Consider the following 57,671-nt stretch of genomic DNA (forward strand, 5'->3'; position numbering starts at 1 on the left):
GACGTGCACGTGCGATAACACCGCGTTTAACTCTTGCCATTTCTGAAGACTCCTATTAAGCGAATGGTAACATACGTGAAACTAGACCATGGTCATTCTTATGAACCATCATCTTAGGACGTAAGTGTAATTTACGCTTAGAAGTTTTCTTAGTCAGAATGTGACGAAGATGCGCTTGTTTACGCTTGAAACCGCCAGAAGCAGTTTTCTTGAAACGCTTAGCCGCGCCTCTGTGAGTTTTTAGCTTATAAGCCATTGCAATAACTCCAAATGTATTGCTTAAAAATTAGCAAGCAGGCGAGAGATATTAAAACAGCTCTACTTTTAAGGCCTAACTTACTGCCATAATCCGGTGAAGGCCCACTACAAAAGCAGTGCAACCTTACTTAAACCGGTTATTTCAGGTGAACAGTAAACTGTTACTTGCAGACCTGAAATAAAATCGGTGCGTAATATACCCTGTTTATTGCTTTTTAGCAATAGGTGCCATCATCATAACCATCTGGCGACCTTCAACACGATTTGGGAACGACTCAACTTGTGATACATCTTCCAAATCGGCTTTAACACGGTTTAATAATTCGATACCAATTTCTTGGTGAGCCATCTCACGACCACGGAAACGGATAGTAATTTTAGCTTTGTCACCCGCTTCTAAGAACTTGCGCAAGCTGCGAAGTTTAACTTGGTAGTCACCTTCGTCAGTACCAGGACGGAATTTGATTTCTTTAACCTGGATCTGCTTTTGCTTTTTCTTTTGTTCTTTTAGTTCTTTGCTTTTCTCAAAGATGAACTTACCGTAGTCCATAACCTTACAAACAGGTGGCTCAGCATTAGGACTGATTTCTACAAGATCTACACCCGCATCATCAGCGATAGCTTGCGCCTCTTTTAATGACACGATACCAGCTTGCTCACCGTCGATGCCAATTAAACGAACTTCTTTAGCTGTAATATCTTCGTTGATACGATTTTTTTGAGCTGTTTGTTGCCCTTTCTTGCCGCCTCTAATGGTACGATCCTCCAAGAATATAAAATAAAAAGCGTGTAGTTGGCTGTTTGTTTGCCCTACACGCTCATGCTTTATTGTCGATTTTTAATTTCTTCGCTTAATTTTGCAATGAAATCATCAACACTAAATTTGCCTAGGTCTTCACCTGTGCGAGTGCGTACTGCCACTTCTTGTTGTTCAACTTCTTTATCGCCAACAACAAGTAAGTATGGAATACGTTTTAACGTATGTTCACGGATTTTAAAGCCAATCTTCTCATTTCTCAAGTCAGCAGCGGCTCTAATTCCAAGTTTATTTAATTTTTGTACAATTTCTTGCACATAATCTGCTTGTTTATCCGTGATGTTCATGATCACTACTTGCTTTGGAGCAAGCCATGTTGGGAACAAACCAGCATACTCTTCGGTTAAAATACCGATGAAACGCTCGATTGAACCTAAAATAGCACGGTGGATCATAACCGGTGTACGACGCTCGTTGTTTTCAGCAACATAAGTTGCACCTAAACGACCTGGTAATGCAAAGTCTAGCTGTACAGTACCACATTGCCATGCACGGTCTAAACAGTCATACAGTGTGAACTCAATCTTCGGACCGTAGAACGCACCTTCACCTGGTAGGTAATCAAACTCAATGTCGTTTGCTTTTAATGCTTCTGCAAGTGCAAGCTCAGCTTTATCCCACATTTCGTCTTCACCGATACGCTTTTCAGGACGAGTAGAAAGTTTTACAACGATTTTCTCAAAGCCAAACGTTTCGTATGTGTCGTAAACCATTTTGATACATGACGATACTTCATCCATGATTTGCTCTTCAGTACAGAAGATATGCGCATCATCTTGGGTAAAGCCACGAACACGCATTAGGCCGTGTAAGGCACCTGATGGTTCGTTACGGTGACAACAACCAAACTCAGCCATACGTAAAGGTAGATCACGGTATGATTTTAAACCTTGGTTAAAGATTTGTACGTGGCCTGGGCAGTTCATTGGTTTAATTGCGTACTCACGCTTTTCAGACTCAGTTGTGAACATCGCATCTGCGTATTTGTCCCAGTGACCTGATTTTTCCCACAACGCACGGTCCATCATTAATGGGCCTTTGACTTCTTCGTAATCATACTCGCGTAATTTTTCACGAACGAAGTCTTCTAGCTCACGGTAAATGCTCCAACCATCATTGTGCCAAAACACCATGCCTGGTGCTTCTTCTTGCCAATGCCATAAATCAAGCGCTTTACCAATACGACGGTGATCACGTTTCTCAGCTTCTTCTAAACGTTTTAAATACGCTTTAAGTTGCTTTTTATCTGCCCATGCTGTGCCGTAGATACGTTGCAGCATTTTGTTTTCTGAATCACCACGCCAATAAGCACCTGCCACTTTCATAATTTTAAAGTGTTGGCAGAATTTCATGTTTGGTACGTGTGGACCACGACACATGTCGATGTATTCTTCGTGGTGATATAAACCTGGACGATCATCTTTTGCGATGTTTTCGTCTAGAATTTCCATTTTATATGTTTCACCGCGTGCTTCAAAAGTATCACGCGCTTCTTGCCAGCTTACGGTCTTTTTAACAACGTCGTAGTTTGTTTTAGCAAGTTCAAGCATACGCTTTTCGATTGCATCTAAATCGTCTTGGCTTAAAGAGTGATCCATATCGATGTCGTAATAAAAACCGTTATCGATGGTCGGACCGATTGCCATTTTTGCTTCAGGGAAAAGTTGCTTAACCGCATGGCCGATAAGGTGCGCACAAGAGTGACGGATGATCTCTAAACCATCATCATCTTTTGCAGTGATAATTTCTAAACGCGCATCTTCGGTAATTAAGTCACATGCATCAACACGGGTGCCATTTACACGGCCTGCAATAGTTGCTTTGGCAAGACCTGGACCGATATCATTTGCTACATCATATGTGCTTACTGGGTTTTCAAAACTACGCTGACTGCCGTCAGGGAGGGTAATAACTGGCATTATAAATCCTTATACAGTGGTGATGCCTACAATGCACCACATGTAATATTTTTAAATTAATTTTAAGTAACTCTGCAACGCTTTTACGAATAAGCATTGCTAATTAAGCTTGTATTTACTGAGTCTTCGCAAATACAAGCAGCTATTGTCGCCGCTCACGTACTCAAATACAAGTAATAAGAAGACTAAATTGACAATTAGTTAACTCATTTCATACTTAATGAGTTAGTACTTTTAGGGTGATCAAAATGCCACACACGCGTACGTTTAAATTTGCGACGTTTAATTTATTAAATTATACCGCGCCACCCTACTCCTTTTATCAGCTACATGAACGATACAACAATACACAATGGCAGCAAAAACAATTGTTTGTAGCTAATTTCTTAAATGAGGCAAACCCTGATGTGGTGGCGTTTCAAGAAGTGTTTAGTCAGCATGCTCTAGAAGTGCAATGCAAAGAAGCAGGCTACGATTATTTTAAAACCGTAGATAGCCCGTCCCATGATAGCCTTTATCCGCAAGTGTTATTCAATCCTGTGGTTGCCATTGCCAGTAAATACCCGTTTAAATCTGCCGATGCATTGACACCATGCCCTGAATTACTTGAGTATTTAAATAATCAGAATGAGTTCAAATTTAACCGCACGCCGATTAAATGCTTAATTGATTTACCTGATTTTGGTGAAGTATGCTTTTATGTGGTTCATTTTAAATCACAGCGCGTCCAGTCAATGGCGCATATACTTAATATCCATAACCTTGAAGATCCACTTTTGCAGTTGCTACATCAAACGGTGGGTACCATGCAGTCTCAAATCTCGCGCTCATTAGAAGCATCCATTGTTTATTATGATGCCCTTAAAACCCAACGCGAAAAGCAATGTGCAACACTTGTTATGGGGGATTTTAATGATGTACTCACCAGCCCAACTTTATCGTTTATGACTCAAGGGTTTCACCCAACTCGCTGCGAACCTTGCATAGAACATAACGAACCCGTTGTAGGTTTAACCGACAGCTATGAGTTTAGCCGCTCATTTTATGAGAATAAATCAAAGCCCTTTAGTCATTATTATCAATCAAAAGGGAATGTACTTGATTACATTCTCGCCTCTGCACATTTTAATCCTGACTGCCAAGTTTCGAAGGTTAAAGCGCTCGATTATGAAAGTTATGATAGGCATATATCACCAAGCATCCTTAGTGAAGATATTAGCGTAAGTGACCACAGTGCTATCGCTATTAAAATTCATTTTTAAAGCACCTGTTTTTCATAACGTTACTTGCTATAATTGCGCAAATTAAGTTATTTAGAGAAAGACCATGAGAACATGTGGTGTAGAAATTACAGGTAGCGACGTACTACTGTGCATTTTAACCAAAGACAATGACGTATTTGATATCCGTGATGTTAGACAAACACGTTTTACCTTAGGTAACGGTAATGACACAGAAGTAATGCGTAAATTCCAATTTGATTTCAAAAAGTTAATGGAAGATTATCAAATTGACTCTGTGGCAATCAAAGAGCGTCAAGCTAAAGGTAAATTCGCTGGTAGCGCAAAAGGTTTCAAAATGGAAACGGCTATTCAGTTAATTGAGCGCTTAGATGTACAAATTTTATCGGCAACTGAAATCAAAGAGCAGCTTAAACGCAACCCTGTGCCTATCGACTTTGAAGATACAGGCCTGAAAAAGTTCCAAGAAAACGCATTCATAAGTGCTTACGTGTACATCATGCGTAAAACTTATAAGCAAGATGAGCCAAAAGCTTAATTGCTAATTTAGTATCAAAAAGAACGTGCTACGGCACGTTTTTTTATATCCAAAACCCATTCTTTATTCTGCTTTGTTTAAATCACACTCTGTACATTAGTCTTATAAAGCTTTTCTTTGTCGACAATCTGTGTTTAGTTAATCAGGTACGCATGTTTTGAAATTATCTTAAATGATAGTTTCAATTCTTTTGCATCAAGTCCATGACAACACATTAACCGGACACGGAGAACACAATGCAGATAACGAACACACACAGTAATGCGCTTCCACTTTCTCAAAGCTATTATCAAGGCCGCACAGACATTCCTTTAATTAAAAAAACTATTGGCCAATACTTAGATGATATTGTCGACAATCACCCTAATCACCCCGCGATTGTTGTTCATCATCAACAGATCCGTTTAACTTATAAACAATATCAGCAACAGATTAATCAATTAGCAATGGGGTTATTATCGCTTGGCGTAAAACCCGGCGACCGGGTTGGTATTTGGTCTCCTAACAATATTGAATGGTGCTTAACCCAATTTGCTACAGCCAAGATTGGTGCAATTATGGTCTGCATCAACCCAGCATACCGACCAAGCGAATTAAAATACGCACTCAATAGCGTAGAATGCTCAACATTGATTACAGCGAGTGAATTTAAAGCCAGCAATTATATAAACATGCTCAATGAGCTCGCACCAGAACTTAAAGAATCTCAAGCAGGTAAATTAAATTTAACTGCCCTGCCACATCTAAAAAACATTATTCGTATTGGGGATGAGCCTGCTGCTGGCATGTTTAGCTTTAGCGATATCATGCAGCGCGCAACAGATGCCCATAAGCTAGAGCTTGATGCAATAGCTGCTACTTTAAGCTGTGACCAAGATATCAATATTCAATTTACTTCTGGTACTACGGGTAATCCAAAAGGAGCGACCTTATCGCATAAAAACATCCTCAATAACGGATTTTTGATGGCCCAAGCGATGAAGCTGACACATGAGGATAAACTCTGTATACCGGTACCGCTATATCACTGCTTTGGTATGGTGCTTGGCAATTTAGTATGTATAAGTAAAGGCGCCACCGCAGTTTTTCCGGGTGATTCATTCGACCCTAAAACAACCCTAGAAGTTGTTGAAAAGGAACGCTGTACAGGCCTGCATGGTGTTCCAACGATGTTTATCGCCGAGTTAGAGCTTAAAGATTTTGCAAACTATGACTTATCTAGCCTACGAACAGGCGTAATGGCCGGCTCAACCTGCCCTGAGCAAGTTATGCGTAAAGTTCACTCATTAATGCATATGAAAGAGGTTGTTATTGGTTATGGTCAAACTGAATGTAGCCCTATCAATAATGTAACCGAAACCGACTCACCACTCGAGAAACAAGTCACCACAGTGGGCCGTGCATTAGCTCATACTGAAGTTAAAATTATTGACGAGCTAGGTGATGTTCAAAAAGTTGGCTTACCCGGGGAAGTATGTAGCCGTGGCGCTGGAATTATGCGCTGCTATTGGAATGATGAAGAAAAAACGAAAGCAACAATAGATCAAGACGGTTGGTTACACTCAGGAGACTTAGGTGTGATGGACGAAGATGGCTTTGTTGCTATCGTAGGCCGAATAAAAGACATGATCATCCGCGGCGGTGAAAACATCTACCCTAGAGAAATAGAAGAAGTACTTTATACCTACCCCGGTATTCAAGATGCGGCCATTTTTGGTATAAGTGATGAAAAATACGGCGAAGAAGTATGTGCCTGGATCCAACCTAAAGATGATGCGGTACTTGATGAAAATGCCATTCGTGATTTCTTAAAAGATAAACTAGCCTACTTCAAAGTTCCAAAGCACATACGCTTTGTTGAAGAATACCCAATGACAGTAACAGGCAAACTTCAAAAATTTAAAATGCGCGAACAAATGCAAGAACTCCTAAGCGAAAAAGCCTTTTCGTAATCATTTGCTTGCAAAATATAACCTAATTTAAAAAGCTCAGCCCCGCCTGAGCTTTTTAATTTATTAAGAAATTTATTAAGACACCCACATTATGAATAGAAAATAATTTAGACACCCAATTTTAAATTTCTCACTTTTCAAAATTATGACTAAACTTATATTGTTCAACTCATGGAGGAGAAGAGCATGGCAACCCCACGTAGAAACTTAATTAGCGTTTCAAATACACCTTACTACCATTGTATTTCACGTTGTGTTCGTCGCGCTTATTTGTGTGGACAAGACCCACTTACGGGTCGTTCATATGAACACAGACGGGATTGGGTTGAAAACAAACTTCTTCAACTTGGCAGGATATTTTGTATTGATATTTGCGCCTACGCCGTTATGAGTAACCACACGCATTTGGTCCTTCACATCGATATAGCAAAAGCAAAGCGTTTGAATAATAAAGCGATTCTGATTAGGTGGCATAAGGTATTTAAAAGTACATTCTTATGTCAACGATTCTTAAATGGCGAATTACTAACACAAGCCGAACTCGTTGCGGTTAATGCCAGAGTTAATTTATATCGAGAACGACTCAGCAGTATTAGTTGGTTTATGCGTGTGCTTAATGAGAGCATTGCACGAAAAGCGAATCTAGAAGATGGATGCAAAGGGCGGTTTTGGGAAGGTCGCTTTAAATCACAAGCTTTACTTGATGAAGCAGCACTTGCCGCTTGCCTTGCGTATGTTGACCTAAACCCTGTAAGAGCAAAAGTGGCTGATTTACCCGAAGATTCTGACTACACCAGTATTAAATCTAGAATTAATGCAGCACAAAATAATAAACAACCAAAATCACTAATGCGCTTCGCCGATAAACCACGCAAACACATGCCTAAGGGACTGCCATTTGAGCTTGAAACATACCTAAAACTTGTAGATTGTACTGGGCGCTCAATACGAGAAAATAAGCCAGGCAAAATTTCGGAAAATTCGTTACCAATACTTGAAAGATTAAACATCTGTACTGAAAACTGGCTCACACTCACCACTTCCTTTACCCGCTCGTTTAAAAATACAGCGGGTAAAGAGCAAGCTATCACTGCTTATACAAATCACGTGAAACGAAAACGAAGAAGCTCTATAGCTAATAGCCAAGCTTTATTTTGTTGAATTTAGAGCACTTGAACTACTTTTTACTCTATTTTTTATGAATAGAAAATGTCTATCTTCTGAAAATAACTTTATCTAAAACTAAATTACCAACCCTTAAATCTGGATAATGTAAAAGAACTAAACATCATTTATATACAAAATTAGCTCAACCAAAAGCTATGACAATCTACTTTTTAGATACTAAAGTGGGTGTCTTTTTTAAAAAATGGATGTCTCTTTAACTTTAATTCCGAAAAGTTACACAACTCCTTGCTTTAACATTGCATCCGCAACTCGTTCGAAACCTGCTATATTCGCACCAAGCACCAAGTCATGTTCATTCGAGTACTTCTTAGCTGTCGTTGAAATAGTTTCAAAAATAGATTTCATAACTTGTTGAAGTTTTTCATCAACTTGTTCAGGGCGCCACTTTTGCATGCTTGAGTTTTGAGCCATTTCAAATTGACTCGTTGCAACACCACCTGCATTTGCAGCCTTGCTTGGCCCTAAAAAGACATTGTGCTCTTTAAATACTTTTAGCGCATCAGCTGTGGTTGGCATGTTTGCACCTTCACATACAACAGAGCAGCCATTTTCAACCAATGATTCTGCATCTTTTTTAGTAATTTCATTTTGTGTCGCACAAGGTAGAGCAATATCTGCTTCATATCGCCATACTTGGTGTCCATCGCTAGGGTATTGGTTTACGGGTGTAAACTCGGCATTTTTATGCTCATTCAAATAATCCCTAAGCTCAGCGCCACGCTCATTTTTTAAGTGTTTAACAAGAGCTACATCAAGTCCGTCTTTACAATATAAGGTCCCTTTTGAATCACTACAGCTAAGAATAACAGCATCGTATTGGTCAAGCTTTTCCATCAAATACAATGCTACATTTCCAGCACCAGAAACTAAGCATCGCTTACCCCTCAATGAATCACTTTTAGCGTCTAACATAGCATTCAAAAAATACGCAACACCATAGCCAGTAGCTTCAGTTCTCAGTGAAGACCCACCCATAATCTCAGGCTTACCAGTTAGTACCCCTTGAAATTGATTAGTGATCCGTTTGTATTGACCAAATAAATAACCAATTTCTCTCGCCCCAACGCCAATATCTCCTGCAGGTACATCTGTGTTAGCACCTATGTGACGGTAAAGTTCAGTCATATATGACTGACAAAAACGCATAATTTCATTGTCACTTTTTCCTTTGGGATTAAAGTCAGCACCGCCTTTAGCGCCTCCCAATGGCAAGCCGGTAAGTGCATTCTTTAAAATTTGCTCAAAGCCTAAAAACTTAACCACACTTTGATTGACACTCGGATGGAACCTCAAGCCCCCCTTATAAGGGCCTAATGTTGAGCTAAATTCAATTCTAAAACCACGGTTAACTTGCACTAAACCATTGTCATCAAGCCAGGGTACTCTAAAAATGATTTGTCTTTCAGGTTCTACTAATCGCTCAAGAATTGCTTGCTGTTGATAAACGCTATTACCTTCAATTAGCTGACTAATTGATGAAAGTACTTCTTCAACAGCTTGATAAAACTCAGGCTCATTTGAATTAGACTCTTTTACTGATTGCAGTATCTGTTGAACATATTGCATAACAAAATCCTCTTTCAAGCTGTTGAAAATATTAACTCTATTAAAATTAAACTGAATAAATCATAAAATCGATCACTCATGTTTAACGAATAGTGAACACCGCTGATTGCCCTTCTTCATGCTGCCAATAAAAACGTAGTGGCTCATTTTGAGAATCATAAAACCAAACTTCTGCCACCAGCTCTAATGCACTGTTAGCAAGCATCACAGTCGAGGTTAACTTGCTTTGCTTTAAAGGTGCGCGCAATAAGCATTGGTTGTAATCTGCTTTATTATCATCATCTTTTAAGCAGATATTTAAGTAGGCTCTGCTATCACCCATATTCAAATCTACATCTACACTCAGCTCAATTTTGCTACTTAAATCAAATTCAGGAGCAATTGTTAAGTCGACCATTGTCACAGGATCTGTACTCGTCTCTGGAGGTGATGTTTCTGGTGGCGGAGTACTTGTGGTGGGTGTCTGCGTAACCGTTGTACTTTCCGCCTTGGTTGAAGTACTACCTTCTCCACCGCCACCACACGCCGATAACATTAAGCTAATGATTACTAAAGTATAATGTTTCATGATTATTCTCCTCGTAAAATAACATTTGCAAGTTTTGCATTATTAAACCAAAGAGGCTTATCTCGTCCTGCTGATTCAGCAAATGCTCTAAAGTCACCATACGCATGTGTTATATCAACACTCTCTTTTGGGTGCGCCCATGCGCTACCAATCTCCATTGCCCAAGGTAGGCCTGTTTCTGTTTGGAAATAATAACTTTGAGCACTATTACTCGCATCATCAGAGCCATTGATTGAAAATAATTGTGCATTGAATTTTTCGGTTGGTTGTTGATTCTTAATATGAACTTCCCAACCGCGTGGGTTTTGTCCAACTAAAAACTCACCATGGTAGTGATCTTGAGCCGCAAAAATAAATGGATCTAAAGTATATTTAGGGGCTTCTATTGTTGTTACTCCACTTTGAAGTGAAACAGTTAAACTAAACGAAACTTTGCTGTTGGTATCACAGCCTGTTTCAGTTCTAAAGTAACTACAGCTTGATTGCTTATCTGTAAAATCCCATGTATCTGGCATGATAATAAAAATAGCATTCTCAACCCCTTGCTCTAAAATAGAATGTGATTGTGTTTCGCCATCTATAGTTAAATTAATTGAACTTGTATCAATCTGATTTCTTAATATTCGCTTATCAGCACCATCGGCTATCGTTTGGTACAAGCGTACTGCAAAGCCATTATGAAAATCAGCACCAATGCCAACTAATTCCCCTTCAATCTTGTAGCCCATGGCCTGGCCTTCTTTATCAATCAATGTAGTACGATAATTTACAACTAAATCGTTAAAGTCATAGTCACCAGCGAAAGGCCATTGATCTTCATAGGCAAGGGTTACCCAACCATTCTCACTTGGGTATACCAAACTGCCATAAGTGGTTACCGGATAGTCCTCCACTTCGCCGCCTGTTACCCCACCACTTGCGGTAATTGGGTTAGCTTCGCTGCCATCTGTGACACGAAAACGTGCCCATGTTGCTCCCATCACAGCATCACTCGGTACATCAACCAGCACACTGTTATCACCTTGATTTAAGCGATACTTGCTCACTGTGATTTCATCTGGATCAAACTGGAAATTTTGATCCCAATCGAACCAAGCATATAAATACCCATTATCATTAGGTGCGGTCACTATTACCTGGCTGGTAGAGCCTGCAACAAAATCAGTAACAAATCTCACACCATCATCTGAACTATCGACTGGCGATGCCTGTAAATCAGCAGGTGTGTTAATATTTTCGCCATCAACAACGGCTCCTAAATAAACTAAATTTGATTGGTCTTCATTAGGGTCAAACAAATGGCGGGCACCACTATGAGCAAGTGCTGTTTTATATGGCATGGGTGCATCACCAAAGTCGATAGAGTTATCAGTTACTTTTACTTCAGCAATAGCACAGCGTGCACCATCATTTTGATTCGATGTTGGCCCTAAGGTAAACACTGAAGCAGTAGGCGTATAACCCATTACAGGGCTGGTGCTCAAATCTACTTTATGGATTTTACCGCTGCGGTTATTACTAAAATAAAACTGGCCTTGTACATCAAAATAGCCTGCACCATTAGCACCGGTATCACCTGCTATGTCGAGGTTAGCGACAAAAGTGGGTGTCTGGTTATCTAAATTTATTTCATAGAGGTCTCCGTTTGACTCAACCGCATACAAAAGATTGCTGTGTGGATGAAAAGCAAAATCATAAATAGCTAAATTCCAGTTCGCTGAGCCTGCAACTAATTGTGCCTGATACTCGTCGGCCTCTTCAGTTAAATCAATGCCATATAAACCAAATTTAGGGTGGTATAAATAGTAAATCGCCTGATTAGTTTCACTATTTACATGAATATCACCAACATAAAAATTGGTATCTGGCAGGCCATTTATAGTCAAACGTTGTAAAACATAATCGTCACCAATACGCACAACACTTTTTGGTGCTTGTTTACTAAAGCCATACATATATTGGTCTTGATAATTAAAGCCAACCGCATTAACGCTGTCGTTATTCGTTTCTGTTGAAAAATCCATTGACGCTGCAAGCACGGTGGTTTTGGCTGATACCAGGTCAACGCCATACATTTGCGCAGGCGAACCTTGAATTAAAAATGCCTTACTTGGGCACTGTTCAAATGGTGCTGCACTTACGAAGCCAGTTGCAAGTGCGGTTATTAGGTAAGCGGGTAAGTTACTTTTCATAATTACACTCTCCTGTGGATGTGTTATTACTCAAAGCAGTAACCATTCCAAAATACAACTCATTCTAAAACAAGACGTTATGAACAATTGGGCTGAGTATTTGCAAGATGCAAGAGGCATAGTTGCATAATGCAATTCTTTTTAGCTATAAAAGCAAATCATTCCCACTTAAAAGAATGACATGCTAGACTAGTTAGGAATAAAAATAATAATAAACCCCACTATGAAACTTAAAGCCTCTGTAATTCTGTACTTTGCCTTATCAATGAACAGTGCTTTTGCATCAACACTGCAACACAACATTGATGAAGCCAGAACAATCAGTGACTACCAAAAACGATATGACTATTTAAAAGCCATCGATAAAAAGCTTATTGAGTCCGCCAGCCTTGCAGAACAAGTCAGTTTTAACGTTAGATTAATTCACGTTCACATACACCTCGGCCAATTTCAACAAGCGCAAACTATTATTGATGAACTTGAAGCAAGCCCTAAATACAAAAGCGACGCCCCCATTTACAGCGAGTTATATCTTGCAAAAGCCCGCCTCGCCTACAGAGAAGGTGACTTAGTATCTGCAATCAATTTATCGCAACAAAATGTCGCCCTGTTTCAGCGTTTACAACTTATCGATTATGAAATTGATGCCGTGGCGAGCCTTGTCAGTGCTTATCATAATGCAGGCGAGTATCAAGCAGCCTTGAACTTGCTTGAGGTTTATATACACGACAAAAATCGTGAATTAACTTTAAAACAAAAAGAAATGCTCTACCATGGTTATTCGCGTAATCTTGAGCAGTTAGACCGGTTTACGCTTGCTCTAGAATATAAGCTAAAACGCCGTGAAGTTATTCAGCAGATGTCACCGTCCATCTCATTACAAGCAGGCATAAGTTATTCAATTGCCCAAAGTTATTTAGATTTAGAACAATACGAAAAAGCAAAGAGCGAATTTATTATAGCCCTTAGTTTTGATAGGCAAACGGGTTCACTTTCTGATATCGGACATAGTTTAGTTAAACTATCCCAATGCGAATATGGGCTAAAAAACTACAATGCAGCACTTGAATACGCACAAGAGGCTCAACAGGTGTTCGCAAGTTATAACAGCACACGAAATACTGCCTGGGCAAACCATAATATTGCGATAAATTTGCTCGAAGTCGATAAAGCAACTCAGGCATTAACCATTGAAAAACAAGTGATCACTGAACTCAAGCAAGACGATCACTTATATATTGATGTATTACTCACATTAGCAAAGCTATACATTGGCTCTACTGAGCACGAACAAGCTAAACATTTTGCTGAGCAAGCCTACAAGTTAAGCAACCAAAAAAATAAGCTGCAAAAGCAAATCACAGCCCTAGAACATTTGATCACTGTGGCAGTACAACAAGCTGATTACAAACAGGCATTTTCGTACCAACGGACTATTACAGAGCTTGAAAAAGGCTTTGCCCGCAACAACTACAATCAACGTTTAGCGGAGCTGCAAAACTCCATTACGATGCGCGACCGCGATTTGGCCATTCAAGATTTAAAGCTCCAAGACAATGAAAAAAGCCAAGCAATTGCTTCACAGCGCCAAACTATCTTATACAGCATTTTATTATTTAGCCTTCTTTTAGCTGTAATGGGCATTGCTTTATTACGAGTAAGACAAAGAAAACAGCTTATTGAACAGCGCCGAAATTATCTAGATAAACAAATCAGTCAACGTAGTAAGTTATTATCACAAGTTGCTCACGAGTTAAGTGGTCCATTAACCGGGTTGCGCTTACACCTTGAAACGCTCCAAGCAGGCTTAACTCAATTTAATGAGCTTACATACGAAAAACTCAACCAAAAAATCACCGACATGGCAACTTTAGTCACTGATTTAAATAAAATTTCACTTTTAGAGCAAAGTAGCTTTCAGCTCAACGTAACAACAATTAATGCAGCTGAGTATTTCCAAAGCTTACACGCAGATATGCTGATCCAGCTTGATAAATTTGAAGTGAGATTCTCACAAAATGTTGCTGATGAATTAAACTTTGAGTGCGATGCAACACGGCTTTCACAGTTATTTGCAAACTTAATCAGTAATTCACTTAAGTACACAAATCACCCTGGTAAGATTACTTTGACGATTAGCCAAAACCAAACACAGCTTTTAATCTGCTATGAAGATTCAGCCCCTGGTGTCAGCGATGAAAGTTTAGCAAAGATTTTTGACCATCTTTATAGAGTACCAGACTTAAAAACGGTTAAACAGTCAGGCTCAGGCATTGGGCTTGCGATAGTAAAACAAATTGTCGAAGCCCATAACTGGCATATTACAGCTGTTCATAGCGAACTGGGTGGTGTCCGCTATGACTTAACGATTCCTATTTAGTTGATTTGTCTGGCCATTCAAACGCGCCAACATCACCAGGAAAAACAACCGGTGATTCAATACCGTCTTTGTTTACAGCGGCAACACCAAAATAGTAGTTATCGATAACAACATTTTTCAGTGTTGCTTCGGTGACGTTGCCAACATCGCGGCTAAATTGCCATTGTGGCTCACTGGTGTAACGCCAATAAATTTTATAACTGACCACCGTTGGATCATCACTTTTATGCCACGCTAATGTTGTACTTGGCTTTACAGCACCTGAAATACTAACACCCGTTGGCGGCGCTGGAGCCCACGCCATTGAAGCCATCGTCACTGCATTAAGTGACGTTAATTTCGCCGCATAGGCAAAATCAACATGGTCAATAGTATCACCGTAGGTAATGCCATCTTCAGTACGCAAGTCTTGATGCTGTTGATTATAATTTTCGTTGGTTTCCATTATACGCACAGCGGCAAAGCCAACATCGTTAAATGGACGGTGATGCCCTCCTCGACCAAAACGATCGAGTCGATATACCAACATGGTATCCAGATTTTCAATGTAGCGATCTGCGATTGTATCTATGTAACGCGCAAGGTTACGACTTGCAGAGTCAACTTCACCACCGGTAAAACGGCGTTTATGGGCTTGCTCTTTGGTTTCTATAACGCGAGTGCCTTCAGAGAAGATACGTGCAGTTGTGTTATCTGTTACCCCATTAATGCCAGTTGAATTACCAATCATGTCGTTGTTTAAAACACCATGAACACGCCAATTATGCTCTTGTGCATATTTAGCTAAAATTTTACCGCCAAACAAGCCTTGCTCTTCACCAGATAAAGCTGCATAAACAATTGAGCCATTAAATTTATACTTTGATAAAACACGCGCCGATTCCAGAACGCCAGCCACACCAGATGCATTATCGTTAGCCCCTGGCGCATCTGAGGTATAGTCCATTACATCAGACACTCTCGAGTCAATATCACCCGACATCATAACCATTCGGTTCGCATCAACTTGACCGCGCTGAATAGCCACAATATTGACCACTTCAACCGGGTTTGGAATACGCTTTTCACCGGATATAGTGTCTTTTACTTCGATGATTTCTAGGCAGTTACCGCAGGCTTTAGAAATCGCCTCAAACTCAGACTTGATCCAACGTCTTGCAGCACCAATACCACGTTTATTTGATTTCGTCTCAGATAGAGTATGGCGAGTGCCAAAATCAACCAGCGTTTGAATATCTTGCTCTATACGTGCTTTAGAAACGGCATTTGCAATATCATGCAAAGCTTGTTGATCTTTATATTGAGGTGTTGTGGCATGAGCTGCCGAGATCAATAACAGCGATGAGCTAAACAAAGCACCCGTTGTTGTTATTTTTTTACGCTTAAACATAGTTTCACTCCTTCAATGAATCATTAAAGGCTAACTAATATTTCATTTCGCGCAATAGTTATGAGTTAGAAAACAAATTACTAGGTTAAAACTACGGGCCAAGCTTTAATTTAGACGCTGGTAACTTCAAGCTATAACGATAGCGAGCAGTTCGCTCGTCCCTTTCACTATCAAAAAGATAATCACATGCCAATCCTTCAAGCACGCGTTGCAGCTCAGTTTTAATTTTATTGCGGTTTTGATCTAAGGTTTTGCCTTTTAAGCCTTCATCAAGATCACGTATCGCTTTTTGGTGACCACCATACTGCTGCATTAATTTGGCTAGCTGCTGGCCATTTTTATGATCAGGTTTACCCTGTGGCGGATTTAAATAAGCAGGCTCGGCTTCAAACTTTCTTTTTGCATACCAAAAATAATAAAGTAAAGGTGTCTTTGAAAGCCGGATGGGCACACCATGAATAATTACTTGCTGATTTGCTAAGTCAAAGCATAACGCATCATCAGCCTCTGCTGCTTTTAATGCTTGTTCAATGTTTAAACCTTGCTTTAGGGCTATGCTAAACCAACATTGTTGCTGCTCTTTAATCGATGCCAATTGTAATTCTTGCTGTGCCGTTAAACCCTTTATTAAACCCTGTTGCTTTAAACCATCAAACCAGCGTAACTCTTCAATAGCTGTGCTTAACTTATCTTTCCCAGAGTTTACTGCATCAGGTATAGATACTTTTTGCCTGAAAGGTTGAAACTTAAAAATAAGCGTGAACAAATAATCAATAAGTAGACCTAGTGCAGTAAATGCACCTGCCCAAAATGCCACCAGCCAGTAGTTAAAGTTAACCGAGCTATCAATGCTTGCATAGAGAGTGTGATTACCAAATTGCCAGTTAAGTGTGTTACTTCCTGAAAGCTTTGTTTTACTTAGGTTTAACTCAGCTACAGTCAAAGAGGCCACTAAGTCAACCGGTAGCTTTGATACAAAAGTAATGTCATGTAAATCATCTACTAGTGAGTGGCTCATGCGCGAAAGTTCTTGGCTTTCATCTATGGCATTATTGAGTGAAGGGTTAACCACCTGAGGAAGCTGCTCTGCAAGTGTCATCATTAGTTGCTGCTTAGCATTTTGGCCAGATAAATAAATCAGCCCAACAAAAATAAGTAAAAATAATACAAGGGCTTTTAAGTAATTCATCTTAGCCCCTTATCGAGACTATAAGGATGCGTGGTATGAACCTTTAACAACCTGACTGATATTGCTGTAAATAGGTTACAAGCGACGGCGCTAAATCAGCATATTGATCATTAAGGTACCAAGATAAGGTTGATGAAACATGCTGTAAAGGCTGTGTTTTTGAAGCTGGCCAACGCTTTAATTGCCCATGGTGACCGACACTCGGAATAATATCGAGTTTTTCTGCCAAGAAGTCATTAACCAAACTTTCTCTATTTGGGTAAAAAACCAATTGTGCATTATCAAGCCCTTGACCAAACTGTTTTAATTCACTCATAGGGGCTAAATAACCAGACTCACTGCGCTTGTCTTCGAGTAAACCTATTCGTTTATTCTTTAATGAATTTGCTGAAAGCTGCATATTGTCTTGATGTGAAAACCATGAAATCTGATAACTTGGCAAGCTTAATATTGCTGTATAAAAATCATCCCAATTTGGCAGTAGACCACTTAAGGCATAATCACGATTTAGAAAAAGCGCATAATTGTCACTGAGTAATTGTTCTGTACTTAGCATTTCTCTGGGTTGCCAATACACAGTGACAGTTTCAAAACTCTGCTTAGCGAGCAACGTATCGCATAAGGTCTGCGCAAACTCTTCAACCTGCCAATTAGTCGGCATATAAATATGAAAATGCTTTTTACCGCTCGTATTTTTTACTTTGCAGCTGTAACTGTATTGCTCTTTTAAAACCACAGGCTCAATTGTTTGCTGGCTTAAAAACACCATGGCAGGCAGTAAAACCAGTGTGGCAATAAGCAGTCTTAAAATAGTGAAAACAAAATTACGTGGCATTTTTTATTGTTAAAGGTGTCTTTTAAATGACTAATTTATAGCATTTGTATTACAAACTTATGAAAAACGATTGGGTTAGTTTATTTGTCATAAAAACATCAAATTTAACCTTTCATGTCCCCTTATTTGGTTAAGTAAATTAACTAAAAAGACATCTCTAAAATTTACCAACTCATTGTTTAATAAACACTAAAATTTAAAAGATATCCCTGTTTTTTATAACGATGCCAGTTTAACCAAACTGCAATATTTCTATTCCATTCTTTGCCCAACTTTTTAAAACATCCAAAATAACCCGGAGTATTCAAGTGACACCATTTGCTCGAAATCGATTAGCGGCTTGCGTAGTACTTGCCTGTTCATCGTCGTATAGCTATGCAGCACAGACAAACGACTATAACGAAATAGAAGAAGTCGTTGCTGTTGCATCCCCTATAAAAGACAGCCAAAAAGCAGCTATCATGGCAAAGCAATCTGCCTCTAACTTTGTTGATATTGTCGCTGCTGATACCATTGGCCGCTTTCCTGACCAAAACTTAGCAGATTCATTAGGTCGCGTTCCGGGCCTTGCTATCGAACGCGATCAAGGCCAAGCCCGCTATATAAACTTTCGCGGTGCACCATTTCGTTACACCACAATTGCCATAGATGGCATGACCATTCCTGGCGCTGAAAATGGCCGTATTCCGCGTTTTGACAGCTTCCCGTCTGTTATTACTAGTCGTTTATCTGCCAATAAAGCAATTATGCCTGATATGCCAGGCGAATCGATTGCTGGTTTTATTAATATCGAAACTTTTAACCCGTTTGATGTCGAGGGTTTCTCACTAGCCACTGATGTAGGTTTAGGTAATCAAGCATTAGGAGATGGTGATATTAGTAAGTTTTCAGTGCGAACGTCATGGTCAGGCGAAAATGTAGGTATTAGTTTATTCGCATCACAAAACAGCCGTGAACAAATCACGGATAACCGCGAATTCGACTTAGAACAAGTGGATTCAGAGCTTCTAGTTAACGAACTTGATATGCGTAGCTATAAAGTAAAACGTGAAGACGAAGCCTATGGTGGCCGATTTGAATATCGTCCGAGCGATTCAATGAACCGTTTTTTCTTTAGTACGCTGTACAGCAAATTCCAAGATCATGAAGAGCGCAACCAGTATGTGTTTGATTTTGCAGGCGGTGCAGAAGCTACGGGCAGCAATCTAGCTGCCGGTGAAACAGGCACAGGTCTTGCCATGGTAAGCCGCTCTTTAGAGTATGGTTTATATGAAAACTCAACATGGACCAACACACTAGGCGCTGATCTCCAGTTAGGTGATTGGTTTTTAGAAGCGCGTACAAACTTCACAAAAACCGAAAACGATGTGTTTTTACCTCTGCCTTACAGTTTATATGGCGCTGCGGTCGCAAGCTATGATGTATCAGATATTAACGACCCTCTTGTCACACTTGCACCAGGCACTTCACTTAACGATATAGACTATGGCTACGAAATGCTGCTGGTTTACGGCAGTGCGTTATCGATTGATAGCCTGCAATTTAAGCTAGACGCAGAAACCGACTTTGCTTTCGCAGGGCTTAACAACACCTTTAAAATGGGGCTCGGCCATGACCAGCGTGAAGCACAGGGCTATGGCACAAATGGTGGCATGGCATCACTTTATGGTATTGACCCAAGTGACTATGTAACTGAACAAGCGTGGCATACTGATTTCACAAACAGCATTAACGGCACTTACTACGATAATAAACAGCTGAGAGCTGATTTAGAAAGCGCATCAGGTGGTCTTACGGTCACCCCAGATAACGCCAGCAAAATCAATATTGATGAAAACATCACTACAGCCTATGCCATGGTAACCAACCAATTCAAATGGGGTTCTTTAGTCAGTGGTGTACGTATCGAAAGTACTGACTACACCAGCAGTGGTCCAGAAGGAGAACATTCTGATACCTTCACCGAAGTATTACCGAGTGTGAACTTAAATATTGATTTATCTGATCAAGTAAAATTCAGAGCCGCACTTTCAACGGGTATGAGCCGCCCTACTTACAATGAATGGCGCGCATCAGCCTCGATTGATACCACAGAGCAAACCATCTCAGGGGGTAATCCGTTCTTAGAGGCTGAGTCTTCATATGGCGCTGATATGTCATTAGAGTGGTATGCAGGCGATGCAAGCCTTGTTGCAGTAGGCGCTTTCTACCGACACATTGACGATGTAATTTATGCGGATACGACCTATGTAGATGCAGGTAACTACATCAGTGAGTTTGCCGGTGAACAATGGAAATACACAGGGTTTGTCAATGGTGACGAAGGTCACTTCCAAGGTATCGAGCTTAACTTTATTGGCCAAGCCAGTGATTTTATCTCTGAAAGTTGGGATGGTTTTGGTTTCTCTGCCAATCTAACCCTCTTAGACAGTGAATTTACCACGCTTTCAGGAAGCAGCTTTAGTTTACCGGGCACATCAGACATGATTTTTAACAGCTCCGTTTACTATGAAAACGACCTATTCTCTGCGCGATTAAATTATCAGTATCGTGATGATTGGTTATCAACAACAGAAAACGACAGCATGGGTGAATATTGGGCTGCACAAACTCGTTTAGACCTTTCACTGAGTTACACATTAGCAGAGCCTGTGTATGGTTCAGATGTGAGTTTTTACGCCAACATCAACAACCTTACCGATGAAATTGACGTGCGTTACATCGGTACAGAAGCCACTCCTAACCAAATTGAACGCTACGGCCGCCGTTATATGGCGGGTGTTCGCATCAACTTCTAACCTACTTTTGAATTTACCGCTCAGAGTTTAATCGCTCTGAGCCGAGTAATAACTAAGGAATAACCATGAAAACAATCTTTAAAAAAATTGCCATTGCTGCGTTAGTCTCATCAACACTTACAGCGTGTACAGCAACTGCGCCTAAAGTCGCTATTGAATCTGCACAGACTAATTTTAATAATGAAAACTACCAAATTAGCTGGCAGCAAAATATCCCTGCAGCTGTTGATGTGCTGGTATCAACAACACCCGATTTAACGAATGCAATACTCATTGCTGATGATATTACTACCAATGTATTTAATTGGTCACCTAACAATGAACATCAGCGTTACTACTTTTTTGTAAAACCAGAGAATGGTGAAGCAACTATGACCACAACGCGACTAATTCCACTTGAAGGTGGCCGTAACTTCCGTGACTTAGGCGGCTACAAAACCCAAGATGGCCGTACTGTAAAATGGGGCAAAATCTACCGTTCTGGTGTTTTAGCGAATCTAACAAACGACGACTATGCGCTTATCAATAGCTTAAATATCGATACACTTGTTGATTTTCGTGCTAACTCAGAGCGAGATTCAGAAGTCACGGTGTGGGCTGCTGATAAGGTTGAAATCATCGACCGTGACTACGAAATGGACTTTGATATGGGACAAATTGGCAAAGTACTTCGTGACCCTAACCTAAGCCGTGAAAAGCTCGAAAATGTCATGGTACAAATGTATCCGCGAATTGTAGAAGACCAAAAACAAAACTACACACAGATGTTCGACCGCTTAGTAAACAAAGACGGCGGTTTATTGTTTCATTGTACGGCAGGAAAAGACCGTACGGGTATCAGTGCTGCATTGATTTTAACTGTGTTAGGTGTTGATCAGCAGACAATTATGAATGACTATCTTGCATCAAACGACTACCTCAATTTTGAAACTATGCTTGCCAAAGACACAGGCAAAATGGACCCAAAATATGCAGCTATGATGCAGTTTTTTGCCAGCCTACCAAAAGAAGTAGCGATGCCACTAAAAGGGGTTACTCAGCCTTTACTTGAATCTGCAATTGAGAGCATGGAGCAGCAACACGGAAGCGTACTTAATTACATTCAAGCTGAATTAGACGTAAGTGATGAAGACATTCAAATCCTGCGTGCTAAGTACTTATTGTAAATAAGACTGCATTCACTCCAAAGTTACCCTGTGTTTTTAGCGCCGGGTAACTTTATTCCATCATTATAAAACACCATGCGATTACCCCCTTCATACTTTGCTTTGTACATGGCTTTATCGGCACACTGAATGAGATATTCTGCGTCACCATAATGCTCAGGGAATAGTACGGCACCGATACTTGGCGAGTAAATAAGCTCGGCATCGTTATAAATTAAGGGTTGGCAAATCTCGGTTATTAATTCATCAACCATTTCGATGACGTCTCTTTTATGTTTAATGCTATTGAGGATCACTACAAACTCATCGCCCCCTAAGCGCCCTACACTGTCTTCTTTTTTTAAGACATGACGAATACGCATGGCAATGGTTTTTAAGAGTTTGTCGCCAGCGCCATGACCATGAATATCATTAACTTGCTTAAAGCCATCAATATCGATAAACAGTACTGCAATCACCGTTGAAATGGTATTCGCAATCGACAATGATTCCTCGAGCTGGGTGGTTAAGAAACTGCGGTTGGGGAGATCGGTCAGAGGGTCGTGCCCTGCCATATAAATCAGTTTTTGTTCGAGCTTTTTTTGCTCTGTAATGTCATAAGCAATAGCCACTCTAACTTGCTTTTCTTTTGACCAATAAACAGACCACAAAACATGCACTACTCTGCCATCTTTTCTAACCCAGCGGTTTTCAAACCGTGGATGCTGATCATTGACCACAATTTGATTAATGGCATTGATGGTTTTGGCTCTGTCTTCTGGATAAACAAAGTCCAACATGTTTCTATTGATGGCTTCTTCTGGCGCGTATCCGAAAATTGTTTCAAAGGCTGGATTAGTAAAAAGTAACGTGCCTTTGGCATCAACTACGCATACTGCATCGAGTAGAAGCTCAATAATGTCTGACAAGTAATCCGATGTATCTATGTTCATACGCAACTTTTAAGCTAGGTCTACACTGAGTATAGACGAAACCTAACAAGTCACTGAAAGTTTAGACCTTAATTGGATATAACTTTTTACAAAGCCAAGCTGAAAAAGCACTGAATACGGCAATACCCGCAAAGTCAGCAATTAAATCGACAAAGTCTAGTGTTCGAGATTCGACAAAATGCTGGCTTAGCTCTTCTAAAATCACAAATGTACTAACAATCAACACAGCTAAATAAATAGGACGCCCTGCAACGTTCATTGTTTTAAATTTAAAGGCAAGGTTGATGAATAATGTGAGTAGTCCAAATAAGCAAAAATGCCCCAACTTATCACCGTAAGGAATAGCCGCAACGAGTTCGAAAAACACCGACTTTTGCCCAGTATTGGCAAGATAAATAACCCAACCAATAAAACCAAAAAAGCTGATAGCAATTAACACAAGAATACGTTGAAACATCTTTTATGGCGCCATATGTGAGGTTAAAAATAAAAATTGATAGGCAATCACTTTATTCCAATAGTGCCAGTCATGAATACCCGGACGCTCAACATAGTCATGGCGGATACGCATTTTTAACATCGCTTGATGTAGCGCTCGGTTTTGCTCAATAAAAAAGTCATCGATACCAATATCAAGCATAATTGGTAAGATATCAGCGCCTTTTTTCCATGCCGTATTACCTGCAGCTATTTTATGAAGGTTGTTAATAATGGCAATGCTATCCCATTTTTCTTTGTTTTCAGCATAACTGCCGAGTACTTTTGCAAGGTCAAACTCTGCACTAAAGGGCCTAACATCAACCCCAGCAGATATCCCAGAAACTGCTGCAAACTGGTCCGGGTGATTTATTGCAATGTGCAAAGCACCAAAGCCACCCATCGATAAACCAGTGATTGCACGGCCACTTTTAGACCGATTGGTCGAATACTTGGAATCGATATAATTTAGTAAATCGTCTGTGATGTAGGTTTCGTATGCGAATTTTTGTCGATATCAGAATCGAGATACCACGAACCGAAGTTACCATCTGGGTTAACTATGATGACATCATATTGGTCTGCCAGTTTTTCTATGTTTGTCAGCTTAGTCCAATCGCTGTGATTACCACTGTAACCGTGTAATACATAGATAACATTGTACTTTTTTGAGTCTTGATAGCCATCCGGTAATGTCACCGTTACAGGTTTTTCGATGGCAGTTTTTTTACCCTTAAATATGTGGGTATCGGTTTGGTAGGCACAAAGTGGTAAGCTGAAAACGAGGGACAGCGTACAAAGCAACTTTTTCATCATTAATTCCTTTTTCTTATTATATTTTCATTTCTCATACTAGATGTAAATAACTGAATAGTTGATAGATTTTAATCTTAGTTTTTAAATTAAATGAACTGCTAAAAAACCACTCAAATGGTATAGTAAGGCCACTTTGATTTTTAAAAAGCGTCGTGTATGTATCGTTTATTTGAGCGGATGACTAATCCGTTTCCTAAAGAACAACCTTCTCAACCGCCTAATAGCTTATTTGCTTTTTGTCGTCATTATACCCGTGGCATGGAGCTTTCATTGCTGCTGATGTCGTTAAGTGCCGCAGCACTCGCTATTTTAGAAGTATCGCTATTCAGTTACATGGGCCAGCTTGTCGATTGGCTTGGTCAATATACCCCAGATACCTTGTTTGTTGAGCAGCAGGCTGAACTGACAAAAATGGCAATTATGTTGCTGGTGGTGTTACCTATTGTCGTGTTCTTTCACTCAGCGGTATTACATCAAGCACTGCTTGGCAACTACCCTATGTCTATCCGTTGGTTAGCCCACCGTTATTTGCTTCGCCAAAGTGTTAGTTTTTATCAAAACGAATTTGCTGGCCGTATTGCGACAAAAGTGATGCAAACCTCATTAGCTGTTCGTGAATCAGTGATGAAATTGCTCGATGTACTTATGTATATCGTGGTCTACTTTGGCGCTATGGTGTTTTTGGTCGCAGAATCTGACTGGCGTTTAATGTTGCCATTATTGATTTGGCTGGTTTTATACGCCGCTATTCAAATGTATTTTGTACCTAAGCTAAAAAAAGTAGCCAGCTCGCAGGCTGATGCACGCTCAGAAATGACCGGCCGTGTGGTGGATAGTTACACCAATATTTCTACTATCAAATTGTTCTCGTACACGCAGAGAGAAGAACAATATGCAAAAGACAGCATGGATGTGTTTTTACAGCCGGTATACAAGCAGATGCGCTTAGTTACTAGCCTAAACTTCTCTATTAACACGCTAAATTATTTATTGGTATTCAGTATTGCAGCCCTCTCTTTGTATCTATGGTCAATTAGTGCCATAAGTGTTGGCGCAATCGCCATAGCGGTAAGTTTATCACTGAGATTAAACGGCATGGCACAGTGGATCATGTGGGAGATCAGTAGTCTATTTGAAAACATTGGTACTGTTGCTGATGGTATGAAAACGCTATCAACACCGATTGAAGTGGATGATAAAGAAAACGCGAGTACCCTTGCAGTTAATAATGGGTCGATAAGCTTTGATAATGTGCAATTTAACTATGGTAAAGCTGCCAACGAAACCCATCGCGGCCCTGTTATCAATGGTTTAAATCTAGACATCAAACCGGGTGAAAAAATAGGTTTAGTGGGTCGCTCTGGCGCAGGTAAATCTACCTTAGTTAATTTATTACTGCGCTTTTATGATGTTGACTCGGGCACAATTCGCATTGATGGCCAAAACATCGCTGAGGTAAGCCAAGAAAGTTTACGTAAGCACATAGCGATGGTGACGCAAGATACCTCGCTGTTACACCGCTCAGTAAAAGATAATATTCTATATGGCAGGCCCGATGCTACTGAAGATGAAATGCTCGCTGCAGCAAAACAAGCGAAGGCGCTTGAGTTCATCGAAGACCTTGAAGACAGCAAAGGTAATAAAGGCTTTGCCGCACAAGTTGGTGAACGCGGCGTGAAGCTTTCTGGTGGTCAACGTCAACGTATTGCTATTGCACGTGTCCTTCTAAAAGATGCGCCAATTCTTATATTGGATGAAGCAACCAGTGCCCTTGATTCTGAAGTAGAAGCTGCAATTCAAACTAGCTTAGACGATTTAATGACGGGTAAAACAGTGATTGCCATTGCGCACCGCCTATCAACTATTGCGCAAATGGACAGACTTATTGTACTTGATGAAGGTGGCGTGGTTGAACAAGGCTCTCACGAGCAATTAATCGCCCAAGGTGGCATCTATGCTGCCCTATGGTCACATCAAACAGGTGGCTTTATTGGCGTTGAGTAGCTAGGTTTTCACTATTAAAAAAGGCATTGAATGAATTTTCGTTCAATGCCTTTTTTATTGTTAGCAATGCTGTTTAAATCAAACGTAAACCAATCATAACTAGCATCACACTATTTGCCAAAGCAGCGATTAAAAAGAAATAGCTGCGTGGGCTTGGGTTCTTCTCAGTAGCCACACCATAATACAGCAGCATATGAATGATTCTGGCTATCACATACATCCAAATACACAGTGCAAATGCACTACTGTTCAAGTTTAAAAAGAACCCCAGAAATACGGTACCTAAAAATAACGGGCTATTTTCTAATGTATTCATAAATGTGCGATGTGAACGAAAAACAAAGCTGTCATGGCTTAATGAGTTATCGAGTTTACCAGGCACTGCATTGGGTTGTTTGGCTTTAGTGACAGAAGCAATTATCCACTGAATAGTCAGCATAATTAGATAAACATACACAGCTGCGTATGCTGAAAAAGTAAGTTCAGGCATTTTCATTTCCTTTTGTATAACAACATGAATGCCTATCCCTTGCAAAAAACCAACCAAACCACAAATTAAAATAACTTACTGATTTTAAATGATTATCTATTTATTGAAAACTATGTATGCAGTGCCACTGCTACCCACTTTATATAAAATTTACAGAGTGGATTGGTATTAGTTAACACGCGAACTTTACGCGACTCACCTCTTTTACTTTACCCTTGCTTCGACTCTCTATAGTCTTAAGATCTGTTTTATATAACGATAGCTGTTTTATCTATCCGTTAATGTACTAAAAATAATAATAAAAGGTTTTATCATGCGTTTAGGACCCGGACTTCTTGTCACCGCTGCTTTTATCGGCCCAGGTACCATCACCACTGCCAGTGTTGCTGGTGCTAATTTTGGCTTTGCTCTTATTTGGACTTTATTGTTCTCTGTTGTAGCGACTATTTTGTTGCAATCCATGGCTGCTCGTCTTGGTGTGGCTACAGGACTTGATTTAGCGTCTGCACTTAGAACCACCATTCAAACACCAATTTTTAAAGCCCTGGCTGCTATATTAGTAATAAGTGCAATTGGTATTGGCAGTGCAGCCTATGAAGCAGGCAATCTGACTGGTGCCAGTTTAGGACTGCAAGAAATAATGCCGTCAATAAGCCCAATACTCTGGACTCCCCTTATTGCAATTTTAAGTGCAGTGCTTTTGTATACTGGCAAACATAAAGTCATTGAGGGGGCGTTAATTGTTTTAGTGGTGTTGATGAGCTTAGTGTTTATTTCAACGCTAGTGATGGCGGCTCCACCACTTGGAGAAGTGCTAAAAGGGTTTATACCTAGCTTACCTGATAATTCTATCACCACGGTACTTGCCTTAATTGGTACAACTATCGTGCCCTATAACCTATTTTTACATTCAGGCGTGCTTGCTGAAAAACACGATAGCTCAAAAAACATCGACAAAGTCATCATAGAAACAAATCTTGATACCAGTATTTCGATTACTTTAGGCGGCATAATTACGTTAGCCATTTTATCGACAGCATCAGTGGCATTTTATGGAACCGACGCTGGAAAAATATCAGCGGCAAATATGGCTGTGCAACTTGAGCCTCTTTTAGGGGGTATGGCTCATTATTTCTTTGCTATCGGTTTATGTGCGGCTGGACTAACTAGTGCAATAACTGCCCCTCTTGCGGGTGCTTACGCTGTTTGTGGGATGCTGGGCTGGTCAACGCAAATGAGTAATACACGCTTTAAACTCGTTGCTATTGTTATCCTTGTTTTCGGTGCACTGGTCGCATCGCTTGGGCTTGATCCGGTTGCGGTTATTATCTTTGCGCAAGCTGCCAATGGTTTATTACTTCCAATTGTGACCTGTTATCTTGTTTGGTTAGTGAATCAAAAATCAGTGATGAAAGGCTACACTAATTCGCTTTTACTTAACCTTGTGATTGTGCCAGTAATACTGCTTATATTTGGCCTTAGCCTTTATAAACTAAGCAATCTAATTTTTTAGCTTATACTTTATAAGCATTAAAAAGGCCGCAAATTTGCGGCCTTTTTATATGTTGAGCACTTATTTAGTTTATTTAGTATAAGCGCGTGGCATCGCTGAGTCAGTTGTATAACGGTCGCGTAGTTTGTCTTGACGCGCTTCGGTTGAAACTTCTTCACCGTTGATCCACATTTTGCTCACGTGAGCTTTAAAATCAAACGGATCGTCAGACCACATTACAAGGTTTGCACGTTTACCTTTTGCAATGGTGCCCGAGTTTAAGCCAAAAACATCAGCAATATTGCTGGTTACGGCACTTAGTGCACCTTGCTGGCTCATACCGTAAGACACAGCATTACCTGCATCAAAGCGTAATTGGTATACATTGTGGCTTGAATCACCCGCAACACCAATAATGACTTTAACACCGGCTTTTTCAAGCTTACCTGCATTAGCAAGGTTTGCATGAAGTGAGTCAAAGCTGCCTGGTAAGTTTGCCATTGAGCTGATGATCACAGGCACGTTAGCTTTAGCGAGTGTATCAGCAACCACAACGGCATCATCACCGCCATGAATTACTAAATTAAGGCCATAAGTTTCTTTCAACTTAACAAGTTCATAAATGTCTGATGCACGTTGAACACTCGCAATCAGCGGCATATCACCAGCCAGTACAGCTGCTAGCACTTTTTGCTCTGTCGATGGCTCTTTTTTGTCATCTTTTTTAGCTGACTTTTCGCCTTCAAGCTTGTCGATAAGTGTTTTCATCGACATAGCACGTGAGCCTTTGCTCTTTTCGCCTAGGTGAACAACAAGTGCAACTTGCTTTTTATTCACACTTTCAAAACTACCTGATAAGTCAACCACAGAGGCAAGACCCGCAAAGATACTGTCACCACCACTTGGTACAATTACATCCTGAGTAATGCCGCCTTTGCGAGCATAAGGAATTAAGCTACTGCGAGGATTAAATGCAAGGCTTGGATCAAAATCAATCCCCGCTTTGTCGTCTCCACCATCACGTGAGCCATCAACTGCACCCACTTCGACTAAGCCTAACTGGTTCATTGTGCCAATAAAGCCAGCAGTTACGATTTGGCCTTTGGCGTCAATCGTTGTATCAGCATTAATAGAGGCCGGGTTAATAGCAACAATTTTGCCATCTTCAATAACAACGCTTGCGCCTTCAAGTACGCCTTGCTCTGTTGAAGTGTGTAGTGTCGCATTGACAATCGCGAGCGATGCAGCACTTGCTGTCGCAGAAAATAAGCCAGCAGCAACAAGTGACAGCTTTAATGATTTAGTTAATTTTGTCATCAATGTTACTCCTATTTTTGACCTAGCATGAAATCGCTTTGTGCTTGGTATTTATCATCGTTGCGATCATACACTTTGGCACCATCGATAAATACTTGTTCAGCTTTTGCATAAACACTGAATGGGTTTTGGTTCCAAATAACCACATCAGCTTGCTTACCAGCTTCAAGTGACCCTGTTTTATCATCAATACCCAGGGATTTCGCCGCGTTTGAAGTGATCCACTTAATTGCGTGTTGCTCAGAGATGTCGTAACCCACATCATTCGCGCGGTACATTACTTTACCGGCTTCTTGGTTTAGGCGTTGAATAGTTGTATCTGAATCTGAGTGAACAACAGCACATGAATTCTTAACTGCATCAACAATTGCTACGTTCTCTTGAACCATATCGTAGGCTTCCATTTTAAAGCCCCACCAATCTGGCCAAAGTGCCGCACAGTTACCGTTTTCAGCCAGTAAGTCAGCAATTTTGTATGCTTCAACACCGTGATGGAAAGTACCAGAGTGATAACCAAACTCTTTACCGAGATCGATCATCATGGCCATTTCTTCTGCTTTATAACAGTGGTTATGAATTAAAATGTCACCTTCTAACACACCCGCTAGCGTATCTAGCTTAATGTCACGATGAGGTGCTGCAGGGTTTTTACCAGCAGCATAGTCACTTTCGTATTTATCCCACTCGCGCTTGTACTCTGTTGCGTCAATCCACGCTGTGCGATAGCCCGCCATGTTACCCATACGCGTTGATGGTAAAACACCTTTACGACCATAAACACGTTTTGGGTTTTCACCACACGCCATTTTTAAACCATACGGTGCATCAGGGAATTTCATACCTTGCATCGTGTGCGATGGAATGTTTTTAAGCGTAACACCGCGGCCACCGATTAAGTTTGCTGAACCTGGTAGAATCTGTAACGACGTAATGCCGCCTTCACGAGCACGGTTAAAACCAGGGTCTTGTGGCCATACTGAATGCTCAACCCACACTTCTGCAGTCACTGGGCTAGTCATTTCGTTACCATCTTGGTGAGAGGCCACCGAAGGAGTTGGGTATGCACCTAAATGTGAGTGCACATCAATAATACCTGGTGTTACCCATTTACCTTGTGCATCAATAGTTTTGTCTGCTTGAACAGATAGGTCCTTACCTACTTGTTGTACTTTGCCATCAACAAAGAAAACATCTGCATCATCTAAGCGTTCACCTGTGCCTGTTAATACAGTAGCGTTGGTGATTAACGTACTTTGCGATGCAAGTGGCTTATAGGTGCTTGGGTATGGGTTTTTGTTAATTGAGACTTTTGGATCTTGTGGGCCATTGTCTTGGCAGCCCGCTAACGCGACACCAAGCGCCATAACCAACACAGATGGAGCAAATTTTTGCATTATGTTGTTTCTCCTTTTTATTATTCATTTACTTTAACTAAATGTTAATGTGAATGCGAACAAAAGAGGCCAGTCACCAATTTTCAAGATGAATAACCAGCCCGCAGCGCTCTATTTCTTTATGTAGTTGTTATATAGCTGCTCTAACGCACCTTCGGTCGTCAAGCTCGGATCTTTGTTGATAAAATGTTTCACAGTTCGAGTTACAAAATCAGAGTTTTGCTTATGCTGCTTGGCAAAACTTTTAATTAGTGAATCTGCATCGTTAGCTGCGGTTACTTTTTCGTGTCGATGGCGGTATTGACTCAATGCACGGTTAAAATCGCCATTGTAATCTTCTACCACCAGCTTATAGAATTCTGTTCTGTCGACTTGTAAATCATTAATGCAGTAATTAAGCGCGTCTTTAAAGTCATAAAAGACTTTGCCTTGCACATCAAATTCGGCACGCTTCTCACGAATAGTGACACTGGCATCTTCAGTTGCATAGCTATAACCTTGAAATGCTACTCGCTCTGCTGCCTCTGCACCTAGCTTCATGCCGGCTTTAATACTGTGCACAAACTCATCACTCATATCGTGAAGTTCACTCTCATGCCACATGTGATAAATTCTCAGCGCTTTTGCATACTTTGTTGAAAGTTTCTTTTTAAGCTTTGTAACTCGCCCATCAATCGTCAGCACTCGCTCGTTATGCAGTAATGCAAAGCACTCATAACATGCTGGAATTGATATAAATTCAGCCTCTTCGCCTAAATCTATAATGCTTTGCAGCATATGCAGTGGCGGACAAAAATCTCGCTCAGTTGCTTCACAACCACAATAAAAACATTGATTAAAGTGTTTTGATTCAGATGCATAGGCTTGTTGATAATAGCCTGCTAATTTTGTGGTCACTCATGCTCCTTATACTCTGATTAGCCTTTTTAAGAAAAGCTAGAGTTAATACTTAAATGTAACAGCTACGTAAAAATTAAGCCTTTAATACGAGCCAAAACACGTTTTAAAAAAATAAATGAAAAAAAATTCAGCCTATTTGTGTCAAAATTCACACTTTAAAATAGCACTTATCAAGCGGTTAGTTTTACTTGTTCACATCTACATACTTACTTACATCTTGTCGATTTTCATTAACAGCAATTGTTCTTGTTTAGCGTAATACTTTAAATGTGCCCAGCAAACAGGAAGTGTGAAGTATCCATAAAAGTGAGGTCGCACAAACTAAACGTAATACGGACAACAACTGGAGAGAAAGATGAATACGTTAACTACAGCACTAGGTACAGCATTAATTTTAGGTTCTTCATTAGCAGCAACTGATGCAACTGCAGCACAATTTGTCGCAGCAGATAACTCGCCTGGCACGCAAGCTTGTATGGCCATTGCTTCTAACAAACCATTAAACGTATCAAGCACAATGCGCGATCTACGCTTAAGCAAACGAGTAATGACAGAAAAACTACTTTGCAATGATATGACGACTGATAAGTTTGCAAGCACTTATGGTTTTCATAACTCTGCGAAATACTTAAATTTTGAAACAGCAACTAAAACAAGTATTCAAGATATTGCTAAAGTATCTGATGACACGGTGATTGTTATTGCTGGTTCTAAATAATGATGAATTCACTGTAGCAGGTCTTTAAAGGCCTGCTACAAGTTTCTTCTTCGTTAAACGAGCGCAGCTATCAGGCCAAATAGGCCGCCAAATACCCCACCCCAAATCACTAACCAACCTAAATGTTCTTTGATCATGGTTTGAATAATATCTTTTACCATCGTTGGCGTAAGCTCATTCAAACGCTCATCAACTAAACGCTCAACTGTACCGTGTAATGAGCCACCAAGATGAGAGTTGGCAAATAGCTTTTCATCAAGAATGGTTTTAAATTCGTCGCTCTTTGAAATATCAATCACCGCCGCTTTCATTTTTTCAATAAAAGGCTCTCGCATTGGCTCGAGCGCATCACGGCCACCAAACATCGACAGCATGCCACCAAATTGAGAGTTTTCGATAACCTCAATTAAAGAGTCATAAGCCGGACTTAAATTAACTTCACTGATCACAGGCTCTAAATCAATATTTGGCTTAGCGAGCGCCATGACCTGATCTATTTTCTCTTCGGCGAAGAACTCGGTCATTATCAGGTTACGAATAGCCACTTTAAAAGAGGCAAACTTTAGAGTGATAACCCCAGAGCCGTATAAAAATGGTACTTTTTCGAATAGCATGTGAATAGCAAGCCAGTTAGTTACTGCGCCCGATAACGCAAATAAACCAACAGAAAGCACAATTGCTTGTTCAAATAAAAATCCGACTAATACTAAGGCAAGCGCCACTAAATTAGTAATGAGACTTTTATTCATCTGACCCCTCATAAATACTTCGATAAACTTTAACAATATTAACGCTATGGGTTTGTTAATTCATCGTCTTTTTGCCATAGTTTAATTATATGGTTAAAAGGTGAACAAAATTATGTGGAATTCGGTGAATGAACAGATTAGCCAAGCGATGCATTTTGATTTTAAGCATACCTTTAAGCGCCAATTACAATCACCCAATAACGACAAATACTTCCAAATTGGCGATGATTTACACCACTTCTTTGTGAAAGTCGCTCATTTAAGCGATCTGGAGCGCTTGGAGTGTGAAGCCTTTAATCTAGAGCTGTTAACACAAGAAAGCCTATTTATGATCCCTGATTGCATCACCACAGGTTGCAATATTGAGTTTTCATTTATCGTGCTTGAATGGTTAGAACTTGATAAACAGCCCCATACTAATTGGCATGAAATGGGGGAACACCTTGCCCATTTACACCAAAAGCATACCCAAGCCATGTTCGGCTTAGATAACGATAATTTTCTTGGCCCTACTCTACAACCAAATCGCTGGCACAAAAAATGGGATGTCTTTTTTGCTGAAGAACGCATTGGTTGGCAATTGCAGTTATTACAAGAAAAAGGCATTGAGCTTGTCAATCAAGACACCTTCATCACTTTTGTAAAAGACGCACTACATAGCCATGTTGTAGAGCCTTCGTTATTACACGGAGATTTTTGGCGCCGAAATATGGGCTTTTATAATAATGTGCCCAGTGTGTTTGACCCTGCTTGTTATTATGGTGATCGGGAATGCGATATAGCAATGAGTGAGCTTTATGCACCACTGCCCGATAGCTTTTATGATGCCTATAACGATATCTACCCATTGCAGGTAGGTTATGAGCAACGTAGAGCTATCTATCAACTATATCCTATGCTCAATAATGCCAACATATTTGCAGGACACTATCTTACTGAAGCAAAACAACAAATTGATCAGCTACTGAAATAAGCGCGAATTCACTGTAAAAGGAATGTCACAAACCCCTAAACACAGCTATATTTAGCTTATAAAGCGTATTAATAAAGATGCTAGCCGTTTGTTGTAGCGCTACGCTTATACCAATTCGGTTAGTGAGTTATATCAATCTTATTAAATCTAGATTCATTTTTAATGAGTTAGGTTTAATTTAGATTGCAATTTAACGAACTCAGGCATGCCTGATTAAGGTAAAAGCTGATGAAAGACCAATACACACAACGAATTTCATGCCCGCACTGTGGCCACCACATTCACGTAGCACTTGATGCAAGCGAAGGTGACCAAGATTACTATGAAGATTGCGCAGCATGCTGTAACCCTATCCATTTGAATATGCATATCGATTACGCAAACAACAAACTTGAATTACATGTCGATAGTGACGACGAGCAAATTTTTTAATTTGCTCGTTTGCTATATTTATTTAGCTCGTTTTATGTATTTATTTTGCTTGTTGCGAAAGATAATTTTCGACCGTGTTGATAATGGTATAAGTTTGCTGATCAACTTCGATATTTAACTTATCACCTTCGCGGTAGTTATCGAGATTGGTAATAGAGAGTGTTTCTGGGATCAGGTGTAGCCAAAAGCCCTGCTCATCAACTTCACCTACAGTGAGGCTTGCCCCGTTAACGCTCACAAATCCCTTATACAAAACGTATTTTTGCCACTCTTTTGCTAATGCTAATTGCATCTTACAGTTATCTTGAAAATGGTTAATTGAAAGTATCTCGGCCATACAATGAATGTGACCCGACACGATATGCCCACCTAGTTCAGTACCAAAAGTCACTGAACGTTCAAAATTCACCGTATCATTGACAGCCAGCATACCTAAGTTGGTTAACTTTAATGTTTCATCTATCACATCAAAATTTATAACACAGTCACCTTCAGTGGTAGATGCAAACTTCACCACGGTTAAACAACAACCATTAATGGCTATGCTCGCGCCGATATTCAAGTTTTCAGCATATTGCTGCTCTACTTTTAAAGCTAGCCTTAATACACCGCCTTGGTTATTAGTGTCAACGACAACGGCTTGCGTTTGCACAATTCCAGTGAACATCGCTTTCTCTTTTCTTCATTAAATAGATACCTGCGATTTTTATTGATCTATGAATAGATTACAATGGCTGTCTGTTTATTTAGTCGTGTAATTTATGTCTTTTTGTAGTTGGGAAGCCAAAAGGTTAATTTCGTTAGCCATTCCTGTTTTTTTGGCACAGGTAACCCTTATTTTAATGACGGTTGTAGATACCGTGATGGCAGGCCAAGTAAGTGCAACAGACTTGGCAGCACTTTCTATTGCAACGGGTATTTGGAATCCGTTAATGCTTGCATTGCAAGGCATATTATTGGCGTTGACGGGTATCATAGCGCAGTTTGCTGGTTCAAACGATAAACAAGGTATTAGCCATTATTTTCAACAGGGTCTGTATCTGGCGTTAGTACTTGCCATAATCGGTTTAGGACTGGCAAGCCTTGCTGATTCGGTGCTTAGTCAATTAGATACCTCACAGTCTATTACCCACTTAGCTGAGCAATACATTCATTTTGTTAAATGGGGTATTTTTGGTTTTTTACTTTTCAGTGTGTATCGCAATATCACTGAAGGTATGGGAATGACCAAACCTGCTTTTTACATTAGCTTAATTGGCTTAGCGGTCAATATTCCAGCCAACTACGTATTTATACATGGTAAATTAGGTTTTCAAGCTTATGGTGGCGCAGGCTGTGGTATTGCCACCGCACTTGTATTTACGGCAATGGCGTTAACTCAGGTTATTTATTGTCACTTTAATAAAAAGATTAATGCCAAAGCATTATTAGCAAATTTCGAAGCGCCAAAGCCCGCTACTTTATGGACTATCACCAAAGTGGGTATTCCAATTTCATTAGCTACCTTTTTTGAAGTCACGCTATTTGCTTGTATTCCTTTGTTTATAGCGCACTTAGGTGCAGTTGCCGTTGCGGGTCACCAAATTGCGGCCAGTGTGACGACATTATTGTTTATGATGCCGTTGAGCCTCTCAATTGCCATTAGCATTCGAATAGGCAACTTATTTGGCCAACAACATTATCAGCAGTTAAAAAATGCTGTTAAAACGAGTTATATTCTCGCGGCAATTATTGCTTTTCTGCTGGCAAGTGTGACCTTTTTTGCTCGAGATATAATAAGCCAATTGTATTCTGACAACCCTGAAGTATTGGCGCTAGCTTCTTCAATCATGGTACTGGCTTGTATCTACCAGTTACCAGATGCCCTGCAAGTTTCAGCCAATGGTATTTTACGGGGATTAAAATACACGGCACCGATTGGTTATATCACCTTTGTATCGTATTGGTTGATCGGCTTTGCGCTTGGCTTCGTACTTGCTCGTACAGATTTAATTGTTCCAGCAATGGGCCCTCATGGCTTTTGGATAGGCATTATTGTGGGGTTAAGTGCCGCAGCAATTATGTTGATGTTCACGGTTCATAGGCGATTTAAACATGCACCTTTTTTGCAAAACCAATAGCCTTTTAAACTCTATCATCGCAACAGCGTGCGTGGCACTTATTGCCTGCACGCCCTCTTCGGGTGATGTAAATCACACCTACGCGCAACGATTAGAAAACGTGCTTAAAACTGAAAGTTTTAAACTCTCTAAACCAAGTACGATAACTGCTAACCACTTCACTGAAAATACTGAAGATAAAGCAACCATTGGCATGATCGAGCTTGCCCAATTACGTCAATGTAAACTTGCAACCCTTATTGCTGAGCACAATAACCAACTTGGCAAAACAGCAACGCCTGCTAATGTTCTTAGTTATCAAATTAAGTTTATTCAAAGTGCAAATGAGTGCTTAGAAAGCTTTGAAGAACAAGATGATCTATTTGAAAAAATAAAACTCACCGCAGGACAAAAGCAAGCAAACCTTGCTAACTACTTTAAAGCTATGCTGCTCAACGAAACCGAGTTTAAGCAAAGCTGGCAGCTAAGCTCGACACACATTGATGAAAACACCGCAGGTTTTAGCGAAACCGTGAGTGCGATGGAGCAAATTGCTAAGTTAAACAATCAAATTAATACCGGCAAAATAAACGCTATAGAGCCTGAGCAAATCATCAGCCAACTCGAAGTATTAAATCGTTTTAAATACAACAAGCTACTTATTTCTGCGGCTCGTGTGCAAACACATTACAATCAACAATTAACAGCGCTGCTCATGCAGTATTCAAAAGATGATCTCTGCCCTGCCAACAAGAATAAACAAAAAGCGCAAACGCTTAGCAATGTGTTTAAAAAGTTTTATTTAGAGCAACTACAGCCTTATCAATCATTCTTAGTGGGTAGATTAGAAACCCTACAACCTCTTTACCAGCAAATATGGCATGACACCGAAATGGCCCAGTTTGTAGATAGCGACAGTAATGACGCAATTTTACAAAGTCTTAAGCACTCTGCGAAAAGCCATGTTGCTTGGTGGCAAGGTTTTTACAGAACGTGCGAAATTAGTCCGTTATGAATAAAAAACCAGCACTTAGCACAAAAATAGCTAAAGCTGCTTGATTCACACAACCAGTCGCTATATATTAGCCTCCGTTGTTTAGCCACGCTAACAACAGTTTTAAATCAAAATACAACCGTAGCTCAGTTGGTTAGAGCACTACCTTGACATGGTAGGGGTCGGTGGTTCGAATCCACTCGGTTGTACCATGATTTAGGTATAACCAAAGGAAAGAGCACTACCACTCTTAATGGCCCGGTCCAAAGGTCGGTGGTTCGAATCCACTCGGTTGTACCATGATTTAGGTATAACCAAAGGAAAGAGCACTACCACTCTTAACGGCCCGGTCCAAAGGTCGGTGGTTCGAATCCACTCGGTTGTACCAAAACATTTAATCTACTTCAGAATTAAATGCCTGTACGACCGTAGCTCAGTTGGTTAGAGCGCTACCTTGACATGGTAGAGGTCGGTGGTTCGAATCCACTCGGTCGTACCAATTATATCTTTATTGCTTCTTTGTAATTCCACAACTTCTATTAATAAGTACATTAACCTAAAAAGATTTACTCAGTTGGTTAGAGCACTACCGCTCTCAATGACCCACGCCAAAATCAGTGGTTCGAATCCACTCAGTCGTACCAATTATATCTTTTTTGCTTCTTTTTAATTCCACAACTTCTATTAATAAGTACATTAACCTAAAAAGATTTACTCAGTTGGTTAGAGCACTACCGCTCTCTATGACCCACGCCGAAATCGGTGGTTCGAATCCACTCGGTCGTACCAATTCTAATTTTCTTAGTTTTAATTATTTTATATCTCAGTTGGATAGAGCACTACCGCTTTCTATGACCCACGCCGAAATCGGTGGTTCGAATCCACTCGGTCGTACCAATTTATTCAAATTCCTCATAATTTTATTATCCTAAAATCAATATTATACAGTTGAAACTCAGTTAGTTAGCACACTACCGCTCTCTATAACCCGACCCAAATTCAGTGGTTCGAATCCACTCGGTCTACCCTAGCGCCTAGTACCCAGCCCCTTGAAACTTGTAACTTGAAACTAGCCCCTCGAAACTTATATTCGGAAACTAACCCACCTGTTCCCCTAGCGAAAATATCCTCTCTACTAACTGCCACTTACTTTGTTGATTATTGCTTCCCACGTTCTGAAACTGCTCCATTAGGCGCTCCCATTGTTGCACCTTTGGGTTCATTGCATCTTGTTTTGCTTTTTCTGTAAAGCTAAATGAATCATCGGTTTGCAGTATCATGATAAGGGTTGTGCCAACACGATGAATCGCCATGTCTGTAATTCCTGAATCGCGAATAGCACTTATGACTTCAGGCCAAACTTGCTTAGGGCTATGGTATTGCTCGTAGATAGCTATAAGCTCTGGGTCGTTTTTTAGCTCTAATGTAAGGCAGTACTGCATCCGACTCTCCTTTTATTGTTTATGAATAAATACAACACGATACGCAAAAATCGTAATTGCAACAAAACACAGCATAGGTAATAAAAATGACGCTTGTTCAGCACTTAAAAAGGCAATGGGGTTCGCATCAATAATCATCCCTTGTAATGGTGGCATTAATGCCCCGCCAACGATTGCCATTACCAGCCCCGCAGAGGCAATACTGGCATCTGCTTTTAAGCCATTTAGCGCAATGCCATAAATAGTTGGAAACATTAAAGACATACAGGCAGAGGTGGCGACCAAAGAGTAGAGCCCTACTTCACCACCGATAAAAACCACCAAACACATCAAGCTCGCACCGGCTATTGCAAACCACATTAATAACAACCCCGCTTTAAACCAATTAAGTAGGTAGGTGCATAAAAATCGGCTCGCAAGAAAAAAGCACATAGCAATAATATTAAAATGCTGCGCCTCGGCTGCACTTAGCCCTACTTCAGCCATGCCGTAGTGAATAATGAAGGTCCAACACATAATTTGAGCACCCACATAAAACACCTGTGCTACTACCCCTTCACGATAGGGTTTGTTGTTTATGAGCTTTATAAATAAAGGCTTTAATGCTTGATCGCGTTTATCTGATGCCATGAGCTGTGTATTCGGCAACCGATAAAACAAATAAACAAACAATAAACAGATCACAACCAATGCAATTGCCACATACGGAGTGCGAATAGTCACTAAATCAGCGCTTTGCATGAGTTGGTGTTGTAAAGGGTTGGTTACTGCAAACTGCTGTAGTGCATCGGTTAATTTACCATCGACAACCGAAGGTAGCATTTGCGCATACTCGGGATGTGCTGCTTTTTCTTCTGCGCGAAACTTTGCAACATGAAGATTATTTAAAATCAGGTTTGAGGCCACAAACATGCCAAGTAAAGAGCCTAATGGGTTAAATGCTTGCGCTAAATTAAGTCGTTTGGTTGCAGTTTGTGGGCTACCCATTGATAAAATATACGGGTTTGCCGTTGTCTCTAACAGCGCTAAACCACAGGTCAAGATACATAATGCCGCAAGAAAATAGTTAAACTCGCCATACATACTTGCTGGAATAAACAATAAAGCCCCAACAGAATAAAGACCAAGCCCTAAAACGATGCCGTATTTATAACTAAAGCGTCGAATAAACAACGCAGCAGGAATTGCCATCACTCCATAGCCTAAATAAAACGCAAATTGCACCAAGCTGCTTTGTGTGTTTGAGATCAAGAAAATATCTTTAAATGCTTTAACTAAAGGGTTGGTTATATCGTTTGCAAAACCCCAAAGCGGAAATAGTGCCGCCACCAAAATAAATGGTATCAGCATGTCATTTGATACGACGCGGTCCTTGTTACGTTTCGTGTGTGTTCTTTTGTGTGTGTTCATAAACAAGCCTGTTGTTTTAATACAAGGCTCACTGATTACTCGCTATGCCATGTAAAATCGATTCAAACAATGTCAAACCAGTTTATATAGACACACATATTTCATGTAGAAAATCACCATCAACCAGAGTGATTTTTGTACAAATGATTAAACATAAAACATCACTACAGCCAAAATTTCATATACAAAAACCTGTTTAAAATACGCGCTAAACGCGTTGACTCACTTCATACCCAAACATATTTTACAAAGAAATTCATTTTTCAAATCGTTGCAGATTAACAACGTGAGATGGCTATGGCTGAGAATAAATTTGTACAGTTACACCCACACGATAATGTCATTGTTTGCTGCCAATCGGCGCAAAAAGGCGAACAAATTAACATTGCAAATCAGGTAATAACACTCGATTCAAGTGTCACCATCGGACACAAAATTGCCTGCCAAGATATTGCTGCTGGTGAGCAGATTTTAAAGTATGGGGCTTCAATTGGCTCTGCGACTGAAGCAATAAAAACGGGCCAACATGTTCATCTTCACAATATGAAAAGTGACTACATTGCCAGTCACACTCGCCATTCTGTAACGGGAGAATAATATGCGCGGCTATTTAAGAAACGATGGTTCAAAAGGCATTCGAAATACCCTAGTTGTGGTTTATTTGGTTGAGTGCGCACACCATGTGGCACGCTCTATCGTCAATAAGATGGATCATCCCGATGTGCAACTAATCGGTTTTCCGGGCTGCTACCCAAATAACTATGCCCTGGCGATGATGAAAAACATTTGCACCCACCCTAATGTGGGCGGTGTTTTATTAGTATCACTAGGCTGTGAAGGTTTTAATCGTGAGTACTTGAGCGATGCGATTGCTGAGTCTGGTCGCCCAGTCAATACCCTAGTGATCCAACAAAATGGCGGCACCAAAAACACCATTGCCAAAGGCATTACCCAAAGCCAAATCATGCTTGAGCAACTTGCTCAATGCCCAATTGAGTACATGCAACTTGAAGAGCTTGTCATTGGTACTATTTGCGGTGGCTCTGATGGTACCAGTGGCATAAGCGCAAACCCGGCAGTTGGTAAATGTTTTGACCGATTAATTAGCGCGGATGCAACCTGCATTTTTGAAGAAACCGGTGAACTTGTCGGTTGTGAGCAAATCATGGCTCATCGAGCCGAAAGTCCAGAACTCGCCAAGCAACTTATTAATTGTGTTGTCAAAGCAGAAAATTACTACGCCAAAATGGGCTATGGCAGTTTTGCCCCAGGCAATGCGGAAGGCGGCTTAACAACTCAAGAAGAAAAATCAATGGGCGCCTATGCCAAGTCTGGCGCATCGCAAATAAACGGCATTATCAAACCAGGAGAAAAGCCAAATAAAAAAGGCTTGTTCTTAATGGATGTGGTGCCCGATGGCGAACCTATGTTTGGTTTTCCGAATATTTCAGACAACCAAGAAATTGTCGAAATGATAGCCTCAGGAGCTCATATCACCTTATTTACCACAGGCCGCGGCTCTGTCGTTGGTTCTGCCATTTCACCGGTTATTAAAATCTGCGCCAACCCAGAAACCTATGCAAATCTCAGTGATGATATGGATATAAATGCCGGCGCTGTTATTGAAGGCAGTAAAACCGTTAAGCAAGTGGGTGATGAGATTTTTGAGTTGATTGTTCGAGTTGGCAATGGTGAACAAACCAAATCAGAGCAAATGGGACATCAAGAGTTTTTATTAACGTATAAAACCTTCGATAGCATTGGGCCTGCGTGCTTGAAATAAAGCTGAGGAATTCATCATGAGCAATTACTTTAACCACCTTTACCCAGACGTTGCCGACCTTAAGAAAAAAGCCAAGCAACGCATTCCTCGCTTTGCCTTCGATTACCTTGAAGGCGGTTGTATGCAAGAGCATGGTGTAAAACGAAATAGAGATGACATCAATAGTGTGCAATTACGCAGTGAGCTATTAAAACCATTTACAGGTAGCAGCCAAACTGTCGAGTTATTTGGTCATACTTACGCGGCCCCATTTGGTATTGCGCCTGTTGGTTTACAAGGATTAATGTGGCCAAAAGCCCCTGAGATTCTTGCTAAAGCCGCCGCTGAAAAAAACATTCCTTATGTGTTAAGCACGGTTTCGTCATCTAGCCTTGAACGAATCGCAGAAGTATCACAAGGCCATGCGTGGTTTCAGCTTTATAACCCAACGGATGAAAAGATTAGGCTCGATTTACTCAGTCGCATCAAAGCAGCTCATTACCCTGTGCTAGTGGTCACCGTTGATGTGCCTACCTTTGGCTACAGACCACGTGATATTCGAAATGGTCTAGCCATGCCACCGAAGATGACGTTGTCTAATATTCTGCAGATGCTAGCAAGACCCCGCTGGCTTTATGAAACCGCCCTTGCTGGCAAGCCAGAAATGGAAACTCTCAAGCCGTATATGCCAAAAAATATGCCTACCGATGAGCTGGCAGCTTTTATGAATAAAACTGTCATGGGCCGCGTTGATCTGGAAGGTTTAAAACCGATTCGCGATTTATGGCAAGGGCCTTTGATCATTAAAGGGTTGATTAATGAGTCTGATGTACAAGCGGCCATTGCGCTCGGCGCAGATGGGGTTGTTATGTCAAATCATGGCGCGCGTCAGCTAGATGCCGGTGAATCTCCCGTCAAACCACTGCAAACAGTCGCTGTCAAGTATTCAAAAGACATCAAAATTTTTATGGATAGCGGGCTTCGTAGCGGAACAAACATTGTGAGTGCACTTGCAAGCGGTGCTGACTTTACATTCTTAGGCAGACCCTTTGTGTATGGCGTGGGTGCCCTTGGCGATAAAGGCGGCATTCACACCATCAATGCCTTGATGATGCAAATCACCCAGATCATGAACCAATTAGGTTGCGCCACTGTATCTGAACTGCCCGATTTTTTGGTGAAGTAACACAAACTGCTTAAGAGGTAGGTTATGAAAAACACATTTAAAACGCGTCCACTTGGAAAAACCGGCATTGAGGTTTCAACCCTCGGTTTTGGCGCGGCCTCTATGGGTAACCTATATCAAGCAGTGAGCGATGAAGAAGCTAAAAACACCTTAACTGCAGCAATTGATGTGGGCATTTCATTATTCGATACCGCCCCTCGCTATGGTGCTGGGTTAAGTGAACGTCGTGTTGGTGATGCCCTGCGGGGTCTTGGTAAAAAAGAGTATATTCTATCAACCAAGGTTGGCAGATTGATCAAACCTGATCCCCATGCTGATGTAATGCAGCTGCGTCATGGCTTTGCCACACCAATGCCTTTTGATGCCCAATATGACTACAGCTACGATGGCATTATGCGCTCTTTTGAAGATAGCCAACAACGTTTAGGTTTAGCTGAAATTGATATTTTACTCGTACATGATTTAGGCGTTGATACACACGCCGAGCGAGATGCCTTTTATTTTATGCAATTTGAGCAAGGCGGCTACCGAGCGTTAGAAGAGCTCAAAACAAGTGGGCAAATTAAGGCTGTCGGTTTAGGGGTTAACGAAGTTGAAATATGTCAACGTGCAATGGCAATTGGTCAGTTCGATTGCTTTTTATTAGCTGGTCGTTATTCGTTATTAGAACAACAACCTCTCGATGATTTTTTACCTGCATGTATAGAGCATGGTGCGTCTATTATCTTAGGTGGCCCCTATAACTCGGGAATATTAGCTACGGGCGTTCGTCATTTTCAAAACCCTTACTACAACTATCAACCAGCGTCACAAGAAATCATCGACAAAGTCGCCAAAATTGAAGCTGTTTGTGTTGATCATAATGTCACATTAGCAGCTGCAGCTTTACAGTTTCCACTCGCGCATCCTGCTGTTGCCTCGGTTATACCTGGGCTTGGTAACGAAAAACGGGTGCACAAAACCGTCGAATTATTTAATCAGGTGATCCCGAACCAGTTTTGGCAAGATTTAAAAACAGCGGGTCTCATTGCACAGCATGCACCGACTCCAGAAAGCGGAGACGCATCATGAACACAATCAGCACACTCAACCCGATTAAAAAAATAGATAGCCATCAACATTTTTGGAAATTGAGCCGTGGCGACTATCGCTGGTTAAGTGAAGATTTGACTGTACTTTATCAAGATTATTTACCAGAAAGGCTCACTACGACCCTTGCTATTAATGACATTGCTAACACTATTGTGGTGCAAGCGGCCGATTCACATGATGAAACGCGCTTCCTACTAAAACTTGCTAGGTCCCATAGTTTTATTGCTGGTGTAGTTGGTTGGGTCGACTTTACCAATGCCAACGTCCTTAAACAGTTAACCTTATTTGCTTCAGATCCTTACTTCAAAGGTGTACGCCCTATGCTGCAAGACATAGAGCAAATTGATTGGATCTTAAACCCTAAATTTACACCAATTTTCCAATTTTTAGCGGCGCATAAGCTCTGTTTTGATGCCCTAGTGCATGAGTGTCATTTACCGCATATCGTTACTATTGCAAAGCAACACCCTAATTTAAATATTGTTATTAATCATCTGGCTAAACCGGATTTAACAAAGCCAAAGTCTGAACATTGGGAAGACATGCTCTATCAACTTGCATGCTTAAAAAATGTTGCAATTAAGTTTTCCGGGCTTATGTCACAAGCACAAGCTGATTGTGTCGATATCGATACATATCGCCCCTACTTTGAACTCATTTATCAGTTGTTTGGTGCCAATCGTATTTTATGGGGCAGCGACTGGCCAGTGGTTAACATGAACGGCTGTTATACCGACTGGCATTACATCAGCGATGAGCTGATAAGTGTTCTACCAGTCTCTGAGCAGCGAAAGATTTGGTCCGATAATGCCAAAAGACTTTACCGATTATTTTAATTTCCCCAGTTAAGGACATTTTATGACACAGCAAAACACAAAAAAAGTTGCCTTAGTGACCGGTGGTGGAAGCGGCATCGGGCGCAGCATCTGTTTGCGTTTGGCAAAACGTGACATGCATATCATAGTGATTGATTTAAATCTTGACGCTGCAAACTTAGTGAAAGATGAAATTGTTCGCAACAATGGCAGTGCCGATGCGTATGCCGTTGATGTTGCAAGCCACCAACAAGTTCACGAGTTATTCAATACGATTACCAAGCACTACCCCATTGATATTTTGGTTAACAATGCCGGTATTGCCCACATCGGTAGTATCGAAAACACTACAGAAGCTGATTTAGACAGACTCTATAACATTAATGTTAAAGGTGTTTATAACTGTATTCATGCAGCTATCGAGATCATGAAATCTCGAAAAAGCGGCGTCATCATTAATCTTGCTTCTGTTGCATCATCAGTCGGTATTGCTCACAGGTTTGCATATTCAATGACGAAAGGCGCGGTATTGACCATGACCTATTCCGTTGCAAAAGACTATATAAATGATGGCATCCGCTGTAACTGCATTGCGCCTGGTCGAGTGCATACTCCATTTGTTGATAATTTTTTAGCTCAAAGTTACCCAGACAATCAGGCTGAAATGTTTGAAAAGCTCTCTAAAAGTCAGCCAATAGGCCGCATGGGTAAACCTGAAGAAATTGCAGGACTAGTCGATTACCTCTGCTCAGATGATGCAGCTTTCATTACTGGCAGCAATTTTCCTATTGATGGCGGTTTCGTCACCTTGAATAACTAATAGAAGTAAAGAGAATCATCATGAAACTACTAAGATACGGCCCTTTTGGCCAAGAGAAACCCGGCATCATTGATAGCGATGGTAAGCTACGTTGTTTAAGTAACGTGCTCAAAGACATCAATGGCCAAGCTTTATCACCAGTAACACTCAATTTTATTAGTCAAATTGACTTAAACACCTTGCCGCTTATTGAAGAGCCTGTGCGTATCGGTTCATGTATTGCTGATGTAGGTAAGTTTATTTGTATCGGCTTAAACTATGCTGATCACGCTGCAGAATCTGGCATGGCCATTCCCAATGAGCCTGAAGTATTTAGCAAGGCCACCAGCGCGATTAGCGGCCCTAACGACAATATAATCAAGCCCAAAAATAGCGAAAAGCTAGACTGGGAAGTTGAACTTGCCATTGTCATTGGTAAACACGCCTCGTATGTCGATGTAGAAAACGCTTATGATTACATTGCCGGTTATTGTGTATGTAACGATGTGTCTGAACGAAATTTTCAATTAGAACGCGGTTCACAATGGGATAAAGGCAAAGGCTGTGACACATTTGGACCACTTGGTCCATGGTTAGTCACCAAAGATGAAATTCCGGATCCACTTAATTTAGATATGTGGTTAAAGGTGAACGATACCCAATACCAAAACGGCAACACAAAAACTATGGTGTTTGATCCAGCGTTTATAGTTAGTTATCTCAGCCAATTTATGAGTCTGCAACCGGGTGATGTTATCTCTACCGGAACGCCACCGGGAGTAGGTTTAGGGCAAACGCCACCGGTTTACTTAAAAGACGGCGACACAGTTACCCTTGGCATTGAAGGCCTTGGCGTACAACAGCAAGTCGTCGTTGATTATAAAAAATTACACTAATTAATAAATCCCAAATTGCATTTGATCTAGACCCAAAATCCGATAGAGCAACAGCCTATCGGATTTTTATTCAAACACTAATTGGCGAGTTTCAAACCAATAATGCCAAGAGCAATCAGCAGTAAGCTGGCTATTTTTAATAGACTTACGCCTTCAGATAATAGCGTCATGCCAATTATTGCTGAGCCAATTACGCCGATACCAACCCAAACTGCATAAGCCAAACTGAGTGGTAATGATTTAAGCGCCACGCTTAAGCAATAGAAGCTCGCAGCCATGGTTAAGAGTGTAAAGAATGAAATGAGTGGTTTAGTAAAACCGTTTGATTGTTTTAGGCCATAAGCCCATGCGACTTCAAGTAAGCCAGCAGCAATAAGTAGGATCCAATTCATGGTCGACCTCTTTATGGGGTCGTCCCCGAATTTAATTTCAACTTTAAGGTCGTCCTTAAAGTGGTGTAGTACATCACCACACCCGACGAAATCTAGCACGCCCAAATTAGTAAGGCAACTATAGCCAAAAAAAAGCGAGCAACCTGCTCGCTTTCCTCTACTTGTTTTTTTATCGCCTATTAACTCACATTTAGCGACCAATAATCAGTGCACCGCCTTGAGCTAATAAGTTTAAGGTTAACTTGCCACTGTTACTTACTGTGACTTGCTTAGTACCAGCACTGCCATCTTTTTTGTCAAACAACAGGGTGACTTTTTTGCCCGCTAACATAGGTAAATCGATAACTAATGTTTTGACTTTATTTTCACCATTCACAGCTGCTACCCACCATGTTTGCTGATGACGCCTTGCAATCGTTGCATCTTGACCCGGTTGACCTGCAATATAGCGTGTTTCATCCCATACCGTTGGCATCGCCTTTAAAGTATCAATAACAAAGTGAGGTTGCTCTACAAGGTTATTTGGCGTCAGGCCAAAATGTTGTACTGGTGATTGATAAAGCACACCTGTAGCCAGTTCAAATACATCTGTGGTTTTACGAATAGTGCCGACGGTTTGATCTTGAGATAAGCGTTTGTTTAAAAACACTGGGGCAAAATCCATAGCGCCAATAGCATTACGGGTAAAAGGTAAAATAGTCGCGTTATAGGCATGTAAATCTAACGAATTTTGATGAAAAACAAGGTTCTCCGATGCTAGAACCGCTTCAGATGTGACGAAGTTAGGATACATTCTTTCCCAACCACGCGGGATGGTGCTGCCATGAAAGGTGATCACTAAACCATACTGATTTGCATCAGTGAGAATATCTTCATAGAGTTTAATGGTTTCTTGTTTGTCACCACCAAAAAAATCTACTTTAAGCCCTTTAACACCAATGCTTTGCAACCACGCCATTTCATTTCGACGTGCAGGTGCACTGTTCATTCTATTTTGTGGGGTTTGAGGTGCGTCATTCCACCAACCATTTGAGTTGTACCATAAAATAACATCAACGCCCTTACCATTGGCGTACTTAACCAATTCAGCCATTCTGTCGCGGCCAATGTTTTTGTCCCACCAATTATCGATTAATACATATTCAAAATTTAATGATGAAGCTAAATCGATAAATTTGATTTGATCATCGTAGTTGATACTTGGGTCTTGCCAAACAATCCAGCTCCATGTTGAACGACCCATTTTATAATCTTGGCTTGCTTGATAAAGGGGTTTAACTAAATCAAACGCCACGGTTGATTCAACGATTGGTTTTAAACTTGCTCCTAACGTAATAGTACGCCAAGGTGTGGTTGCTGGCATCGCCATAGCGGCATAAGTCGCACCTATGCCATTGTTTTCGGCAGCCTGAGGAAATGAAATCCGATAAATACCGTCTTTTGTGCCTTCACTTAATTTTGAGCCAACATAATGGCTATCAACCCCGGTTTCAGAAATTAATAACCAGCCTTTATCGCTATTTTTAAATAATGCAGGAAAGGTATAGCCCACCCCGTTCGCTGACGGTGTACCAAGGGCTTCGTTAAAGGTGTAAGGCTCTTCGTAACTTGGTTTTGTTTGCATCCAGCCCGTTTCAGGTAAGGCTTGTGGGCTTATAAATGTGGTTGCAGAATCTGGTAAATTAAAAGCGCTATATTCAGCTAATACCTTGATACGGGTATCTGTTTCAGTCCCTGAGATTTGATAGCGAAACGCAACATCGCTATCAGACACATTAAACTCGACGCCAAGCATTCTGCCGTCTTGGTTTTCAAATTGCGCTTTGAGTGAATTTGCCGTGTAGTTTACGTCACTAACCTTCGCATTATGCAGCTTATAGCTTTCATTGACTGAAGCGGTTGTATGGCTTTTATATTTTAGGCTTTGTGAAAAATCACCCAGGTTGGTTTTTAAACCAAGCTGTGATTGCTGCAAAAACACTTGCTTGCCATAATTTACGCTATAAACAAGTTGGTTTTGTTGTTTTTCGAGTTTTACAGTTATTTGTCCATCTGGGCTTGTCACGCTAAGCGGTAAATGTGCGTGAGCAAGCATAGAGCTTGTAAGCAGTGATATGTAGATACTTGGTTTTATCATTGTTGTTATCCTTAAGCTGTAAAAGCATTAAGTGATATCATAATACAATTAAAGTATTTTTGTCACCCAACTCCTATCGAGTTAAAAGTGATCGAAAAACGTATCAAGCCCGTTAGATATTGTTACAGTTCCTAGGTTGTATATTTACGACAAAAGGCTAAGCTTTAGATAAATAACAAAAACTTAGAAAATTTATGAAACTACTGACCGTGCTTTTTTTATTCGTCTCATATCAAGCTCTTGCGGGTCTTACGCCTGTTAGCTTTGAAAAAAATGGCGAAATCATCACTGAAGAAGCGGTGCGTTTCAACGGCGGATATGGTTATAACTTAGATGCCAACCATGTTTTAAAGCTCGTCACCTTAGATTGGCCTCCTTACATAGACGAAAACTTATGCAACAAAGGCTGGCTTTACCAATTTGCTGTAAGCTCCTTACTTGAAAAAGGCTATGGCGTGCAAATTAGCTTTTATCCGTGGGCACGCGCCGTAAGAGAAGCTGAATTAGGTCGCGCTGATATTCTCTTCCCTGAGTACTTTATTGAAGATGATGTTATCTCAGATAATTTCCTCGATAAAACTCGCAACGATTTACTCGCTTTGAGTCATGCTATTCCGGGTGGGGATTTATCATTCGTGGCGTTAAAAGGAAATCAAATTCCATTCAATGGGGATTTAAAATCCGTTAAAAATTTACCAATTGGTGTAGTACGTTCGTATAAAAACACTAAAGAGCTCGATGCCATGATTGATAATAAAGAAATCGATACAATCGTCGCTAATAATGAGTACCAACTAATTCACCTGTTACTTAGTAACCGAGTAAGCCTGATTGTGGCAGATCTTGAGGTCTTAAAAGCCAGTGTTTATAAATCTGAATTATCAATTAGCGGCAAACGACAAATTTTAGAATCACTGGTCGCGCTAGAGCCTAAACTTGAATACAAACCGCTTTATTTTTCTGTCAGTAAATCAACGCCGCAGTGGCAAAAAGTTTTACAAGATTTAAATGATGAAATAGAACTCATGCAACAAAGCGGCAAGTTTAACGAGTTCATCGAAGGAATGAAACAACAGTGCTACGGATTAGAAAAAGCGGCGTAACCGCCGCTTTATTTTGATAATATCAGTACGCGATTGAGTACTACTCAGGCACTCTAACCCAGCCTTCCATCAATACACGCGCACTTCGGCTCATACTTGCTTTAGTGACTTGCCAATTACCATCAACAAGTTTTGCAGCAGCGCCCACTTTTAAAGTGCCAGAAGGATGACCAAAGTTTACCTCTTGTCGCTCACCACCGCCTGCAGCAAGGTTTACCAAGGTACCAGGAATAGCGGCGGCAGTACCTATTGCAACCGCAGCGGTGCCCATCATGGCATGGTGCAATTTACCCATCGACATAGCACGTACCACTAAATCAATATCTTTATCACTGACAACTTTACCACTTGATGCATGATACGTCTTAGCTGGTGCAACCCAAGCTACTTTTGGCGTATGTTGACGTGCTTTTGCTTCATCAATATGAGAAATTAGCCCCATTTTCAACGCCCCGTAGGCACGAATCGTTTCTAATTTTTCAAGTGCAGATGCATCACCGTTAATGGCTTCTTGTAGCTCTGTGCCATCGTAGCCAACTTCACTGGCGTTAATGAAAACTGTCGGAATACCCGCATTGATCATCGTTGCAGACAACATACCAATACCTGGCACTTCTAGCTCATCAACTAAGTTACCTGTTGGAAATAAGGCCCCTTCGCCATCTGCAGGGTCCATAAATTCAAGTTTCACTTCAGCGGCTGGAAAGGTCACGCCATCAAGCTCAAAATCACCGGTTTCTTGCACTTCGCCGTTAGTAATTGGCACATGTACTATAATGGTTTTACTTATGTTTACTTGCCAAACTTTAACTTCGACAACGCCGTTGTCTGGAATTTTGCTGGCATCAACAAGGCCGTTCGACACAGCAAAGGCCCCGACTGCTGAAGTTAAATTGCCACAGTTACCACTCCAATCAACAAACGCTTTATCGATAGCCACTTGACCAAACAAATAATCAACATCGTGATCAGCTTTCGCGCTTTTCGATAAAATCACCGTCTTACTGGTGCTCGAGGTTGCACCGCCCATACCATCAGTTTGTTTTTGGTAAGGATCGGGGCTGCCAATCACACGTAATAACAGGCTATCGCGCGCCTCACCTGCCACTTGGGCAGGCTCAGGTAAATCAGTTAAGTTAAAGAACACCCCTTTACTGGTGCCGCCACGCATATAGGTCGCTGGCACCTTAATTTGTGGTTTAAATGCCATTGCTTAGTGCTCCTCAGATTCTAAGAAATCTTGCGCGAAACGTTGCAGCACACCACCCGCTGAATAAATTGACACTTCTTCAGCTGTATCTAAACGACACGTCATTGGTACTTCAACAGTTTCACCATTGGCACGGGTAATAACTAATGTCAGTGTCGCGCCTGGTGTTGGCTCACCTTTGACACTAAAGGTCTCACTGCCATCAATACCTAGCGTAGTTCGCGTGGTGCCTGCTTTAAACTCAAGCGGTAATACGCCCATACCAATTAGGTTAGTGCGGTGAATACGCTCAAAGCCCTCGGCTGCAATCACTTCAACACCAGCAAGGCGTACACCCTTAGCTGCCCAGTCACGTGATGAGCCTTGGCCATAATCGGCACCAGCCACAATAATAAGCGGTTGTTTGCGCTGCATGTAGGTTTCGATAGCTTCCCACATACGCGTCACTTTGCCTTCTGGTTCAATGCGAGCATATGAACCTTGCTTCACTTCACCATTTTCTTTAACCATTTCATTCAGTAACTTAGGGTTAGCGAATGTTGCACGCTGTGCTGTTAAATGGTCGCCTCGGTGAGTAGCATACGAGTTAAAATCTTCTTCCGGCAGACCCATTTTAGCGAGGTACTCACCAGCTGCACTTGACGCTAAAATCGCATTCGAAGGTGATAAGTGGTCAGTAGTGATGTTGTCACCCAATACGGCTAGTGCTCGCATTCCGCTTAATGTACGCTCACCTGCTAATGCGCCTTCCCAATAAGGAGGACGACGAATATAGGTACTTTGTGGACGCCATTGGTAAAGTGGATCGTTGTCTTCACCGTAATCTACACTTAAATCAAACATTGGCTCGTAAACCTTTTTAAATTGTTCAGGTTTAACACTTTGTTTGATCACTGCATCAATTTCTTCATCTGTTGGCCATAAATCCATAAGGCGAATTTCGTTGCCTTGTTGATCATGCCCTAATACATCTTTTTCGATATCAAAACGAATAGTACCAGCGATGGCATAAGCAACTACCAGTGGCGGTGAAGCTAAGAATGCTTGTTTTGCATAAGGATGAATACGACCATCGAAGTTACGGTTACCCGAAAGTACAGCGGTTGCGTATAGGTCGCGGTCAATCACTTCTTGCTGAATTTTAGGATCAAGCGCACCACTCATGCCGTTACAAGTTGTACACGCAAAGGCAACGATACCAAAGCCAAGTTGTTCAAGTTCAGGTAATAAATTGGCTTCTTCTAAGTAAGACTTAACCGCTTTAGAACCCGGTGCCAGTGATGTTTTAACCCATGGCTTACGAGTTAACCCTTTAGCGTTAGCATTACGCGCAAGTAAACCTGCGGCAATAACATTGCGTGGATTACTAGTATTCGTACAACTTGTGATTGCAGCAATGATACAGGCACCATCTGGCATTAAGCCTTCTTCATTCTCAACGACGCCAGTGATACCTGCTTTATCAAGTTCGCTTGTTGCAACACGCCGATGTGGATTTGAAGGGCCCGCAATATTGCGACCTACTGACGATAGATCAAAGGTTAACACACGCTCATACTCAGCCGTTTTAAGACTGTCACTCCAAAGCCCAGTCTCTTTTGCGTAAGTTTCGACGAGTTGAACTTGCTCTTCTTCACGGCCAGTTAAACGTAGGTAATCAAGTGTATTGTCATCGATGTAGAACATCGCAGCTGTTGCGCCAAACTCTGGCGTCATATTAGAAATAGTTGCTCTATCGCCTAAGGTAAGTGCATCGGCACCTTCACCATAAAATTCAAGGTAGGTCGACACAACTCTTTCATTACGTAAAAATTCGGTGATCGCTAGTACGATATCGGTTGCAGTAATACCCGGTTGTGGCTTGCCTTTGAGCTCGATACCCACAATATCTGGTAAACGCATGTAAGATGCACGGCCAAGCATCACACTTTCAGCTTCAAGACCACCTACACCGACTGCAATAACACCTAGCGCATCGACCATAGGTGTGTGGCTATCTGTACCAACTAATGTATCTGGGAATGCCACGCCATCACGTTTTTGGATCACAGGTGACATTTTCTCTAAATTGATTTGATGCATAATGCCGTTACCCGGCGGGATCACATCAATATTTTTAAATGCTGTTTTCGTCCAATTAATAAAGTGGAATCGGTCATCGTTACGACGGTCTTCAATAGCACGGTTTTTTTCAAATGCGTCAGGTTCAAAACCTGCGTGTTCAACCGCTAATGAATGGTCAACAATTAATTGTGTTGGTACCACAGGGTTCACTTTTGCAGGATCGCCGCCTTTTGCAGCAATAGCATCACGTAGGCCTGCTAAATCAACTAACGCTGTTTGACCTAAGATGTCGTGACACACAACGCGCGCAGGAAACCATGGAAAATCTAAATCACGCTTACGGTCAATCAATTGCGACAGTGCATCATTTAGCATTTCAGGGTCACAGCGACGAACTAAGTTTTCGGCAAGTACTCGCGATGTGTAAGGAAGTGTGGCATAGCTGCCTGGTTTAATTGCATCAACAGCAGCGCGCGTATCAAAGTAATCGACGCCGGTGCCTGCTAATGGTTTTCTAAAGTTTGTATTCATGATGATTCTACTTGTACTTGGTGACGGTGAACAAAGGTGGGCTGATTGTTTTTGTATTTATTTCGCCCCTTCATAAAGGGGCAGCTAAGCTACCCCTATCACTGATTTAATTAACGATTAACGCTCAGAAATTGGCGTATAGCTACGCGCTTCTGGACCCGTATAATCTGCACTTGGGCGAATAATACGGTTATTAGCACGTTGCTCTTTCACGTGTGCTGTCCAACCTGTTACACGGCTCATCACGAAAATTGGCGTGAATAACTTAGTTGGAATACCCATGAAGTGATACGCAGATGCATGGAAGAAATCAGCATTACAGAATAATTTCTTTTCACGCCACATAACTTCTTCACAGCGAACAGACACTGGATAAAGCACATCATCACCCACTTCTGCTGCCAGTTTTTCTGACCACTTTTTGATGATCACGTTACGTGGATCTGATTCACGGTAAATGGCATGACCAAAGCCCATGATCTTGTCTTTACGTTCAAGCATGCCCATCAGCGCATCTTCAGCTTGGTCTGCACTTGTGAAGCCTTCAATCATATCCATAGCCGCTTCGTTCGCACCACCATGTAATGGACCACGTAAACTACCAATCGCACCCGTTACACAAGAGTGAATATCAGACAATGTTGATGCACACACACGCGCAGTGAATGTTGATGCATTAAACTCATGCTCTGCATAAAGAATTAAAGACACATTCATTACTTGCTCAAACAGTGCTGATGGTGCTTCGTCATGTAATAAACGTAAGAAGTGTGCACCTACCGAATCATCATCAGTTTCAGTATCGATGCGAACGCCGTCATGGCTAAAGCGATACCAATAACAAATAATGCTTGGGAATACAGCAACCATGCGGTCAATCGCATCATTCGCTTCTGAGAAGTCTTGCTCAATTTCTAGGTTACCTAGCATAGAACAACCCGTACGCATTACATCCATTGGATGCGCGTCTTTAGGAATATTTTCAAGCACTGTTTTAAGTGCATCTGGTAAACCACGTAGTGATTTTAGTTTTGCTTTATATTCAGTCAGCTCAGACTCTGTTGGTAATTCACCACGCGACAGTAAAAAAGACACTTCTTCAAACTGCGCTTTATCTGCTAATTCACTAATATCATAACCACAATAAGTTAAACCTGAACCTGATTTACCTACTGTACACAGTGCTGTTTCACCTGCTACTTGACCACGTAAACCTGCGCCGCCTAATGCTTTATCTACCATGAGTGTTCTCCTTATATGTTGTCGTTATGATTTTTTAGCTGAGAAAAGGTTATCGAGTGTGTTTTCATATGAGTGATAATCTAAAAACTCATATAATTCCGCACGGGTTTGCATATTGTCTAATTGGCTTTGCTGCGAGCCTTCGCTAAGAATAGACGAATACACATTAAGTGCTGCTTTGTTCATCGCTCTAAATGCACTGAGTGGGTAAAGTACAATTTCAACACCTACTTCGCTTAATTGCTCAGTTGTATAAAGCGGTGTTTGGCCAAATTCGGTGATGTTCGCAAGAATCGGCACATTTAACGCTTTAGCAAACGCTTGGTAATCTGCTAGATCATGTACCGCTTCTGCAAAGATAGCGTCTGCGCCAGCTTCAACACACGCTGCTGCGCGGTCAATAGCTGCATTTAAGCCTTCTTTTTGGAATGCATCAGTACGCGCCATAATGTAAAAATCACTGTCTGTTTTGGCATCAACCGCTGCTTTAATACGGTCAACCATTTCATCTTTAGACACGATTTCTTTATTCGGACGGTGACCACAACGTTTTTGTGCTACTTGGTCTTCAATATGGAAGCCCGCAGCACCTGCTTTAGTCATTTCTTTAACCGTACGAGCAATATTAAATGCACCGCCCCACCCTGTGTCAGCATCAACAAGAAGCGGTAAGTCGGTAGCGCTGGTGATTCGACGAATATCTTCAAGTACGTTATCTAGGCTAGTCATACCTAAATCTGGCATGCCGTATGATGCGTTAGCAACACCCGCACCTGAGAGGTAAAGTGCTTGGTGACCGTTTTCTCTGCCATCATTGCGCAGTACGCATTGACGGTGCCAACCACTTGTAATGGCTTGTTGTTGGCGATTGCCTGTTTGAACTTTAATCCTGCTGACATTGGATAACTCCTATCTTTGAACGGTTTCAGCTCTTTGGCTGACTCTATTTTTTAAATCTAAATTGTGACTGTTTAACTACGGCGCTACTGATTTTTTGCTGCGAGTAAGTCAAACTTCGTCTGAATATTTGCCTGAGACGCACTAATATGGCGCTTCATAAGCATTTCGGCTAATTCACCGTCATGGTTTTCAATGGCATTAATAATAGCTAAGTGTTCATCAAACGCTTTTGATACACGCGGCCCAACCATGCCCATTTGTACACGGTACATACGAATTAACTGGTACAACTCATTACATAAAAGGTGAATTAAGTGTGCGTTTTTCGACCCTTTAATAATGCGATAATGAAAATCAAGGTCGCCCGCTTCTTGGTAGTATGATTCACCTTCTTTTACACGCTGTGTTTGTAAGTGCTGGTTCAATAACTGCTTTAAACCCTGCACTTCTTCAGGTTCCATGTTGTCGGCAGCTAACCGACAAGCCAGCCCTTCTAGGGCACTACGAACCTGATAGACTTCGATTAAACGCTCGGCGGTTAGCGCAACAACACGACAACCGACATTCGCTTTACGCTCGACCAAATAACAGCTCTCTAAACGATTTAGCGCCTCACGCAAGGTGGCACGGCTTACACCATAGCGTTTAGCAAGTTCTGGCTCAGAAATTTTGCTGCCCTGCTCAATGGTGCCTTGTACAATTTCACGACGCATGTCGACAAACACTTGGTCTGATGCAGTTGTTATCGTGATATCGTTGTAGTTATCGTTGGCTTTTTGCTCTGTCATAAATAGGTCTATCAAAGTACTAAATTAAGATTGTCGACAATTTGTGAGTTCACTATGCGCCCTATCATTGCATGTGTCAACCTTGAGATCGGAAAAAACAGACTAAAAAACCAGTAAA

At 41.0% G+C, this 57,671-nt stretch carries 48 protein-coding genes, 2 tRNA genes and 2 pseudogenes (1 of these 52 running past the window's edge); 24 read left to right on the forward strand and 28 right to left on the reverse strand.

The features are described from left to right. The 4 genes from rplT to thrS all read right to left on the reverse strand — a co-directional run. Positions 1–40: the start of a 50S ribosomal protein L20 gene (gene rplT, locus C2M33_RS07845; protein WP_036968189.1), read on the reverse strand. 320 nt of this gene lie to the left of the window's left edge; only the first 40 of its 360 coding nucleotides appear in the window; it begins with the start codon at positions 38–40; the stop codon falls past the left edge of the window. A 15-nt stretch (positions 41–55) separates the two neighbouring features. After that, positions 56–256, reverse strand: a complete 201-nt coding sequence (gene rpmI / locus C2M33_RS07850) for a 50S ribosomal protein L35 (protein ID WP_054554888.1) — start codon at positions 254–256, stop codon at positions 56–58. 207 nt (positions 257–463) lie between these two features. After that, positions 464–1,027 (reverse strand): translation initiation factor IF-3, encoded by a 564-nt coding sequence (gene infC / locus C2M33_RS07855; protein WP_082874073.1) that lies wholly within the window; start codon positions 1,025–1,027, stop codon positions 464–466. A gap of 56 nt (positions 1,028–1,083) precedes the next feature. Then, a complete protein-coding gene (thrS, locus tag C2M33_RS07860) occupies positions 1,084–2,994 on the reverse strand; it encodes a threonine--tRNA ligase (protein ID WP_063705031.1) in 1,911 nt (636 codons plus the stop codon). A 248-nt stretch (positions 2,995–3,242) separates the two neighbouring features. On the opposite strand from thrS, the gene C2M33_RS07865 reads away from it, so the two are divergent. The 4 genes from C2M33_RS07865 to C2M33_RS07880 all read left to right on the forward strand — a co-directional run bounded on the left by C2M33_RS07865 (position 3,243) and on the right by C2M33_RS07880 (position 7,886). After that, the gene (locus C2M33_RS07865; RefSeq protein WP_105174179.1) at positions 3,243–4,256 is read left to right on the forward strand and encodes an endonuclease/exonuclease/phosphatase family protein; all 1,014 of its coding nucleotides are present in this window, start codon (positions 3,243–3,245) and stop codon (positions 4,254–4,256) included. 64 nt (positions 4,257–4,320) lie between these two features. Further along, complete coding sequence (locus tag C2M33_RS07870; RefSeq protein WP_054554891.1) at positions 4,321–4,773, forward strand: DUF3010 family protein; 453 nt, start codon at positions 4,321–4,323, stop codon at positions 4,771–4,773. Between the two features lie 236 nt (positions 4,774–5,009). Beyond that, positions 5,010–6,725: an AMP-binding protein gene (locus C2M33_RS07875; protein WP_105174180.1), complete on the forward strand. Its 1,716-nt coding sequence runs from the start codon at positions 5,010–5,012 to the stop codon at positions 6,723–6,725. Between the two features lie 186 nt (positions 6,726–6,911). Further along, the gene (locus tag C2M33_RS07880) at positions 6,912–7,886 is read left to right on the forward strand and encodes a transposase (protein ID WP_105174181.1); all 975 of its coding nucleotides are present in this window, start codon (positions 6,912–6,914) and stop codon (positions 7,884–7,886) included. Between the two features lie 240 nt (positions 7,887–8,126). Here the strand turns inward: C2M33_RS07880 and gdhA are convergent, their stop codons facing one another. The 3 genes from gdhA to C2M33_RS07895 all read right to left on the reverse strand — a co-directional run bounded on the left by gdhA (position 8,127) and on the right by C2M33_RS07895 (position 12,239). Further along, complete coding sequence (gene gdhA / locus C2M33_RS07885) at positions 8,127–9,479, reverse strand: NADP-specific glutamate dehydrogenase (RefSeq protein ID WP_105174182.1); 1,353 nt, start codon at positions 9,477–9,479, stop codon at positions 8,127–8,129. An 82-nt stretch (positions 9,480–9,561) separates the two neighbouring features. Further along, on the reverse strand, positions 9,562–10,047 hold the full coding sequence (locus tag C2M33_RS07890) for a hypothetical protein (RefSeq protein ID WP_105174183.1): 486 nt from the start codon (positions 10,045–10,047) through the stop codon (positions 9,562–9,564). Between the two features lie 2 nt (positions 10,048–10,049). Continuing rightward, the gene (locus tag C2M33_RS07895) at positions 10,050–12,239 is read right to left on the reverse strand and encodes an LruC domain-containing protein (protein ID WP_105174184.1); all 2,190 of its coding nucleotides are present in this window, start codon (positions 12,237–12,239) and stop codon (positions 10,050–10,052) included. Between the two features lie 223 nt (positions 12,240–12,462). Between C2M33_RS07895 and C2M33_RS07900 the strand changes: the two genes are divergently transcribed. After that, a complete protein-coding gene (locus C2M33_RS07900) occupies positions 12,463–14,619 on the forward strand; it encodes an ATP-binding protein (protein WP_105174185.1) in 2,157 nt (718 codons plus the stop codon). Here the strand turns inward: C2M33_RS07900 and C2M33_RS07905 are convergent. The 3 genes from C2M33_RS07905 to C2M33_RS07915 all read right to left on the reverse strand — a co-directional run bounded on the left by C2M33_RS07905 (position 14,612) and on the right by C2M33_RS07915 (position 18,033). Continuing rightward, positions 14,612–16,009 (reverse strand): M28 family metallopeptidase, encoded by a 1,398-nt coding sequence (locus C2M33_RS07905; RefSeq protein ID WP_063705014.1) that lies wholly within the window; start codon positions 16,007–16,009, stop codon positions 14,612–14,614. The two genes, C2M33_RS07900 and C2M33_RS07905, sit on opposite strands and share 8 nt — an antisense overlap. A gap of 91 nt (positions 16,010–16,100) precedes the next feature. Further along, complete coding sequence (locus C2M33_RS07910) at positions 16,101–17,198, reverse strand: hypothetical protein (RefSeq protein ID WP_063705012.1); 1,098 nt, start codon at positions 17,196–17,198, stop codon at positions 16,101–16,103. A gap of 43 nt (positions 17,199–17,241) precedes the next feature. Then, on the reverse strand, positions 17,242–18,033 hold the full coding sequence (locus C2M33_RS07915) for a hypothetical protein (RefSeq protein ID WP_105174186.1): 792 nt from the start codon (positions 18,031–18,033) through the stop codon (positions 17,242–17,244). 308 nt (positions 18,034–18,341) lie between these two features. Here C2M33_RS07915 and C2M33_RS07920 point away from each other — a divergent pair, with 308 nt between their 5' ends. Next, positions 18,342–20,831 carry a TonB-dependent receptor gene (locus C2M33_RS07920; RefSeq protein ID WP_158685576.1) on the forward strand — a complete coding sequence of 830 codons (2,490 nt, stop codon included), beginning with the start codon at positions 18,342–18,344 and terminating at the stop codon, positions 20,829–20,831. A gap of 65 nt (positions 20,832–20,896) precedes the next feature. Then, entirely contained in the window at positions 20,897–21,997 is a 1,101-nt protein-coding gene (locus C2M33_RS07925; protein WP_105174188.1) for a tyrosine-protein phosphatase, read from the forward strand. A 23-nt stretch (positions 21,998–22,020) separates the two neighbouring features. Here C2M33_RS07925 and C2M33_RS07930 read toward each other — a convergent pair whose 3' ends face one another. The 3 genes and pseudogenes from C2M33_RS07930 to C2M33_RS21110 form a co-directional block, all read right to left on the reverse strand. Beyond that, positions 22,021–22,929, reverse strand: a complete 909-nt coding sequence (locus C2M33_RS07930) for a sensor domain-containing diguanylate cyclase (protein WP_063705003.1) — start codon at positions 22,927–22,929, stop codon at positions 22,021–22,023. 61 nt (positions 22,930–22,990) lie between these two features. Further along, positions 22,991–23,386 (reverse strand): VanZ family protein, encoded by a 396-nt coding sequence (locus tag C2M33_RS07935; protein WP_105174189.1) that lies wholly within the window; start codon positions 23,384–23,386, stop codon positions 22,991–22,993. Between the two features lie 3 nt (positions 23,387–23,389). Continuing rightward, positions 23,390–24,222 (reverse strand): annotated as a pseudogene (locus tag C2M33_RS21110) (alpha/beta hydrolase). 156 nt (positions 24,223–24,378) lie between these two features. Between C2M33_RS21110 and C2M33_RS07950 the strand changes: the two are divergent. Next, positions 24,379–26,226 (forward strand): ABC transporter ATP-binding protein, encoded by a 1,848-nt coding sequence (locus C2M33_RS07950; protein ID WP_105174192.1) that lies wholly within the window; start codon positions 24,379–24,381, stop codon positions 26,224–26,226. Between the two features lie 73 nt (positions 26,227–26,299). On the opposite strand, the gene C2M33_RS07955 is transcribed toward C2M33_RS07950, so the two are convergent. Continuing rightward, positions 26,300–26,716, reverse strand: a complete 417-nt coding sequence (locus C2M33_RS07955) for an MAPEG family protein (protein ID WP_063704989.1) — start codon at positions 26,714–26,716, stop codon at positions 26,300–26,302. 313 nt (positions 26,717–27,029) lie between these two features. On the opposite strand from C2M33_RS07955, the gene C2M33_RS07960 reads away from it, so the two are divergent. Continuing rightward, on the forward strand, positions 27,030–28,229 hold the full coding sequence (locus C2M33_RS07960) for an Nramp family divalent metal transporter (protein ID WP_105174193.1): 1,200 nt from the start codon (positions 27,030–27,032) through the stop codon (positions 28,227–28,229). Between the two features lie 69 nt (positions 28,230–28,298). On the opposite strand, the gene C2M33_RS07965 is transcribed toward C2M33_RS07960, so the two are convergent. The 3 genes from C2M33_RS07965 to C2M33_RS07975 form a co-directional block, all read right to left on the reverse strand. Further along, positions 28,299–29,525 (reverse strand): amidohydrolase family protein, encoded by a 1,227-nt coding sequence (locus C2M33_RS07965; protein ID WP_105174194.1) that lies wholly within the window; start codon positions 29,523–29,525, stop codon positions 28,299–28,301. 11 nt (positions 29,526–29,536) lie between these two features. Then, the gene (locus tag C2M33_RS07970; protein ID WP_063704983.1) at positions 29,537–30,919 is read right to left on the reverse strand and encodes an amidohydrolase; all 1,383 of its coding nucleotides are present in this window, start codon (positions 30,917–30,919) and stop codon (positions 29,537–29,539) included. Positions 30,920–31,030: 111 nt separating this feature from the next. Next, positions 31,031–31,816, reverse strand: coding sequence for a hypothetical protein (locus C2M33_RS07975; protein ID WP_058584922.1), 786 nt, complete (start codon positions 31,814–31,816; stop codon positions 31,031–31,033). Positions 31,817–32,174: 358 nt separating this feature from the next. Between C2M33_RS07975 and C2M33_RS07980 the strand changes: the two genes are divergently transcribed. Then, the gene (locus tag C2M33_RS07980) at positions 32,175–32,537 is read left to right on the forward strand and encodes a DUF3718 domain-containing protein (RefSeq protein WP_105174195.1); all 363 of its coding nucleotides are present in this window, start codon (positions 32,175–32,177) and stop codon (positions 32,535–32,537) included. 53 nt (positions 32,538–32,590) lie between these two features. Here C2M33_RS07980 and C2M33_RS07985 read toward each other — a convergent pair whose 3' ends face one another. Beyond that, positions 32,591–33,286 (reverse strand): hypothetical protein, encoded by a 696-nt coding sequence (locus C2M33_RS07985; protein WP_063704977.1) that lies wholly within the window; start codon positions 33,284–33,286, stop codon positions 32,591–32,593. A 112-nt stretch (positions 33,287–33,398) separates the two neighbouring features. Between C2M33_RS07985 and C2M33_RS07990 the strand changes: the two genes are divergently transcribed. Together C2M33_RS07990 and C2M33_RS07995 are read left to right on the forward strand one after the other, a co-directional pair. Further along, positions 33,399–34,259, forward strand: coding sequence for a fructosamine kinase family protein (locus C2M33_RS07990; RefSeq protein WP_063704974.1), 861 nt, complete (start codon positions 33,399–33,401; stop codon positions 34,257–34,259). 228 nt (positions 34,260–34,487) lie between these two features. After that, on the forward strand, positions 34,488–34,691 hold the full coding sequence (locus C2M33_RS07995; protein ID WP_063704972.1) for a CPXCG motif-containing cysteine-rich protein: 204 nt from the start codon (positions 34,488–34,490) through the stop codon (positions 34,689–34,691). Positions 34,692–34,731: 40 nt separating this feature from the next. Here C2M33_RS07995 and C2M33_RS08000 read toward each other — a convergent pair whose 3' ends face one another. After that, positions 34,732–35,358 carry a riboflavin synthase subunit alpha gene (locus C2M33_RS08000; RefSeq protein WP_105174196.1) on the reverse strand — a complete coding sequence of 209 codons (627 nt, stop codon included), beginning with the start codon at positions 35,356–35,358 and terminating at the stop codon, positions 34,732–34,734. Positions 35,359–35,452: 94 nt separating this feature from the next. Between C2M33_RS08000 and C2M33_RS08005 the strand changes: the two genes are divergently transcribed. From C2M33_RS08005 to C2M33_RS08020, 4 genes are all read left to right on the forward strand, one after another. Beyond that, a complete protein-coding gene (locus tag C2M33_RS08005) occupies positions 35,453–36,811 on the forward strand; it encodes an MATE family efflux transporter (protein WP_105174197.1) in 1,359 nt (452 codons plus the stop codon). Further along, the gene (locus C2M33_RS08010; protein WP_105174198.1) at positions 36,786–37,805 is read left to right on the forward strand and encodes a DUF3080 family protein; all 1,020 of its coding nucleotides are present in this window, start codon (positions 36,786–36,788) and stop codon (positions 37,803–37,805) included. Before C2M33_RS08005 ends, C2M33_RS08010 begins: the two co-directional genes overlap by 26 nt. A 114-nt stretch (positions 37,806–37,919) precedes the next feature. After that, positions 37,920–37,996: transfer RNA gene (locus tag C2M33_RS08015), tRNA-Val, on the forward strand. A 210-nt stretch (positions 37,997–38,206) separates the two neighbouring features. Next, positions 38,207–38,283 (forward strand) — tRNA-Val (locus C2M33_RS08020). Positions 38,284–38,881: 598 nt separating this feature from the next. Here C2M33_RS08020 and C2M33_RS08025 read toward each other — a convergent pair. After that, positions 38,882–39,226: an L-rhamnose mutarotase gene (locus C2M33_RS08025; RefSeq protein ID WP_105174199.1), complete on the reverse strand. Its 345-nt coding sequence runs from the start codon at positions 39,224–39,226 to the stop codon at positions 38,882–38,884. A gap of 12 nt (positions 39,227–39,238) precedes the next feature. Continuing rightward, positions 39,239–40,636, reverse strand: a complete 1,398-nt coding sequence (fucP, locus tag C2M33_RS08030) for an L-fucose:H+ symporter permease (protein WP_105174200.1) — start codon at positions 40,634–40,636, stop codon at positions 39,239–39,241. A gap of 297 nt (positions 40,637–40,933) precedes the next feature. On the opposite strand from fucP, the gene C2M33_RS08035 reads away from it, so the two are divergent. From C2M33_RS08035 to C2M33_RS08065, 7 genes are read left to right on the forward strand one after another with little or no spacing between them, the layout of a single operon-like run. Continuing rightward, positions 40,934–41,233, forward strand: a complete 300-nt coding sequence (locus C2M33_RS08035; RefSeq protein ID WP_082874096.1) for a UxaA family hydrolase — start codon at positions 40,934–40,936, stop codon at positions 41,231–41,233. Between the two features lies 1 nt (position 41,234). Further along, positions 41,235–42,419, forward strand: coding sequence for a UxaA family hydrolase (locus C2M33_RS08040; RefSeq protein WP_105174201.1), 1,185 nt, complete (start codon positions 41,235–41,237; stop codon positions 42,417–42,419). Between the two features lie 16 nt (positions 42,420–42,435). Then, a complete protein-coding gene (locus tag C2M33_RS08045) occupies positions 42,436–43,584 on the forward strand; it encodes an alpha-hydroxy acid oxidase (RefSeq protein ID WP_105174202.1) in 1,149 nt (382 codons plus the stop codon). 24 nt (positions 43,585–43,608) lie between these two features. Then, a complete protein-coding gene (locus tag C2M33_RS08050; protein WP_105174203.1) occupies positions 43,609–44,655 on the forward strand; it encodes an aldo/keto reductase in 1,047 nt (348 codons plus the stop codon). Beyond that, positions 44,652–45,512: an amidohydrolase family protein gene (locus C2M33_RS08055; RefSeq protein WP_105174204.1), complete on the forward strand. Its 861-nt coding sequence runs from the start codon at positions 44,652–44,654 to the stop codon at positions 45,510–45,512. Before C2M33_RS08050 ends, C2M33_RS08055 begins: the two co-directional genes overlap by 4 nt. A 22-nt stretch (positions 45,513–45,534) precedes the next feature. Then, positions 45,535–46,311: an SDR family NAD(P)-dependent oxidoreductase gene (locus C2M33_RS08060; protein ID WP_105174205.1), complete on the forward strand. Its 777-nt coding sequence runs from the start codon at positions 45,535–45,537 to the stop codon at positions 46,309–46,311. A gap of 20 nt (positions 46,312–46,331) precedes the next feature. Further along, complete coding sequence (locus C2M33_RS08065; protein ID WP_105174206.1) at positions 46,332–47,186, forward strand: fumarylacetoacetate hydrolase family protein; 855 nt, start codon at positions 46,332–46,334, stop codon at positions 47,184–47,186. 77 nt (positions 47,187–47,263) lie between these two features. Here the strand turns inward: C2M33_RS08065 and C2M33_RS08070 are convergent, their stop codons facing one another. Both C2M33_RS08070 and C2M33_RS08075 read right to left on the reverse strand, forming a co-directional pair. Then, positions 47,264–47,578 (reverse strand): DMT family transporter, encoded by a 315-nt coding sequence (locus C2M33_RS08070; protein ID WP_105174207.1) that lies wholly within the window; start codon positions 47,576–47,578, stop codon positions 47,264–47,266. A 190-nt stretch (positions 47,579–47,768) separates the two neighbouring features. Continuing rightward, a complete protein-coding gene (locus C2M33_RS08075; RefSeq protein ID WP_105174208.1) occupies positions 47,769–49,715 on the reverse strand; it encodes a glycoside hydrolase family 97 protein in 1,947 nt (648 codons plus the stop codon). 194 nt (positions 49,716–49,909) lie between these two features. Between C2M33_RS08075 and C2M33_RS08080 the strand changes: the two genes are divergently transcribed. Continuing rightward, complete coding sequence (locus tag C2M33_RS08080; RefSeq protein ID WP_082874072.1) at positions 49,910–50,818, forward strand: substrate-binding periplasmic protein; 909 nt, start codon at positions 49,910–49,912, stop codon at positions 50,816–50,818. Positions 50,819–50,858: 40 nt separating this feature from the next. Here the strand turns inward: C2M33_RS08080 and prpF are convergent, their stop codons facing one another. The 5 genes and pseudogenes from prpF to C2M33_RS08105 all read right to left on the reverse strand — a co-directional run bounded on the left by prpF (position 50,859) and on the right by C2M33_RS08105 (position 57,553). After that, positions 50,859–52,028, reverse strand: a complete 1,170-nt coding sequence (prpF, locus tag C2M33_RS08085) for a 2-methylaconitate cis-trans isomerase PrpF (protein WP_105174209.1) — start codon at positions 52,026–52,028, stop codon at positions 50,859–50,861. A 3-nt stretch (positions 52,029–52,031) separates the two neighbouring features. Next, positions 52,032–54,623 carry a Fe/S-dependent 2-methylisocitrate dehydratase AcnD gene (acnD, locus tag C2M33_RS08090; protein ID WP_105174210.1) on the reverse strand — a complete coding sequence of 864 codons (2,592 nt, stop codon included), beginning with the start codon at positions 54,621–54,623 and terminating at the stop codon, positions 52,032–52,034. Between the two features lie 117 nt (positions 54,624–54,740). Next, positions 54,741–55,865, reverse strand: coding sequence for a bifunctional 2-methylcitrate synthase/citrate synthase (gene prpC / locus C2M33_RS08095; protein ID WP_105174211.1), 1,125 nt, complete (start codon positions 55,863–55,865; stop codon positions 54,741–54,743). Between the two features lie 24 nt (positions 55,866–55,889). Beyond that, positions 55,890–56,764: pseudogene (gene prpB, locus C2M33_RS08100) on the reverse strand (methylisocitrate lyase). An 84-nt stretch (positions 56,765–56,848) separates the two neighbouring features. Further along, entirely contained in the window at positions 56,849–57,553 is a 705-nt protein-coding gene (locus tag C2M33_RS08105; protein WP_054554723.1) for a GntR family transcriptional regulator, read from the reverse strand. Positions 57,554–57,671: the final 118 nt, after the last annotated feature.

This window comes from Pseudoalteromonas sp. T1lg122 (assembly GCF_002964825.1).
Taxonomy (GTDB): Bacteria; Pseudomonadota; Gammaproteobacteria; order Enterobacterales; family Alteromonadaceae; genus Pseudoalteromonas; species Pseudoalteromonas gelatinilytica.

Coding starts and splice junctions, on each gene's coding strand:
- C2M33_RS07900 (WP_105174185.1), top strand. CDS start 12,463: ATGAAACTTAAAGCCTCTGTAATTCTGTACTTTGCCTTATCAATGAAC.
- C2M33_RS07935 (WP_105174189.1), bottom strand. CDS start 23,386: ATGTTTCAACGTATTCTTGTGTTAATTGCTATCAGCTTTTTTGGTTTT.
- C2M33_RS08060 (WP_105174205.1), top strand. CDS start 45,535: ATGACACAGCAAAACACAAAAAAAGTTGCCTTAGTGACCGGTGGTGGA.
- C2M33_RS07955 (WP_063704989.1), bottom strand. CDS start 26,716: ATGCCTGAACTTACTTTTTCAGCATACGCAGCTGTGTATGTTTATCTA.
- C2M33_RS08045 (WP_105174202.1), top strand. CDS start 42,436: ATGAGCAATTACTTTAACCACCTTTACCCAGACGTTGCCGACCTTAAG.
- C2M33_RS07905 (WP_063705014.1), bottom strand. CDS start 16,009: ATGTTTAAGCGTAAAAAAATAACAACAACGGGTGCTTTGTTTAGCTCA.
- C2M33_RS08075 (WP_105174208.1), bottom strand. CDS start 49,715: ATGATAAAACCAAGTATCTACATATCACTGCTTACAAGCTCTATGCTT.
- C2M33_RS07925 (WP_105174188.1), top strand. CDS start 20,897: ATGAAAACAATCTTTAAAAAAATTGCCATTGCTGCGTTAGTCTCATCA.
- C2M33_RS07965 (WP_105174194.1), bottom strand. CDS start 29,525: ATGACAAAATTAACTAAATCATTAAAGCTGTCACTTGTTGCTGCTGGC.
- rpmI (WP_054554888.1), bottom strand. CDS start 256: ATGGCTTATAAGCTAAAAACTCACAGAGGCGCGGCTAAGCGTTTCAAG.
- C2M33_RS08025 (WP_105174199.1), bottom strand. CDS start 39,226: ATGCAGTACTGCCTTACATTAGAGCTAAAAAACGACCCAGAGCTTATA.
- C2M33_RS08000 (WP_105174196.1), bottom strand. CDS start 35,358: ATGTTCACTGGAATTGTGCAAACGCAAGCCGTTGTCGTTGACACTAAT.
- C2M33_RS07950 (WP_105174192.1), top strand. CDS start 24,379: ATGTATCGTTTATTTGAGCGGATGACTAATCCGTTTCCTAAAGAACAA.
- C2M33_RS07970 (WP_063704983.1), bottom strand. CDS start 30,919: ATGCAAAAATTTGCTCCATCTGTGTTGGTTATGGCGCTTGGTGTCGCG.
- C2M33_RS07880 (WP_105174181.1), top strand. CDS start 6,912: ATGGCAACCCCACGTAGAAACTTAATTAGCGTTTCAAATACACCTTAC.
- C2M33_RS07980 (WP_105174195.1), top strand. CDS start 32,175: ATGAATACGTTAACTACAGCACTAGGTACAGCATTAATTTTAGGTTCT.
- C2M33_RS07915 (WP_105174186.1), bottom strand. CDS start 18,033: ATGCCACGTAATTTTGTTTTCACTATTTTAAGACTGCTTATTGCCACA.
- C2M33_RS08040 (WP_105174201.1), top strand. CDS start 41,235: ATGCGCGGCTATTTAAGAAACGATGGTTCAAAAGGCATTCGAAATACC.
- C2M33_RS08070 (WP_105174207.1), bottom strand. CDS start 47,578: ATGAATTGGATCCTACTTATTGCTGCTGGCTTACTTGAAGTCGCATGG.
- C2M33_RS08005 (WP_105174197.1), top strand. CDS start 35,453: ATGTCTTTTTGTAGTTGGGAAGCCAAAAGGTTAATTTCGTTAGCCATT.
- fucP (WP_105174200.1), bottom strand. CDS start 40,636: ATGAACACACACAAAAGAACACACACGAAACGTAACAAGGACCGCGTC.
- prpC (WP_105174211.1), bottom strand. CDS start 55,865: ATGGTAGATAAAGCATTAGGCGGCGCAGGTTTACGTGGTCAAGTAGCA.
- C2M33_RS07910 (WP_063705012.1), bottom strand. CDS start 17,198: ATGAATTACTTAAAAGCCCTTGTATTATTTTTACTTATTTTTGTTGGG.
- thrS (WP_063705031.1), bottom strand. CDS start 2,994: ATGCCAGTTATTACCCTCCCTGACGGCAGTCAGCGTAGTTTTGAAAAC.
- C2M33_RS08010 (WP_105174198.1), top strand. CDS start 36,786: ATGCACCTTTTTTGCAAAACCAATAGCCTTTTAAACTCTATCATCGCA.
- C2M33_RS07865 (WP_105174179.1), top strand. CDS start 3,243: ATGCCACACACGCGTACGTTTAAATTTGCGACGTTTAATTTATTAAAT.
- C2M33_RS07960 (WP_105174193.1), top strand. CDS start 27,030: ATGCGTTTAGGACCCGGACTTCTTGTCACCGCTGCTTTTATCGGCCCA.
- C2M33_RS08035 (WP_082874096.1), top strand. CDS start 40,934: ATGGCTGAGAATAAATTTGTACAGTTACACCCACACGATAATGTCATT.
- C2M33_RS07870 (WP_054554891.1), top strand. CDS start 4,321: ATGAGAACATGTGGTGTAGAAATTACAGGTAGCGACGTACTACTGTGC.
- gdhA (WP_105174182.1), bottom strand. CDS start 9,479: ATGCAATATGTTCAACAGATACTGCAATCAGTAAAAGAGTCTAATTCA.
- C2M33_RS07895 (WP_105174184.1), bottom strand. CDS start 12,239: ATGAAAAGTAACTTACCCGCTTACCTAATAACCGCACTTGCAACTGGC.
- C2M33_RS07990 (WP_063704974.1), top strand. CDS start 33,399: ATGTGGAATTCGGTGAATGAACAGATTAGCCAAGCGATGCATTTTGAT.
- prpF (WP_105174209.1), bottom strand. CDS start 52,028: ATGGCATTTAAACCACAAATTAAGGTGCCAGCGACCTATATGCGTGGC.
- acnD (WP_105174210.1), bottom strand. CDS start 54,623: ATGAATACAAACTTTAGAAAACCATTAGCAGGCACCGGCGTCGATTAC.
- C2M33_RS08055 (WP_105174204.1), top strand. CDS start 44,652: ATGAACACAATCAGCACACTCAACCCGATTAAAAAAATAGATAGCCAT.
- C2M33_RS07995 (WP_063704972.1), top strand. CDS start 34,488: ATGAAAGACCAATACACACAACGAATTTCATGCCCGCACTGTGGCCAC.
- C2M33_RS07985 (WP_063704977.1), bottom strand. CDS start 33,286: ATGAATAAAAGTCTCATTACTAATTTAGTGGCGCTTGCCTTAGTATTA.
- C2M33_RS07875 (WP_105174180.1), top strand. CDS start 5,010: ATGCAGATAACGAACACACACAGTAATGCGCTTCCACTTTCTCAAAGC.
- C2M33_RS07890 (WP_105174183.1), bottom strand. CDS start 10,047: ATGAAACATTATACTTTAGTAATCATTAGCTTAATGTTATCGGCGTGT.
- C2M33_RS08050 (WP_105174203.1), top strand. CDS start 43,609: ATGAAAAACACATTTAAAACGCGTCCACTTGGAAAAACCGGCATTGAG.
- C2M33_RS08080 (WP_082874072.1), top strand. CDS start 49,910: ATGAAACTACTGACCGTGCTTTTTTTATTCGTCTCATATCAAGCTCTT.
- C2M33_RS08105 (WP_054554723.1), bottom strand. CDS start 57,553: ATGACAGAGCAAAAAGCCAACGATAACTACAACGATATCACGATAACA.
- C2M33_RS08065 (WP_105174206.1), top strand. CDS start 46,332: ATGAAACTACTAAGATACGGCCCTTTTGGCCAAGAGAAACCCGGCATC.
- C2M33_RS07930 (WP_063705003.1), bottom strand. CDS start 22,929: ATGAACATAGATACATCGGATTACTTGTCAGACATTATTGAGCTTCTA.